The following is a 56384-nucleotide window of genomic DNA, read 5'->3' as shown; positions in this document are numbered from 1 at the left end:
GCGATATCGACCGAGATGCTGCGCTGGCGCAGCGCATCCTGCGTCAGGTCGAGCGGAAAGCCGTAGGTGTCGTAGAGTTTGAAGGCCGTCTCGCCGTCCAGCATGTCGCCAGCCTTGAGGGACTCGGTCGCGTCCGAAAGCAGGCCGAGGCCGCGCACCAGCGTCTTGCGGAAACGTGTTTCCTCGAGCTTCAGTGTCTCGGTGATCAGCGCCTCGCCGCGCACCAGCTCGGGATAGGCCTGGCCCATCTCACGCACCAGCGCCGGCACCAGCTGCCACATCAGCGGTTCCTTGGCGCCGAGCAACTGCGCATGGCGCATGGCGCGACGCATGATGCGGCGCAGCACATAGCCGCGCCCTTCGTTGGAGGGCAGCACGCCGTCCGCCACCAGGAAAGAGGACGAGCGCAGGTGATCGGCGATCACGCGATATGACGCCACATTCTCCTGGTTCGGCCCCTGGCCGAGCGCCGAGGACGCGGCATCGATCAGATGCTTGAACAGGTCGGTCTCGAAGACGCTTTCGACGCCTTGCAGGATGGAGGCCATGCGCTCCAGCCCCATGCCGGTGTCGATCGAGGGACGCGGCAGGTCGATGCGCTCTTCCTTCGTCACCTGCTCATACTGCATGAACACCAGGTTCCAGAATTCCAGGAATCGGTCGCCGTCCTCTTCCGGGCTGCCGGGCGGGCCGCCCCAGATATGCTCGCCGCGGTCGATGAAGATCTCCGAGCAGGGACCGCACGGGCCGGTGTCGCCCATCGCCCAGAAATTGTCGGAAGTCGGAATGCGGATAATGCGATCGTCCGAGAAGCCGGCGATCTTCTTCCAGTAAGCTGCCGCCTCCTCGTCGGTGTGATAGACGGTGACGAGCAACTTGTCCTTCTTCAGGCCGAAACCCTTGGTGATCAGGTTCCAGGCAAGCTCGATCGCGCGCTCCTTGAAGTAGTCGCCGAACGAGAAATTGCCGAGCATCTCGAAGAAGGTGAGATGGCGCGCGGTATAACCGACATTGTCGAGGTCATTGTGCTTGCCGCCGGCGCGCACGCTCTTCTGCGCGGTCGCGGCGCGCGAATAGGAGCGCTTCTCCAGGCCGGTGAAAACGTTCTTGAACTGCACCATGCCGGCGTTGGTGAACATCAGCGTCGGGTCATTGCGCGGCACCAGCGGGCTGGAGGCGACGATCTCGTGGCCCTCCTTGCGGAAGTAGTCGAGGAATGTCGACCGGATGTCGTTCACGCCACTCATTGCACACTGCCTTTTTCGCAAGAACCACCGGCCCGGCCGGCGGCAAATGGGCTTTGGTATTTCAGAAGATAGATGGGCCTTTTAGCGATAGCTCTTGAGCCTGTCCAGAAACACGGAGTTGGGCCAATCGGCAAGCGGGCAGCGGCTCAAAACCGCCCGCGAAACGCAAAACCGCCGGCGCGAAGGCCGGCGGTTCGGGTACGCAGTACTCAAGAACGCGATTACATAAGCATAACCAAATAAACCAGGATTGTGGCCGAACTCCGGCTAAGCCGACGAACTGCCTGCGCCGAACAGGAAACCGCCGCGCGATCTTCCTGGAACCGGCCTACATGGCGCCGGCTTCATCCTCGAAACCGTCGTCCCCGCCTTCGGAGCCGCCATTCTCGAGGAATTTCTCGGCGATCAGCCCGGCATTCTGCCGAAGCGCCATCTCGATCTCGCGCGCCGTGTCGGGATTGTCGCGCAGGAACAGTTTTGCGTTCTCGCGACCCTGGCCGAGACGCTGCGAATTATAGGAGAACCAGGCGCCCGACTTCTCGACCACGCCGGCCTTGACCCCGAGATCGACAAGCTCGCCGGTCTTGGACACGCCCTCGCCATACATGATGTCGAACTCGACCACCTTGAAGGGCGGGGCCAGCTTGTTCTTGACCACCTTGACGCGGGTCTGGTTGCCCACGACCTCGTCGCGGTCCTTGACCGAGCCGATGCGGCGGATGTCGAGGCGCACCGAGGCGTAGAATTTCAGCGCGTTGCCGCCGGTCGTGGTCTCGGGCGAGCCGAACATGACACCGATCTTCATGCGGATCTGGTTGATGAAGATGACCATGGTGTTGGAGCGCGAGATCGAGGCGGTCAGCTTGCGCAGCGCCTGGCTCATCAGGCGGGCCTGGAGACCGGGCAGCGCGTCGCCCATCTCGCCCTCGATTTCAGCGCGCGGCGTCAGCGCCGCGACCGAATCGACCACCAGCACGTCGATGGCGCCCGAACGCACCAGCGTGTCGCAGATTTCCAGCGCCTGCTCGCCGGTGTCGGGCTGCGAGATCAGGAGGTTCTCGAGGTCGACGCCGAGCTTGCGGGCATAGACCGGATCGAGCGCGTGCTCGGCATCGACGAAGGCGCAGATGCCGCCCTTCTTCTGCGCTTCCGCAACCGTGTGCAGCGCCAGCGTCGTCTTGCCCGAGCTTTCCGGCCCGTAGATCTCAACGATACGGCCGCGCGGCAGCCCGCCGACGCCAAGCGCGATGTCGAGGCCGAGCGAGCCGGTCGGTACGGTTTCGATCTCGACCGCCTGCTCGTTGGCGCCGAGCCGCATGATCGAGCCCTTGCCGAAAGCGCGCTCGATTTGCGACAGCGCCGCGTCCAGAGCCTTTGATTTGTCCACTGCCTTATCCTCTACAAGCCGCAAAGTATTCTGAGCCATGATACATCACCCCTTGGTCGTCAATGAAGGCCGGACAATCCGTGATCCCTGCTGTTTTGTACCTTTTTTGTTCTCATTTGGCAAGGGGCAACAAATAACTGAAAAACAATCAATATCTGGATTTGTTCTATTTTTGTCTCACCAGGGCTAGTGCGGAGCACAATCGCTGGTCCAGAAGAGATTTCGATGTCCGGCCATCCCGAATCGCGGCCCCGATTGCAGGGTGACCCGGGGAAACCTAGTGTGCGCAGCCGCACGATCAATGAAAGTCAGCGACCCGAAATGCCGACATCCCCAACTATCATGGCCCCAACGATCCTGGCCCCAACGATCTTGGCTTTTGGCGGCGCCCATATCGACCGGCGCGGCCAGGTCTCGGGTACCTATGTGCCAGCCGCCTCCAATCCCGGCATGATGCGCGAGGATGTCGGCGGCGTCGTTTTCAACGCGCTGCGCAGCGTGGTGAAGCGCGGCGTGTCTGCCTCGCTGATCTCGGTGCGCGGCGGCGACGCGGCGGCGGACTCGGTCGCCTCGGCGATCGACAACGCTGGGATAACGGACCTCTCGGTGGTGTTCCTCGACCGCACGACGCCGAGCTACACGGCGCTGATCGACGCCGAGGGCGAATTGATCGTCGGACTGGCCGACATGGCGCTCTATGATCTCGCGTTCCCCAAGCAGATGAGGCGTTCCAAGGTGCGCGAGGCGATCGCCGCGGCCGACGCTATCCTGTGCGACGCTAACCTGCCGACCGCGGCGCTGGAGCGCCTGGTTGCGCTCGCCGGCGACCGGCCGGTCTTTGCCATCGCCGTCTCGCCGGCCAAGGTTGTCCGCCTGGCGCCTCTGCTCAGTGATCTGTCGCTGCTCTTCATGAACCGCCGCGAAGCCGCCGCGCTGGTTGGCGCCGAAATGTCAGGAGAAGCCCTTGTCGACGCACTCAGGCAGGTCGGCCTGAACGCCGGCGTGATCACCGCCGGCAGCGCTCCGGTGCTGGGCTTCGACGACGCCGGCATCTTAGAAATCGACCCGCCCGCGCCGCGCCGGGTCGCCGACGTGACCGGCGCCGGCGATGCGCTGACCGGCGCGACGGTCGCCGCCCTGCTGCGGGGCCTGCCGCTGCGCGCAGCGCTGCGCGAGGGCGTCGCGGCCGCGATGCTCGCCATCGAGAGTTCCGAGGCCGTGCCGTCCTTCACGACCGCCAATTTCACGCAGGCGCTTGCCCTTGTGCCGGAGGCACGGGAGGTGGCATAGGGCCACCCACAATCTACTTCCTCCTTGTCGGAGACAGCCATGACGCCCGAGACCGCCCGCCCCTTCGTCGACATCCACCCGCCCGTGGCGGAGGCGCTTGCCGCCGGCCGGCCCGTGGTGGCGCTGGAATCCACCATCATCACCCACGGCATGCCCTACCCCGACAATGGCGCCATGGCGGCCAAGGTCGAGCAGATCATCGCCGATGCCGGCGCGATGCCGGCGACGATCGCCGTGGTCGACGGCCGCATCAAGATCGGCCTCTCGGACGGCGAACGCGAATCGCTCGCCATGACCGGCGACGCCATGAAGCTGTCGCGCGCCGATCTCGGCTTCGCGGTCGCTCAAAAGCGCACGGGCGGCACCACGGTTGCGGCCACGATGATCGCCGCGCATATGGCCGGGATAAAGGTGTTCGCCACCGGCGGCATCGGCGGCGTCCACAAGGGCGCCGAAAAAAGCTTCGACATCTCGGCCGACCTCGACGAGCTGGCGCGCACGCCGGTCATCGTCGTCTCGGCCGGCGCCAAGGCGATCCTCGACATCGAAAAGACGCTGGAAGTGTTGGAGACACGCGGCGTGCCGGTCATCGGCCATGGCAGCGAAACGATGCCGGCCTTCTGGTCGAGGCAGTCGCCCTTCCGCGCGCCGCTGACGCTGCAGGCGCCTGAGGACATCGCCCATTTCTACCGCACGCGCCAGGCGCTCGGCCTGGGCGGCGGCATCCTGGTCGCCAATCCCGTGCCACGGGATGACGAGATCCCGGCCGACGAAATGGCCGCCTACATCGACGCCGCGCAGAAGGCGGCCGAGGCGCAGAATGTGACCGGCAAGGCGGTAACGCCGTTTCTGCTGTCGAAGATCCTCGAACTCACCGGCGGCCGCAGCCTCAAGACCAACATCGCGCTGGTCGAGAACAATGCCCGGCTGGCGGCGGAGATCGCGAAGGCGCTGTAAGGACACACGTCGAAGCCCCCTCACCCGGATTGCCAAGGCCGAAATGCGAAGAGCAATTCGGGGCAATCCGACCTCTCCCCAAGGGGAGAGGAGCTGACAGCGCCTGCGCCAACCTCTTCTCCCCAACGGGGAGAAGGTGGCCGCGAAGCGGCCGGATGAGGGGGCGGCCTCGACGTGCCCTCGTAGTCTTCAATAACGGATCAAATCACTTCCCCGCCCGTCTTCCCGCCTCATAAGCACGCCGCGCCCACATCGCCATCTCATCCGGATCGTCGAACGCCTCGTCCGGCACGCTCCAATAGGGCATCGCGACCTCCTTGCCGTGGCGCGAACCGGCATAGGTCCATCGGCTGGAACCAGCGGCCTCGAAATCGGGTATCGTCTCCTCATCCGCCTTGAGCATCAGTTCGCCGCGCACCACCACCGCGACGATGACGCCCTCGCAATAGATGCCCTTGCCGCCGAACAGTTTTCGGATGCTGATCGGGCCGAGGCTTTCGAACAGTTCTTCAAGGCGCGTATTATCCATGGCGCGATCATCTCATCCGTTATCGGCCTTGTCATCGCCGCAACCAAAGGCATGCTGACAGGTCGAGACCTGGAAAACGGAGTTCCCGCCATGCCTGTCCTGCTCAAAGGCTCCTGCCGCTGCGGCGCCGTCCGGTTCGAGGTGGATAGCCACACGCCGGTGCCGTTCATGCTCTGCTACTGCTCGATCTGCCGCAAGCAGCAGGGCGGCGGCGGCTTTGCGATCAATCTCGGCGCCGACTACGAAACGATGAAAATCAGGGGCAAGCGCAGCCTCGGCGTCTATCGCGCCGAGATCGAGGATGACGAGCATCCGCATTGCGAGGTCTCGACCGGCGAGCGCAATTTCTGCCGCAAATGCGGCGCGGCGCTCTGGCTGTACGACCCGACCTGGCCGGATCTCGTCCATCCCTTCGCCTCGGCCATCGACACCGACCTGCCGAAGCCACCGGAAAAGGTGCATCTGATGCTGAAATACAAAGCGAATTGGGTCGAGCCGATGGTCGGCAAGAAGGACAAGGTCTTCGAGGTCTATCCCGAGGAATCGATCGCCGATTGGCACAAACGCACGGGCATGTGGGTTGATTAGAGCAATTCCTGCAAAACTGCCCATCGGTTTTCCGCCCGGAATTGCGTCAAGGCAACCATCTGGCGAGAGGAGGCCGAAGTGAACCTCACGACGCACAAGAAATTCAAAGGCGATCGTTTGATGCCCTGGGGCAAAGGAACGGTCGTCACCGACGCAAAGGGGTATGTTTTCCTCTGCGGCAACACAGCCACAGTCGACGACTACGATCCGTCGAAACACCAGGGTGGCGCTGTCGGCGACGCGGCCGCGCAGTGGCGCGAAATCCTTGCGAATATCAAGTCCGATCTGGAGGAACTTGGCAGCTCGCTCGACCACCTGGTTAAGATGACGTTCTACGTCAAAGGGCCGTTTCCGTCCGGCGGCGTCCTCAGCTCACCCAACTTCCGTCTGGACGTGCTGGACGAATTCTTTGCCGAACATTGCCCGAAGCACTGCAGCTACAACAACCCGCCGCCATCGGAAGTGATCGGCGTCGCTGCGCTGGCGCAGCCCGATCTTGTTGTTGAGCTTGTCGTCATTGCCGCGCTGCCGGACTGAGCGGAAGCGCCGGCGGGCTTGGTCAGGCCGAAGCGCGCGCCTCGGCAAGCGCCTTGAGGTCGGCAGGCTTCAATTCGACGGATTCACCGCAGCCGCAGGCCGAGCTCTGGTTCGGGTTCTTGAAGGTGAAGCCGGTGCGCAGCGTCGTCTGCTCGAAATCCATCTCTGTGCCGAATAGGAAAAGCGCGGCTTCCGGCGCGACATAGACATGCGCGCCGTCACGCTCGATATGGTCGTCCTTGGGGTTCGGCTCGGTTACCAGGTCGACCGTGTATTCCATACCGGCGCAACCGCCCTTCTTGATGCCGAGGCGGATGCCATGTGCGTTGTCGCGCGCAGCCACGATCTCGCGCACGCGGTCGGCGGCCTTTTCGGTCATCGTGATGACGGCGAAGCGTCCCATATTCTTCCTTCTCCATTCCCTGCAGGTTCAAGGCCTGCCGAATGATTCTCACCTAAAATGGTGAAGTTTTACCACTGGCGCAAGTGCGCCAGCCTGTGCCTGCTAGTACCAACCCACTGCGACCTGCGCCTCTTCCGACATGCGGTCGGGCGTCCACGGCGGATCGAACACCATGTTGACTTCGACACCGGAAACGCCTTCGACGGCGCCGACGGCGTTCTCGACCCAGCCCGGCATCTCGCCGGCCACGGGGCAGCCCGGCGCGGTTAGGGTCATGTCGATCTTGACCGAACGGTCGTCCTCGATGTCGATCTTGTAGACGAGGCCGAGCTCATAGATATCGGCCGGGATTTCCGGGTCATAGACCGTCTTCAGCGCGGAGACGATGTCGTCGGTCAGCCGCGCCAGCTCGTCGGCGGGGATCGCCGAGGCCGAGACGATACCGTTGCCGGCCGTTTCCGGACCAGCCGTTTCCGGAGCAGTCTCTTGGGTCGCGCTCACATCGTTCATCATTATCACCCGAAGAACTTTCGCGCCTTTTCCAGCGCCTCGGCCAAAGCGTCGACTTCGGCCCTGGTATTATACATGCCGAACGATGCCCTGCATGTGGAGGTGACGCCGAAGCGTTTCAACAGCGGCTGGGCGCAGTGGGTGCCAGCGCGGACGGCAACGCCCTGCCGGTCGATCACCATCGACACGTCATGGGCATGGATGCCCTGCAATTCGAACGAGATGATGGCGCCCTTGCCGGGTGCGTCGCCGAAGATGCGTAGCGAGTTGATAGCCCGGAGCCGCTCATGCGCGTAGGCCTTGAGGTCCGCCTCGTGCGCTGCGATGCGCTCGCGGCCGACTGTTTCCATGTAATCGAGCGCGGCGCCCAGCCCGATCGCCTGCACGATCGGCGGCGTGCCTGCCTCGAAACGGTGCGGCGGCTCGTTATAGGTGACGATGTCTTCCGTCACCTCCTCGATCATCTCGCCGCCGCCCATGAAGGGCCGCATCTCTTCCAGCCTGTGCTTCTTGCCGTAGAGCACGCCGATGCCCGACGGGCCGTAGACTTTGTGTCCGGTGAAGACGAAGAAATCGCAGTCAAGATCCTGCACGTCGATCGGCATGTGCACCGCGCTCTGGCTACCGTCGACCAATACCGGAATGCCACGCGCATGCGCGATGCGCACGATCTCCTTGATCGGCGTCACCGTGCCCAGCGCGTTGGACATCTGTGTGATGGCGACCAGCTTGGTGCGGTCGGTCAGGCGCTTCTCGAATTCCTCGATGTGAAATGCGCCGAGATCGTCGACCGGCACCCAGACCAGCTTCGCGCCCTGCCGCTCGCGGATGAAATGCCAGGGCACGATGTTGGAGTGGTGCTCCATGATCGACAGCACGATCTCGTCACCCTCGCCAATCCGCGGCATGCCCCAGCCATAGGCGACCGTGTTGATCGCCGAGGTGGTGTTGGAGGTGAAGACGATATTGTCGGTGCTCGGCGCGTTCAAAAACCGCTGCACCGACTTGCGCGCATTCTCATAGGCGTCGGTTGCGGCATTCGACAGGAAATGCAGGCCGCGATGCACGTTGGCGTATTCTTGGCTATAGGCGTGCTGGATGGTGTCGAGCACCACCTGCGGCTTCTGCGCCGAAGCGCCATTGTCGAGATAGACCAGCGGCTTGCCATAGACCTGGCGCGACAGGATCGGGAAGTCGCGGCGGATCGCCTCGACGTCATAAGGGGTGGTTTCGATCTTCTGGTCCATTTCCAAGTCCTTGCCGGCCAAGGCCGCGATCCTTCCAACACCCCTCATCCGTCTCGGCGCTGCGCGCCAATCCACCTTCTCCCACAAGGGGAGAAGGTTAGGCGCTAGCCGTGCGTCGAAAACCAGCCGTCGAGCCGCTCTTCGAGCGCATCGACCAGCGCCTCGTCTTCGAGTTCCTCGATCACTTCGGCGACGAACGCCTTCACCAGAAGGCCCCGCGCCGACTTCTCGTCGATGCCGCGCGCCATCAGGTAGAACAGATGGTTGTGGTCGATCTCGGTGACCGTGGCGCCGTGGCCGCAGACCACGTCGTCGGCGAAGATCTCCAGCTCCGGCTTTGTCGAGAACTCGCCATCGTCGGACAGCAGCAGCGTGTTGCAGGCCATCTTGGCGTTGGTCTTCTGCGCGTATTGATGCACATTGATGCGGCCCTGGAAGACGCCGCGCGCCTTGCCGGTCACGACGTTGCGGATCACTTCTGTCGACGTCGTGTGCGGCACGGCATGGTCGAGCACCATGGTGGTGTCGGTGTGCGTGTCGCCAGCCAGAAGGTTGATGCCGCGCAGTTTGAAATCGGCGCCTTCGCCGGTCGTCCTGACGACGACCTCCTGGCGAACGAGCTTGCCGCCGGCATTCATCACGAACAGCGTCAGCTTGGCATCCTTGCCGATATGCGCCTTGAACTGGGCGAGATGCGTGGCCGTGTCCGGCTGCTCCTGCACGATCAGCCAGGTCACCTCCGCGCCGTCGCCGACCACGAGCTGGCTGACCGACGAGACGAGCGCCTCGTCGCCCTCGCCCGTCTGGCGCTCGACGATCACCGCCTTGGCGCCGGCCCCGACACGCGTCAACAGCCGCACATGCGACTGGCCGCCCGCCTGCAAATTCTGCAATTCGATCGGCTTTTCCAGCTCGGCGCCGTCGGCGATATCGACGAAATAGCCGTCGGCGACGAAAGCGGTGTTGAGAGCGCCGATCGCGTCGTCGTCGCCATAGGGATCGAGTCCCGGCGCAACGCTCCCGTCGGTCAGCTTCTCCAACAAGCGCTGCACGGTGACGCCTTCGATCTCCGGCAGCTTCGTCTGTGAGGTTCCGTTCAGCACAGGCAGCACGGCCGACCCTTCAAGAACCGGCGCAAATGCCTTGGCCACGGCGTCGGCTTCGAAAGCCGGCACGTTGGTCAGCAACCGGCGCAGGTCCGTGTAATGCCAGGATTCGACGCGCCGCGTCGGCAGGCCGTGCTTGATCGCCTCGATCGCGTCGTCGCGCTTGACCATCACCGCGCCGTCGCCGGGCAGTTGCGACAGCCGCTCGCCAAAGGCGTCGATCAGCGCCGTCTCGGCCAAGGTCCGCTGGGGCTGTGCATGCATGTTCATGACTTTTGCCTCGACCGCTCCCATCTCACGCGGCTTCGCCGATCACACCGGCATAGCCGTTGGCCTCGAGATCGAGCGCCAGCGACTTGTCGCCCGACTTGATGACCTGGCCCTTGTAGAGCACGTGCACCGAATCCGGCACGATATGCTCCAGCAGGCGCTGGTAGTGGGTGATGACGACAATGGCGCGCTCCGGAGAACGCAGCGCGTTGACGCCGTCGGACACGATCTTCAGCGCGTCGATGTCGAGGCCGGAATCGGTCTCGTCGAGCACGCAGAGTTTTGGTTCCAGCAGCTTCATCTGCAGGATCTCGGCGCGCTTCTTCTCGCCGCCGGAGAAGCCGACATTGAGCGGCCGCTTCAGCATGTTCATGTCCATGCTCAGCGAGGCGGCCGCTTCCTTCACGCGCTTCAGGAACTCCGGCACCTTGAGCGGCTCCTCGCCGCGCGCCTTGCGCTGCTCGTTCATCGCCACTTTCAGGAATTCCATGGTCGCCACGCCCGGTATCTCCATCGGATACTGGAAAGCGAGGAAGATGCCGGCGGTGGCGCGCTCGGCCGGGTCCATTTCGAGGATCGACTGGCCGTTATAGAGGATGTCGCCCTCGGTGACCTCATAGTCCTCGCGGCCGGCGAGGATATAGGACAGCGTCGACTTGCCCGAGCCGTTCGGACCCATGATCGCCGCGACCTCGCCGGCTTTCACCGTCAGGTTCAGGCCGCGGATGATCTCGGTGCCGTCATCGACGATGCGGGCATGCAAATTCTTGATCTCAAGCATAATCTCTTCCTGAATATCGTATTGCGGTCAGCCGACCGAACCCTCAAGGCTGATGCCGATCAGCTTCTGCGCCTCGACGGCGAACTCCATCGGCAGCTGCTGGATGACGTCCTTGACGAAGCCGTTGACGATCAGCGCGATCGCCTCTTCTTCCGGAATGCCGCGCTGCATGACGTAGAACTTCTGGTCCTCGGAAATCTTCGACGTCGTCGCCTCGTGCTCGAACTTCGCCGTCGCGTTCTTGGCTTCCATGTAGGGCACAGTGTGCGCGCCGCACTGGTCGCCGATCAGAAGCGAATCGCAATTGGTGAAGTTGCGCGCGTTGGCCGCCTTGCGATGCGCCGAGACCTGGCCGCGATAGGTGTTCTGTGAGAAGCCTGCGGCGATACCCTTGGAGATGATGCGGCTCGACGTGTTCTTGCCGAGATGGATCATCTTGGTGCCGCTATCGACCTGCTGATAGCCGTTCGAGACCGCGATCGAATAGAACTCTCCGCTTGAATCGTCGCCGCGCAGGATGCAGCTCGGATATTTCCAGGTGATGGCCGAGCCCGTCTCGACCTGCGTCCACGAGATCTTCGAGCGGTCGCCGCGGCAGTCGCCGCGCTTGGTGACGAAATTGTAGATGCCGCCCTTGCCCTCGGCGTCGCCGGGGTACCAGTTCTGCACCGTCGAATATTTGATCTCGGCATCGTCTAGCGCGACCAGCTCGACGACGGCGGCATGCAGCTGGTTCTCGTCGCGCTGCGGCGCCGTGCAGCCTTCGAGATAGGAGACGTAAGCCCCCTCCTCGGCGATGATCAGCGTGCGCTCGAACTGGCCGGTGTTCTTCTCGTTGATGCGGAAATAGGTCGACAGCTCCATCGGGCAGCGCACGCCCTTGGGCACGAAGACGAACGAGCCGTCGGTGAACACGGCCGAGTTCAGTGTCGCGTAGAAATTGTCCGAGGTCGGCACGACCGAGCCCAGATATTTCTTCACCAGTTCCGGATGCTCGCGGATCGCTTCCGAGATCGAGCAGAAGATGACGCCCGCCTTGGCGAGCTCTTCCTTGAAGGTGGTGACCACGGACACGGAATCGAACACGGCGTCGACCGCCACGCGGCCGGACTTGTAGACGTTGTCGCCTATCTCCGCTTCCTCGTCCGCCACCGCGGGCTTCTGCACGCCGGCGAGGATTTCCTGCTCCTTGAGCGGAATGCCGAGCTTTTCGTAGACCTTGAGCAGTTCCGGGTCGACCTCGCTCAGCGACTTCGGCCCCGGCGTGCTCTTCGGCGCGGCGTAGTAGTAGATGTCCTGGAAGTCGATCTTCGGATAGTGGACGCGCGCCCAGGTCGGCTCTTCCAGCGTCAGCCAGCGGCGGTAGGCCTCCAGACGCCATCCCAGCATCCAGTCCGGCTCATCCTTCTTGGCCGAGATGAAGCGAATGATGTCCTCGCTCAGGCCCTTCGGGGCCTTGTCCATCTCGATCTCTGTCTGGAATCCGTATTTATACTGGTCGACGTCGATCTTTCGGACTCGATCGATCGTCTCCTGCACAGCAGGCATAAGCGTTCTCCATCCACGCCGGGGTCAAGGCCCGGCAGTTTTCAAACTATGGCACCGCTGTGATCGCATCCCGGCGGGGGTGCGCAGCGGAGTAAGCTCCATATAGTGCGTGTCCGCCGGAAATTCACCCGGCCAGGACAAAACGCACCACTCTACCAGGCCGCAGGGCCTGAATTCATCTTCGCCGCCGTCAGGCGGCTTCTTCCTTGCCCGCCCGGCGCGTGACTATGCCCGCCAGCGTGGCCCGGAAGGCTTCTATCTCCTCGGCGCCGGTCGCGCGACCGATCGAGACGCGTAAGGCGCCCAGGCTATCGCCATGGCCCATGGCCTTCAGCACATGGCTTGGCCCGACCTTCCCCGACGAGCAGGCCGAGCCCGCCGACAGCGCGACGCCGGCAAGATCGAAAGCGATCTGCGCCGTCTCGGCCTTGACGCCGGGAATAGCGAAGAATGTCGTGTTGGCAAGCCTTTGAGCGCCATTTCCGAAGATTTCCGCGTCCGGCGCCAGTTCGGTCACGATGGCCTCGACCTCGTCACGTCGGCGCGCGATGGCGTCCATGTCGTCCAAGCCCGCATGTGCTGCCCGCGCGGCGGCGCCGAAACCGGCGATCCCGGCGACGTTTTCCGTTCCGGCGCGATGGCCCTTCTCCTGGCCGCCGCCATTGACCAGCGGCCGCGGCATCATCAGGTCGGACGCGGCGACGATCGCGCCGACGCCCTTGGGACCACCGATCTTGTGCGAGGACAGGATCAGGTAATCGGCATAAGGGCCTGACATATCGAGCGGAATCCGCCCGGCGGCCTGCACGGCGTCGACGACCAGCACCCCGCCGGCGACCTTGACGATTTCGGCGATGCGCCCGACCGGCTGGACGACGCCAGTCTCGTTATTGGCGGCGTGGATCGCCACCAGCGGCAGGCCGGCTGCCTTGTCATGCTGGGCAAGCACAGCGGCAAGCGCCTCGATATCGGCGATGCCGTTGCTGTCAACGCCGATCCGCGTCACCTGCGCCGGCGCGAAGCGCCCGCCATTGAGGATGCAGGGATGGTCGGCCGCCGAAACATAGAGATGGCTCATGCGGATGGCGCCGCGGCCCATCTGCCAGTCCGGCGTAAGCAGCGTCGAGGCGGCTTCGGTGGCGCCGGAGGTGAACACGACATGCTCGGGCTTGGCGTTGACCAGCCGCGCCACGTCGCGGCGCGCATCCTCGACCAGCCGGCGCGCGGCGCGCCCTTCCGTGTGGACAGATGACGGGTTGGCGGCATCGAGCGCGGCGACCATCGCCGCCCGCGCTTCCGCAATGAGCGGCGCGCTGGCGTTGTAGTCGAGATAGGCGCGGGTTGCGGCCATTTTCGCTCAGTTCGTCCTTCCGCCAACTATCCCGCGAGGATAGCGCGTTATTTCCTTGAAATTGCAAGGCAAGCCGTCCTATTTACCCGGCTTGCGGCGCGGGCGGCCGGACCATCGGGTTTCGGCCGCCCAGTTTTGAACAATTCTAAACTAGCTTCTAGGAAGACGCTCGCCCGGCGTCAAGGCCACAGAAGGTTTGGGGCCGCAGGACAGTCAGGGCCGAAAGAGTTCCGGGCTAGCGCATTCATATGCCACGTGGAGTATTTTATGCCTGAGGTCATTTTCGCCGGTCCGGCTGGTCGCCTGGAGGGACGTTATCAGCCCTCGAAGGAAAAGAGCGCGCCGATCGCCATCGTGCTGCATCCGCACCCGCAATTCGGCGGCACGATGAACAACAAGATCGTCTACGACCTCTTCTACATGTTCCAAAAGCGCGATTTCACCGTGCTGCGCTTCAATTTCCGCGGCATCGGCCGCAGCCAGGGCGAGTTCGACCACGGCACCGGCGAATTGTCGGACGCGGCCGCGGCGCTCGACTGGGTACAGTCGCTACACCCGGATTCGAAAAGTTGCTGGGTCGCCGGCTATTCCTTCGGTTCGTGGATCGGCATGCAGCTTCTGATGCGCCGGCCGGAGATCGAGGGCTTCATCTCGGTGGCGCCGCAGCCCAACACCTACGATTTTTCGTTCCTGGCGCCCTGCCCTTCATCCGGCCTGATCATCCATGGCGATGCCGACAAGGTGGCGCCGCCCAAGGACGTGCAGGGGCTTGTCGACAAGCTGCACACGCAAAAGGGCATCACCATCACCCAGAAGACGCTGCCCGGCGCCAACCATTTCTTCGCCAATGACGCCGAGTTGCTGATCCATGAATGCGCTGACTACCTCGACCGGCGCCTCGCCGGCGAGCTCGCGGATCCGAGGCCGAAGCGGCTGCGCTAAGCGGGACAGCTGTACAGTCGAAGAGCTTTAATGGGTTGGCGTCCGGTCGGCGCCGATCTCGCCGCCTACGACCGGGCCGGCCATCGAAACTCTGCCTCTCGGCGCGCGGGAGGGTGCCAGCCGGAATGTCCGTTTGCGCACCGGCAGCTTCGCGCTTGTCTGGCCAAAGATGAAACCGAGCCGGGCGAACACCAGCCCCGAAACCACCGCGAATGCCAGCCCTAGGCCGAAGCCAGCAACCGTATCGCTTGGATAATGCGCGCCGACGAAGACGCGTGTCGAGGCAATGCAGGCGGTGACCGCCAGCGCGACATACCAGCGCCGCGGGAACAAAAGCAGCAGGATGCCGAACACCGCGCCCATCGTCGTGGCATGGCCGGAGGGAAAGCCGGCGAAGCGCGCATCCATGGCGAAAGGATGCAGCGACAGGACGCCGAAGCTGTCGAAATAAAGCGGCCGGGCCCGGCCGATGCCGTATTTCAACAGGTTGACCGAGAGACCGGACAGGCCGACGGCGCAGAGCACCAGGAAGGCGAAGCACGTCCAGTTGTAGACCAGCATCCGGCCGCGCCGGGACAGGCCGCGCCAATCCGTCAGGTTGGCGGCGACGAGGCAGAGCGCTGACGGAATGAGATACCAGCCGCCCAGGCCGAACTGCGTGAAGAAATCGGTGAAGCGCACGAAGCCGGGCGACCATTCGCCGCGCATTTCGCCCGCGCCGGCGTCGAGGCGCAGGAAGATCCCCACCGTGAGCAGCACCCAGGCCAGCAGCCAGACGCTCCACAAGATTCTCGGATAGCGCGCCGGCCGCACGGCAAAGCGCCGCATCACGATCGACATCGTGTCGCGGAAATTGCCGAGCGAACGGCGGTAGAGAGCAAGGGGCGCGGCGGACATGGCTTTGGCGCTAAGTCTATAGGTGCATTCGATGCCCGAAGCTATTCATCACGGCGCCACCCGGTAAAGCCCGAGCGCAAGCTTGTCTCCTGACGAATAGTTGATGCCGTCGATCTCGGTCAGCCGCTTGGCCGACCTGCCCTGGGCGGTCAGCACATCGGCAAGCTTCTGCTCGTCCTTGATCGGCGCCAGCCCGAGCGCGCAGGACGGATCGTCGAGCAGATGCCGCGCCACGCCCTCGACGTCGGTGAGCACGGTCTTGGTGCCGACCAGGAAGACCAGGCTCGGCTCCTGGAACTTCGCCGAGGCAAGCACGGTGGTGTCGCAAAGGCGGTTGGCGTCGACCGCGGCTTTGACCGCGGGGCTAAGCCAGATCGGCTTCAGCGACGGCGCGATGACCCCGAACAGCAGGCTGAAGGTGATGCCGGCGCCGACCGCGATCGCGGCGAGGCGCGGAAGCGGCACCTGCAACTGCCTGGGGAAGGCAAGATAGCCCGTGACCAGGGCGGCGATCGCCGCCGGTATGCTCCACCAGGAGAAGGTCTTGGTGAGATAGAGCGGCGCGCCGACGCAGACCACGGCGAGGCCGATCGCCACCACGGCAAGGCCGAAGGCGGTCGCCCACCAAAGCCATGTCTGCCAGCGCTTGAGTGGCGCGTTGGCCAGGTCAGCCGGCAGCGTGAGCAGCCAGCCAATCAAAAGCGCCATGCCTGGATAGGCCGGCATGACATAGTGCGGCAGCTTGGTCGGGATCGCCTCGAACACCAGCCAGAACGGGATGTACCAGGCCAGGCAGAAGCGCAGGCGCGGATCGTCCCAGAACCGGTTGATCGCCTGCAGCCCGGCGCCGACAGCGATCAGCCCGAACGGCCACATGAACAGCGAATAGGTCAGCATATAGAAGCCGGGCGGCAGGCCATGCGATTCCTCGCCCTGCGCCACCTTGTTTAGCATGTCCTTGCCGACCGCCTCCTGGAAGAAGGCGCCGCCGCTCTTCCAGGTGATGAGGACTAGCCATGGCAGCACGATGACGAGCACGATCAGGACGCCGCCCACCAGCTTCATCTTCAGCAGCCAGCGCCATTCGCGGTCGAAGGCGATGAGGGCGGCGGCTGTGAGCAGCGACAAGAGCGGCGAAACCGGGCCCTTGATCAGTATGCCCAACCCTTGCGCGATCCAGAAGATCCACGGCAGATGGCCGGGTACCGGCTCGTTGCGCTTGGCAGCTATATAGACCTGGGCCAACGCGCCCTGCGCGATCACGCAGCAGGCGAGAAGCATCGCGTCGGTCTTGGCGTCGCGTCCCTCGAAGGCTGTGGCGAAGATCGCCGCCATCATCAGGCCGGCGGCGAGCCCGGCATTGGCGCCGAAGAGCTTTGTCCCGGTCCAGCCGATGCCGACGACCGCGATCGCGATGCCCAGCATCGAGACCAGGCGATAGACCCAGATCGGCGCCGCGGCCCCCTCGCCGCTCAGCGCCACCGCCGCCGACTGCAGCCAATAGATGCCGATCGGCTTCTTGTAGCGGGTGACGTCCTGCAGGCGAATGTCGACATAGTCACCCGTCTCGACCATCTGCTTGGTCGCCTGGACGAAGCGGGATTCGTCGCGGTCCACCGGCGGCAGGCTGGCCAGCCCGCTGACGGTCACGACGATGCTGAACAGAAAGAGGAGAATGTAGTTCCTGTTCATCGCGGGAGCTCGTCCGATCTGAAACTGCGGGATGGCCCCGTCGCGGCGCTTGGGATGTGTTACCCTTGCGAGGGCGCCTCATTACGCGAGCAAAAGGCATGAAGCAAGGATATGCGGCCTCGCTGCAAAGGACGCAAAACCGGAAACCACTTTTGCTGATCGCGCTTGGATGCTAAACGCGCGCCTTCATATCAAGCATGGCCAAGTGCCCGGCGACCTCCAGGAAGAACAAATGTCCGCCTTCAGATCCGATTTCCTGCGCATCATGAGCGAGCGCGGCTTCATCCACCAGATTTCGGACGAATCCGGCCTCGACAAGCTCTTCGCCACGGAAACGGTAAGCGCCTATATCGGCTTCGACGCCACGGCCCGGAGTCTGCATGCCGGATCGCTGATCCAGATCATGATGCTGCACTGGCTGCAGCAGACCGGTCATCGGCCGATCGCGCTGATGGGCGGCGGCACCACGATGATCGGCGACCCGTCCTTCAAGGACGAAGCCCGCAAGCTGCTCACGCCTGAGGATATCGACAGCAATCTGGTCGGCATCCGCCGGAATTTTGCGCCCTATCTGAAGTTCGGCAGCGGCCCCGGCGACGCGGTCATGATCAACAACGCCGACTGGCTGATGCAGATCAACTACGTCAATTTCCTGCGCGATGTCGGCCGGCACTTCTCAGTCAACCGCATGCTCGCCTTCGACAGCGTGAAGCTCAGGCTCGACCGCGAGCAGTCGCTGTCCTTCCTCGAATTCAACTACATGATCCTGCAGGCCTATGACTTCGTCGAGCTCTACAAGCGCGTCGGCTGCCGGCTGCAGATGGGCGGCTCGGACCAGTGGGGCAACATCGTCAACGGCATCGACCTCGGCCACCGCATGGAGGGCGTGCAACTCTTCGCCATGACCACGCCGCTGCTCACCACCTCGTCCGGCGCCAAGATGGGCAAGTCGGCCTCGGGCGCGGTCTGGCTCGACGGCGACATGCTGAACCCCTACGAATTCTGGCAGTACTGGCGCAACACCGAGGACGCCGATGTCGGCCGCTTCCTGAAGCTTTACACCACGCTGCCGCTGGACGAGGTGGCGCGGCTGGAAAAGCTCGGTGGCTCGGAGATCAATGAGGCGAAGAAAATCCTCGCCACCGAGATCACGGCCATGCTGCACGGCCGCGAGGCGGCCGAGACCGCAAGCGAGACGGCGCGCAAGACCTTCGAGGAAGGCGCGCTCGCCGACACGCTGCCCAGCGTCGAAGTCGCCAAATCGGACCTCGAAGCCGGGATCGGCATCCTGGCGCTGTTCGTCACGGCCGGACTGGCCGGCTCGAACGGCGAGGCGCGCCGGCATATCCAGGGCGGCGCGGTGCGCATCAACGACCTGCCCTTGACCGACGACCGGCGTATCGTCACGTCCCAGGATCTCGGTCCGGAAGGCGTGGTGAAGCTATCGCTCGGCAAGAAGAAGCACGTGCTGGTGCGGCCGATCTGATCGGCCGCGCCTTCTCGATCGTCGTCCTTTCCGAAAGCCGGAGACCGCTTTTCGGGATCGAGTTTATCGGTACTCGAAGATCGAGCGGAATATGCCGGGCGCCACCACCGATAGCGGATTGACGTTGAGGGTCGGCTTGTTGGCGTTGCCGCGCAGCCGGTAGGTGACGCCGATCAGGCCGCGGTCGCGTCCGTTGCCGAGCAGCGGCCCGAACAGCGGCAATTCGCCGAAGATGCGGTTCAGCCCATAGACCGGCATGAAGGTTCCGGTCATGTCCATGTTGTTGTTCGGATCGTAGAGCGTTCCCTGGAAGGTCGTGCCGATACGTGGACCGCGCAGCAGGCCGTTCGCCAGCCTCAGATAGCCGGACCCCTTGTCGATCTCGGCGAAGCCGCGCTCGAACTGCACTCTGGACGTATCGATATTGCCCTTTACGGCCTCGTTCAGGCTGCGTGTATCGCCGGCCGGCGTGGTCGACACGATCGAGGCGAGTTTGGGCTCGTTGACGACATAGAAGTTGCGGGCATCCACCTGTCCCTTCATCGGTCCGTCCGCGGCGCCCGAGAGCGACAGCGTGATCGCGCCGCCTTCCATATGCTCGTAGACGTTGAGGAAACGCAGGATCGCGCCGGCGTCGGCCGACTTCACCCTGAGCACCCGGCCGCCTTCGCTGGTGGTGTTGTTGATCGTGATCGGGGCGCCCGAGCTTGCCGCGGCGGTGACGTTGAGCCCGTTCACGCGCGATCCGGCGGCGCTGTATTCGAGCTTCAGATTGGAAAGCACCTCGTCGTGGAAACCGGTCAGCGATGCCACATCGGCGCTCACCGAGATCGCGTCGCTGCCGGCTCCCTTGGTGGCGGTGTCGACATCGGAGGTGAACTGCTTGATCAGCGAGCGGGCGTCGAGCGACGCGCCGCTGACGTCGACCGCGTAGCTCTTGCCGGCGCGCTTGACTGAAATGGCAACGTCGTCGCCTCGGTTCAACGCAACCTTGCTGAAGCGGGCCGCAGACAACGCGCCGTTGACCAGCGTCACATTGCCGTCGATCGAAAAGCTTTTTCCGTCGAGAGCGAAATCCGACAGCGTCGTTGTGCTGCCGGACTTCGCCATGTTGAAAGCAACCTTGGCCGGAATGCCGGCGCCCTTGCTCCAGCCCGCCCAGGGAATATCCAGCCTGGCATTGGTCAGGTCCGCCGAGACCTGCTGGGCGTCCTCGCCGCTCTTGTCGATCGCGACCTTGATGGTTCCCGAAAGCAGGTCCGACAGCCCAGGCATGCTGGCGTTGCGCGTCTTGTCGTCGAGGATCAACGTGACCTTGCGGCTGCGCGCCGGCCCGTCATCGGCAAGCGGTTCGACCAGATCGAGCTCGGCCGGAATGCCGTTGAGCTTGGCCTCCGCCGAAATCACCGCCTGCTTTGGCCCCACTGTTATCGAGCCGTCCGCCTCGGTAACGGTCTGGTCTTCGAACGGCTTGGCGAGCGACAGGTCCTGATAGTCGAGGGAAACCAGCCAATCGAGCTTCGAGGTGTCCATGCCCCTCGTCAGCGGAATGTCTGCCCTGACGTGGCCGGTAACGGTGCCGGACAGGTCCTCGGGCGCCAGCCCCACATGGCGCATAGCGTTGATCGGCTCGTAGGAGGCAAGCTCGGCGACCGCCGGCGCCTCACCCGCGACGTCGATGTCGAGTCCGCCGACCACGATCGGTCGATTGGCGTTCTTGATCGTCAGCGTCCCGCCGCTTGCCGCCACGGTGCGCCCGCTCGGCATGTAGACGCTGCCCGATGAGAGCGCGATGTCGACATCATTGCCGTGGAACGCGACGACACCGACGGCGTCGCGGACCGGCGGGATGCGCCCGGCGGTATCGAAGCGCGAGCCTTCGATCTGGAAACGGCCGAACACCTCGTCGCCGGTGAGCGGCACGCCATTGCCCAGGCGCCCCGGCACCACCTGGAACTGCAGGTTGCCGTCGGTCACCGTACCGCCGAACAGGTTGCCCAGCACCCAAAGCCGCGCATTGCGGGCCGAAAACCATGGCCACAATTGCTTCACATGCGAGACCGGCATGTCGTGAACGTTGAGCGACAGCGACACGCCCGGAGGACCGTTGTCGACGAAGGCGACGGTGGCCGCGCCCAGCACTTCACCCGATCCGCCGGACCGGACGCCGATCTGCTCGGCGACGACCTTTCGGCTCTTCGGCTGATAGACGCCTGCGATGCGGGCCAGGAACTGAAGCGCCGGTTCGGGCGATTCCGAGGGCGCCAGCGTCGAGCCGTCGCTGGTGAGATCGTAGCGGTATGCAGGCTCCTCCCCGGCGGCTGCCGGCTTCGGCCCGATCGACCCGGCAAAGTCGAAGCTCGAGCGACCGTTCTTGATCAGCAGCCGGTCGACCGAGATCTTGTTCGAGCCGGCCATCAGCGTGGCATCGGCTTCGACATCGACAGGCAGCAGCCCGCGTTCGTCCAGGTCGAGCACGGAACCGGTGAGCGAGAGTGAGGCCGCCAGCCGCGACGGGCTGTCGGCCGACGCTTCCGAGCCCGAAAGCTTCAGAGTGATCGAACCCAGTCTGGCGCCATCGGCCGCCGGGGCAGCCTCGGTCGAGCCGCCCTCGCCGGAGGTGCCCGCGCCTTCCATCTCGATGCTGGCATCCAGCGAGGCGATCCGCCTTGCCGTCGCATCGCGGGTCGCGGTTGCGGTCAAGGTCGCGTGCCGGCCGTCGACATCGGCATCGTAGGAGAACTGCATGCGCCCGGCACCGGTCTGCGCGACGGTTGCCGAGGTGACGGTCACGCGCTTGACCAGCCCGGTGCCCGGCAATTCGAACTCGACGTTGTGCAGATCGATCTGGCGCATCGAGTCCTCGCGCACGGCATCCAGCGCGTCGTTGACGCCGGCGAATGCCGCCGCCGACACTTTCTCCGGGTCGACAAGCCCGTTCTCGTTGCGCAGCGCCGCCGTCCAGTCACCGCCGCCCGAAGGCATGGCCGCCACGACAATGTGCGCGTTGGAGAATCTGGCGCTGGTCAGCCGGACATCGCCCGAAAGCAGCGGCAGCAGGCGCATGCCGAAACGCACTCGCCCGATATCGGCCATCGGCTTGCCGTCAGCCGTCTTGAGGCTGACATCGTTCACCTGCAGGGCGATGAAGCTCGATCCGTCCAGGGTCAGCCGCGCCGCGCCGACGGTGACATTGACGTCGACCCCTGCCAGCTTCTCGATGGCGGTCTCCGCCTCGGCCCGGAGCCGTTCCGTGCCGATGCCCGAGGCCCCCAGGACATAGACGCCCGCCGCCGCCAGAAGCACGAGCGCGCAAAGCCCGGCAAACACGCGGCCGAGGACCCGGAAGCGCCGCCGCACCACCGCGCGGCCAAGCGGCGGCACGCTGCAGGCGGACGGGAGCTTCGCCAGGTCGGTGATCTCGTCACGCCTGAACCTGATCTTCTCGTGCTGCGGGTCTTCCTGATCCAAGCAATCTTCCGTTGTGACGAACTCGTCATGGACGAATCCCCGCCTCACGTTATATCGATGCATTCCCGCGCGTAACCGCAAACAAGGGCATCGATATGGCTGATCTCGAGGTGGGCGACGCAGCGCCCCAATTCGATCTTCCGCGTGACGGCGGCGGCTCCCTCAGTCTCGCCGCGCTCCGGGGCAAGCCCGTTGTACTCTACTTTTACCCGCAGGACGACACCACAAGCTGCACCAGCGAGGCGATCGGCTTTTCGCAGCTGAAGCCGGAGTTCGAGAAGGCCGGCGCCGAAGTGATCGGGCTGTCCCCCGATAGCGTGAAGAAACACGACAAATTCAAGGCGAAGTACGATCTCACCGTCGATCTCGTCGCCGACGAGGAGCGCAAGGTGATCGAGGCCTATCATTTGTGGGTCGAGAAGACGTTGTACGGACGCAACTATATGGGTGTCGAACGCGCCACCTTCCTGATCGGCAAGGATGGGCGCATTGCCCGCGTCTGGCGCAAGGTTCGCCTCAAGGGCCATGCCGAAGAAGTGCTCGAGGCCGTGCGCGCGCTCTGAACGTCGCCAAAGCCCATCAAAGCAATCGACAATTATGGTCGTTAATCGTCAGGTGCCTCGGCCTTCGGCTGCCGCCGCGTCCTCCAGGATTTCGAACGATGGCTCGCTTGGTCGGCCAGCGCGGCAAGATGGCCACGCAAACCGCGCGCACCCATCATGGACGACAGCGTGACTGATTGCGTGGCGAAGCGCCGCTTGAAATCCTCGCCGCCGCAGAGAAAATCGACGGTGGCAAGGCCACGGTCGAACGACCATTGGATATAGTCCATCATCAGCACCATGCCCGGCGAGGCGCGCTCGTATTCGGGATCATAGGTGGTGACGAAAGCCATCATCGTGCCATGCTGCTCGAAATTGATCGAGACGGCGACGATCGTGTCGTCAAGCTCCAGGACGAAGATGCGCAACAGCCCGAGGTCGGCCAGCACCGAAGTAAGCGCGGCAAGAACCGGCGAGCCCTTATCGAACAGATCCGAGGCACGACCATGGCGAGCGAGCCAGAGGCGCTTCAAGGCCGCGACGCGCTCGAGCACCGGCTCGCGCGACTCCGCCGCGTCCAGCAGCCGGAAACGCAATGCACCGCTTTCTTCCATGAACTTGCGGCCACGACGATAGTTCTGCCGGCCCTTCTTGGACAACGTCTCGAACCATTCCGCCCCACGCTGCCAGGAGCCAGCGACACGATAGCTGATTTCAGTGCGGTGATTGGGCCGAAGCGCCTTGCCATGGGCCGGTTCCAGCAGGGCATGAACACCGGCATCCGGCAGCAGACGGTTGAGATAGATCAGGTCGAAGCCACCCTGGTCAAAAACATACTGCCAGAGGCGGGAGATCGCCCGCGGGTCGCTGTCGGGTGCAACCAGCGCGTCGCCATAGTCACTGTGATCCTTCGCCGCCCATTCGAGTATGCGGATGCCGGAACGCCTGAAGGTCGCGAGCGCTATCACGCCGTCGAGCCGGTCGCCGTTCCAGGCAAGCCCAATCCTGAGCGCGCGCCGCTCCTGCTGCGGGGTGGTGCGCCACCAGGCCGCAATCCAGTCCGGGTGCTGGAAGACAAGCCCGCCAGCTCGCTGCCAGAGCGCCCTCCAGGCCGGTGCGATCTCGGCCAGGCGCGCCGCCGACGTCACGACTTCGAAGGTGTGTGTCCGCGCGATTGCGAGCACAACGGGACCGTTCATGGCGGTGTCCCCTCCGAGGCTCGCGAGGTGCGTGACCGTGGCTTTCCGGGCCGGACGCGCCTGGCGATATGCCCCCACATCCGCTTCAGCGGCATGACGTAGAGGCCTGCGAGCGACTGATAGTCACGCACATCGCGGTCGACCAGCCCGAACTTGAAGTCCTCGTCAGGCCTCGGCACACACAATGTTCCGAAGAGCCGGTCCCAGAACGAGAAGAGCAGCCCGAAGTTCTTGTCGTAGTGGCGCGGATCGACACTGTGATGCAACTGATGCCAGTGGGGACACAGGATCAAATGGTTGAGCGGGCCGAACGAGATCTTGAAATGCGTGTGCCTGACGAAATCCATCATCAGGATGTTACGCATGACATAGACGTTGACGCCAAAAACGGTCAGTTCGACAAGGTTCAGCGAAATCAGCGACCAGATGCCGAAGCAGAACCCTACGATGATGCCGTCCCAGGCTCGGTTCATCAACTCGTCTAGCGGATGGACCCGGTCCTTGGTGATCCCGACCATCACCTCGGCCGAGTGATGCACCTTGTGCAGTTCCCAGAGCAGCGGATAGCGATGCTGGGCGACGTGATAGAGATAATAGGAAATGTCGTAGGCGAGGAGCATGCTGACGGTGAAGATCAGAACCGTCACCGGCCCTGCCGGCCCCTCGGTCAGAGGCGGCTGGAAGTGGAACAGTGTCGAAAGCAGCCGGTTAGTCCCGTACCCCACCGCGGTGACGAAGACGATTCCGGCGGGCAGCATCAGGAAAGGCATCAGTGCCTTCTTGGTGACCCAGAACAGAAGGTCGGCCCTCGCGGAGGGATGGGTAATGACCTCGTGCGGGATGACGAACTCGAAGAACTCCTTCCAGCTCTTTTCATCGACCGTGCGCCAATAGGCTACAAGCGCGCTGACAAAGGCAGTCAGCAGCAAAAGCCCGGTCGCCAGCAGACTGGTGCCCGATATCTTGTCGAGGATCTTGCCAACCAGATCGTCCAGCATTCCTACCGCCACGGTGAATCCCAAACACCAACACGCCTTTACTCGAAAAACGTCAACTAAACGCAATCGAAGAGAGTTAAGAAACCGCGCCTTACTCTGAGAGCTACAGGCTGCCCCTGGCAGAACATTAGTGTTCGTTGCCAACGATTTAGCGACATGGCGGCGCGTCCAGGAGATTTTCGCGCAATCTCGTGCCCGTGCTGCGTGCATTCGGCGCCGCGCGGTCGACCCGGCAAGCCTTTGTTAACCCTAATAATGTGTAATCAGGCTTGTCGTTGGTCCCGTAACGAAAGCCTGGTCCCCGTGAAACCAACCGGTCAGTCAGCTGTCTTCGGCAGGCGCAAGGAACCGCACACGGTCATCATCGCCCGCGGCAACGAGATAAGGCATTTCACCATCCGCCCCTGGCTTGCCGCCTTCCTCGGCTCGGCCGTGGCGGCAATCGCCATCGGCTATCTGCTTGCCACGTCCTATCTGGTGTTGCGCGACGACCTGATCGGCGCCACGACGGCCAGGCAGGCGCGCATGCAGCAGGCCTATGAGGACCGCATCTCGGCCCTTCGTGCCCAGGTCGACCGCATCACCAGCCGCCAGCTTCTCGACCAGCAGCTGATGGAAACCAAGGTCAGCGAGCTCTTGGCCAGGCAGACCCAGCTCAGCGAGCGCCACGGGCGGCTCGGCCCGATCCTCGAGCGTGCCGAGAACGAGGTTGGAGACGCGCCCGCGGCAGGCGCCGCAGCGGCCAAACGCGATGAACCCGCAGAGATCACCGGCAGCCTCTCCCAGGCGCCGACCTATTCCGTCGCATCCTTGAGCGCCGGTGACACCAGGCCCTTCTCGCTCTGGTCGACAAGGTCCGATCCGCTCGAGGGTGAAACCGCCGCTGATCGCGCCGACAAGCTGTTCGTCTCGATCAACGCCTCGCTGAAGGCCATCGAGAGCCAGCAGCTCTCGCGCATCACCACGCTTGCCGACAGCGCCTACAAGAATGCCGATGCCATAACCCAGGCGCTGGAAGCCGCGGGCTTGCCGGTCGACAGCGAGCTCAACAAAAGCGACGTCGGCGGCCCACTGGTGCCGCTCGATCCCTCGCTGGTTTTCGACAGCAAGGTCAAGGAACTGGACGAGGCGCTCGACGCGCTTGACGGGGTCAAGAAGGAGGCGCGCAAGCTGCCGCTCGCCAACCCCGCCCCTGGCCATCCGGTGACCAGCCCGTTTGGCGTACGCACGGACCCGATCCTGGGCAGCGCCGCCCTGCACACGGGCATGGATTTCAGGGCGCCGATCGGCATGCCGGCCAAGGTCACGGCCGCCGGCATCGTCACCAGGGCCGGCTGGGCCGGCGGCTACGGCCGCATGGTCGAGGTCGACCACGGCAACGGCTTTGCCACACGCTACGGCCATCTGAGCGAGATCGACGTCACTGTCGGCCAGAAGCTCGCCGCCGGCGACATCATCGGCAAGACCGGCAGCAGCGGCCGCTCGACCGGCCCGCACCTTCATTACGAGGTGCGCCACGACGGCGAGGCGGTCGACCCGCTGCGCTTCCTCACTGTCGGCAAGAAGGTCGCGCAATACCTTTGACCGGCTTATCCGACAAAGGCGCCTGCGGATCGGCTAAGCGCCGTAATTCTCCTGTCCGGCCAGGTACATCGTTGCCGCCGAAACCAGAGTAAGGACGCCGTTCTTCAACGCCGTCTCGTCGACACGGAACCTGGAATGGTGGAGCGGGTAGACCGATCCGACCTCCTCGTTGCGGATGCCGAGCCGGAAATACACAGACGGGCGTTTCTCGCTGTAGTAAGCGAAGTCGTCGGCAATGCTCCATCCAGGCATGTTGAGAGCATTGTCCGCGCCGATGCTGGCCCTGGCGCCGGCCATGATGAGCGCGGCCATACCGGCATCGTTGACGACGCCCGGTTCGCCCCGATGGATGTCGATCTTTACGCTGGCGCCGTGGCTTGCCGCTATTCCTTCCAGCTCTTCACGAAGCCGGCGCCAGGCCCGCACGCGAGTGGCGTCGTTGCCGCTGCGGATGGTGCCTTTGAACGCGACCTTGCCGGCTGTGACGTTATAGGCATTGCCGCCATTGATGGCGGTCACCGAGATGACCAGCGGATCATAGGGATCGGTCTCGCGCGAAACGATCTTCTGCAGCTCGCTAACCATGGAGCAGGCGACCGTCAGCGCGTCTATGCCTTCATAGGGCTTTGCCGCATGCGCCGCCGAGCCCGTGGCCAGCACATCGAACGTGTCGCAGGCGAGAGTGTAGGGACCCGGGCCGACGGCCACCTTGCCCGACGGCGTATACGGATCGACATGGACGCAGATCGCGGCATCGATGTCGTCGAGAAGCCCCTCCTCGATCACCCGTTTGCCGCCTGACGGTTCATCTTCCTCGGCCGGCTGGAAGATGAGGCGAACCGTTCCGCCGAAACTGTCGCGTGAGCGATTGAGATGCGCGGCGACCGCAAAGCCCATCGCGGCGTGGGCGTCGTGGCCGCAGGCATGCATCACGCCCGGATTTTTGGATGCAAAGTCGACGCCGGATTCCTCTTCGATCGGCAGGGCGTCGATATCGGCGCGGATAGCCACCTTGCGGTTCGAAGGCCGGCCGGTGCCGACGATGTCGACGGCAAGCCCGTAGCCGGCCACATCACGGATTTCGGTGATCCCTTCCCTTGCAAGCATCTCGCGCAAATAGCGCTGCGTGCCCGCTTCCCGGTTCGACAGCTCGGGGTGGCAGTGCAGACGGCGCCGGATCTCGATCATCCGATCGAGAATTCCGGCATCGATCTCGGGCGGCCGGTCAGGTTTTGACATGGATATCCCGCGGGAACTTCGTCAGCGTCTCGTTGCCGGTCTCGGTCACCAGAATGGTCTCGCTGACCTCGATGCCCCAGCCATCCATCCACATGCCTAGGATGGAATGAACGACATTGCCCGGTTGCAGCACCGTCTTGTCGCCGGGCCGCAGGCTGATCGTATGCTCGCCCCAATCCGGCGGATAGGCAACGCCGATGGAATAGCCTATGCGCGATTCCTTCTTCAGCCCGTGACGCGCAATCACCTTGCGCCAGGCCGCTTCGACCGCTTCGGCGGTCGTGCCTGGATGGGCGGTGTCGAGCACCGTATCCATGCCCTCGATCACCGCCTTTGCCGTGTCCGCGACGCGGGCTGGCGTCTTGCCGAGCTGCATGGTCCTAGCAAGCCCCGCCGCGTAACGGCGGCAGACGCCAGCGAGCTCAAGCGCGATGGTTTCGTCCTTCCCGAACCGCCGGTCGCTCCACATGATATGCGGCGCGGATGCGTTTTCGCCGCCGAGGATCGTCGGCGGCAGCGCCGTGATGTCGCCAGCGAAATCCGGGCTGCCGGCGATCTGGGCCGCCTGAATGGAAGCAATCGCGTCGCATTCGCGCACACCTGGCGCGATGACCTCATAGGCCCGCGCGACCGCCGCTTCTGCCAGTTTCGAGGCCTTGCGCAAATAGTCAATTTCCGGCGCCGACTTGACCGCGCGGATCCAGTTCACGAGGAGGTCTGCGTCGTGCCATTTGGCGTTGGGCAGTCCGGCGACGAGCCGCGCATGCGCCTTCGGCGAGAAATAATAGGCTTCGAGTTCGATGCCGATGTGACGGTTGCCCCAGCCCTTGGCGACGATCCAGGCCGCGATCCAGTCCATCGGATGCCGGTCGGCGCGCTGGACATGGTCCTCCGGGAAGCCGACGACGTTTTCCGGCTTCATCCAGGCCGTCAGCAAGCCGCCGGCGGCATCCATGGCGCGGCCTATCCAGACAGGCTCCGCGTCCTCGATCGGAACAAGCACCACCTGTGGCGTATAGAACGACCAGCCGTCATAGCCGGTGATGTAGTGCTGGTTGGCGACGTCGTTGACGATGAGGAGTTCGATGCCGCGCCTGGCCATCTCAGCGCGGATTTTTCCGAGCCGCCGCTGGTACTCTGCGCGGGCAAAAGGCAGTTCAATCATCTTTTCTCCTCACCGGTCGGGGACGAAGCCCTATCGTCCTACCATCGCGGTGGTCGTGAGCGACGACAATCGGCCAGGACGGTGCATAGGCAGGGCCTACCGAGCAGTCTCGGCTTGCCGGACGCCATGGTTAGTTCCACCTGCCTTGAACGAGCCGGTGACCTGTTCGCCGAACAGAGCGATTGACTCGAACTAAGTTGTAGGATGATATGTATCACCCGATATCCAGACGTGAACCTTGATGACCGTTCATCGCCTCTCGCCGGAAATACTCAGCGCCATGGAAGGCGCCGTCGGCCGAAACGGCATTGCCGCCGAGCCGGCTGGAATGGCGAAATATCTGAGCGACTGGGCGGGCGATTATCGCGGCGAAGCGCTTGCCGTGCTGCGGCCCGGCTCTGTCGGCGAAGTCCAGGCCCTGATGCGCTTGTGCAACGAGCTTGGGCTCGGCATCGTTCCGCAAGGCGGCAACACCGGGCTGGTATCAGGCGCAATCGACAGCAAGGGCAGCGGCTTGGTCGTCTTGAGCCTGGAGCGGCTGAACGCCATCCGGCAGATCGATAGAGACAATTTCGCGCTGCAAGCCGATGCCGGCTGCGTGCTGCAGACGATCAAGGACGCCTGCGAGGTGCAAGATTGCCTCTTTCCGCTCGCGCTCGGCGCGCAAGGCAGCTGCCAGATCGGCGGCAATGCGGCGACCAATGCCGGCGGCGTCAACGTGCTGCGCTATGGCATGGCGCGCGACCTGATACTGGGTCTCGAAGTCGTGCTGGCGGACGGCGAACTGTGGAACGGCTTCTCCGGTCTGCGCAAGAACAACAGCGGCTACGACCTGAAGCAGCTTTTCATCGGCTCCGAAGGCACGCTCGGCATCATCACCGGTGTCGAGGTCAAGCTGTTTCCGAAACCGGCGCGAACCGAGACCGCTTACCTCGGCCTGGCCTCGTTCGAGGCGGCCGTGGCGCTGTTCAACCAGGCGCGCCGCGACTGCTCGGACCTCATCTCCGCTTTCGAGATCATCGGTGCCGAATGCATCGAGCTTGCCAAGCTGATCGACCCGGCGATGAGGGCGCCGGTCGCCGCGCCCGTCCACGTGCTGATCGAATTGTCATCCAGCGCTGCTATCGACCTCAACAGCTTGCTGGCCGGCCTCCTCGGCGATGCCATGGAAAATGGCCTTGTAACCGACGCGGTTCTCGCCGCGAGCACGACGCAGGCCAGGAGTTTTTGGGCGATCCGCGAAGGTCTGGTCGAAGGCCAAGCCAAGCGTGGCTATCATGTGCGCACCGACCTGTCGGTGAGGATTTCCGACATCCCCAGCCTCATCGAAAGAGCCCGCCGCTTCGTCGCGAATGACCATCCCGGCTGGATCCCGCTCGCCTACGGCCACGCCGGTGACGGCAACATCCACTTCAACGTGTTGCCCCCGCTCGAACTCGCCGAGAATGAAGCCCGTGCCTGGGGTGCCGAAGTCATCGCCGGGCTCTATGAAATCGCCATCGGTCTCGGCGGCTCGATCAGCGCGGAGCACGGCATCGGCCGCAGCCGCCGCAAGGAATTCTGGGCCGGGCTTTCGCCGGCGCATCGCCGCATGGTCGCGGCGCTGAAGAGCGCACTCGACCCCAAGGGCCTGATGAATCCCGGTTGCCTGTTGCCCGCGACGGAGACTTTTCCATGAAGCAGAGACTGGCCGCCATCGGCACTGTCGAGACATTGCCGCACCGGGTCGCTGCCTTCCTCAGCCGCGGGATCGAATCCGGCGAATTGAACCCCGGCGCGCGCCTGCCGACCGAGCAGGAACTGTCCGAAAAATTCGGCGTCAGCCGCAATGTCGTGCGCGAGGCGATCGCCCAGCTTCGCGCCGACGGCATGATCGAGGCGCGCCAAGGCGTCGGCGCCTTCGTGCTGGCGCCCGAGCAGCGAGCAGCGATCCGCATCGACCGCGAGGCGCTCAAGGACACGCACAACATGGAGCGGCTGTTCGAGCTGCGCTGCATCCTCGAGGCCGAATCGGCTGCGCTCGCCGCGGCGCGCCGCAATCAGGGCCATCTCGATTCGATCAAGGCTGCGCTCGACCGCATGGGCGGCGAGGAGCGTTGGGAAGAAGGCAGCATCGACGCCGACCTGCTCTTCCACCGCGAGATCGCGCGCGCCACCGGCAACAGCTACATCCACACCTTCATCTCGTTCGTCTGCGAGCAGATCCGCCACTCGATCCACTACGCGCGCATGACGAACCCGCTGCACGACCTCGTCGAGATCAATGTCGGCGAGCATGTGCGCATCTATGAGGCTCTGGTGGCGGGCGATCCGGCCGCGGCGGAGGCGGCGATGCGCACGCATATCGTCGGCGCCGCCAACCGCGTCGGCGTCAAGCTGCCGCTCTCGAAAGACACCGGAGCGAGATAGCCATGCCTGCGAGCGTCACCCGCATCTCCGACGTCTGCCTGCTGGTCGAAAATATCGAACGGACGGTTGATTTCTACGTCGACAAGCTCGGCTTCCGCTTGCGCCGCCGCGCCGAAGGCTTTGCCGATTTCCATGGCGAGGGCGTGACGCTCGCTGCCTGGGAGCTCGACCACATCAACCGGCACACCGGCGTGCCCAACCTGAGATCGCCGCGCCACGCGCATAAGGTTTGCGTCGCCGTGCAGCTCGACACGCCGGCCGACATCGACCGGCTGCACGGCGAATTGAGCGCCAAGGGCGTGCCCTTCTACGGCCCGCCCGAAGATTACGTCTGGAACGCGCGCTGCGCCTATTTCAGCGACCCGGACGACACGCTTTGGGAGCTTTACGCCTGGCTCGACGGCGGCCCTGGCGATTACCACGACGAACAGCCGTAGACGACGCCGGGCCGAAGGGAACGGCGCCTGGAGAAGAGACGAAAAAAGTCTGCAACAGGAGCGAAAAATGAGTGGGAACAGGGACTTCGAATTGAACCGCCGTGCGTTTGTAAAAGGCGGCATGGCAGCCGTTGCGGCCATATCTGCCGGCATGCAGCTGGTGCTGACGCCGGGCGCCAAGGCCGCGGGCAAGGTCGTCATCCAGTATGACTGGTTGATGTCCAACGGACAGATCGGCGATATCGCGGCCGTCGCCAACGGCTATTTCAAGGACGCTGGGCTGGAGGTCGAGTTCAGCCCCGGCGGCCCCAACGCGTCGACCGTGCCGCCGGTCATTTCGGGCGCCGCCCAGCTTGGGCAGTTCTCGGAAACGCCGCAGCTATATTCTGCCCGCGCCAGCGGCGTGCCGATCAAGATCATCGCCTGCGGCTTCCGCACCGGTCCTTATGCATTGACCTCGAAACCGGCCAAGCCGATCCGCAGTGTCTCCGATCTCAAGGGAAAGAAGATCGGCATCCAGCCGACCGCACGCTTCGTCATCGACGAGATCCTGGCCAAGAACGGCATCGACCCGTCGGAGGTGACCATCGTCAATGTTGGCTTCGACAAGGCGCCGCTGGTGCGCGGCGATGTCGACGCCATCGGCGGCTGGATCACCAACACCCAGGCGCTCAGCGTCGTCGGCGACGACCGCATCGACCTTCTGACGCGCGACCTCGGGCTGAGCTCCTACGCGGACGTCTATTTCGCTACCGACGCGGCAATCGAAAAGGATCCTGAGACGCTGGCGAAGTTCATCGGCGCCGTCGGCAAAGGCTGGGGCTGGGTGCATGCCAATCCGCAGGAAGCGGTCAAGAAGATGGTCGCCGCCTATCCGGAAATGGATCTTGGCTGGGAGGAAAAGACCGTCAATCTGGTGCTGAAACTCTCCTTTGACGGCGCCACCGCCAAGGACGGCTGGGGCACGTTCGACCCGGCCTCGATAGAGGAGCAATTGGCGCTGCTCGACAAGGTTGGCCAGTATCCAAACGGTCGCCCGGCGGCCGCCGATGTCTACACCACGAAGATACTCAAACTCTCGGCCGCCGACCGGCCCAAGCTCGACGCGCCCGCCGCGTAAAGAATGATCTCAAAAAGTGGGAACCGGCTTTTGGAAAAAATCATGCTCCAACTAAGAGTTAGATCAGCATGACGGTCCAATCAGACGTTGTGCTGATCTAATGCCGCACGCGATCGAAGCGCGACGGCTGGATGTCGGCTATGGCGGCCGGCAGACGGCCGTCAAAGTGCTCGCCGGCCTCGACCTCACCGTCGAGGCCGGTTCCTTCCTGTCGATCCTGGGCCCGTCAGGCTGCGGCAAGTCGACCTTGCTCAGGGTGGTGGCCGACCTGCTCGATCCGCTCGGCGGCGCGATCAGCGTGCTTGGCCAGACGCCGCATACGGTGCGCTCGCGCCGCGATGTCGGCTTCGTCTTCCAAGATCCGACCCTCCTTCCCTGGCGCACGGTGCGCGACAATGTGCGCTTGCCGCTTGGCGTCGGCCTGCGCAGCCTGACACGCAAGATCGAGGATCGCAGCACGGAACTGCTTGAATTGATGGGACTCGGCGGCCTCAGTGAGCGCCTGCCGCACCAGCTCTCCGGCGGCCAGCGCCAGCGCGTGGCGATCGCGCGCGCCCTGCTCGGCGAGCCCAAATTGCTGTTGATGGACGAACCCTTCGGCGCGCTCGACGAGATCACACGCGACCGGTTGAACGACGAGCTGTTGGCGCTCTGGCGGCGCAGCGGCACGACCATCCTCTTCGTCACCCATTCGATCGCCGAAGCCGCCTATCTCGGCGAGCGCGTCATCGTGCTGGCCGCCAATGCGGGACGTGTCGTCAAGGACCTCGACATGCGGCCCCTCAAGCAGGAAGGCAATCGCTGCAAGCGCGAGGATGCGGCGATCGTCGCCGCCATGGCCGATCTGCGAACGGCGCTGGAGCGCGCATCGTGAGACAGGCGCCGCTCTCCCCGCAAACGACGGTCGCGCTTCCGGTCCTGGGCGCGGCTTCGATCCTGCTTGCCTGGCAATACATTCTGCCGCTGCTCGGCGTGCCGGCCTATATCGTGCCGACGCCCACCGCTATCTTTGGTGTCTTCCAGAAGAATTTTGCGCTTCTCGTCGACTATCTGCGGCCGACGCTGATCGAGGCGCTGGCCGGCTTCGTCATCGGCAATCTCGCTGCCGTGCTGCTGGCCGTGCTCTTCGTCCACAGCCGCGTCCTGCAGGCCGCCTATTTCCCGATCGTGCTGTTCTTCAACACCATCCCCATCCTGGCGCTTTCGCCGATCATCATCCTGATCTTCGGCCTCGGCATGACGCCGAAGATCGTCATCGCCGCGGTGATCTGCTTCTTCCCGACGCTGGTGAACATGATCCGCGGCCTCGATTCGGCCAGCGACAACGAACACGAGCTGTTCCGGGTGCTGTCGGCGACACGCTCGGAGATCTTTTGGAGCCTGCGCCTGCCCCGTGCTCTGCCGATGTTGTTCTCGTCACTCAGGATCGCGTCGGCCACCGCCGTGATCGGCGCCATCGTCGGCGAGTGGATCGGCTCGGACAAAGGGCTCGGCGCGCTGATCATCCAGGCGACCTTCAACTATCAGTCCGACCGGCTCTACGCCGCGATCGTTCTTTCGTCATCGCTGTCGATCGCGCTGTTCTGCCTGGTGGTCCTCGTTGAGCGGCGGATCATTAAATATTGAGCCCCGGCCGCCCGTGGGACCGCCCGAGTTAACAATAGCCTCCCGATCAGGCATTCATCGCGCATTTAATCCGCCTGCTGTAGGATGCCGGCGTACAACCAAACCGGGAGACAATTCGTGTTAAGAACTTTTCACGTCTCGATCCGAGCAACGCTGGCCTTCATCTGCCTCGTCGGCTTGGCCGCGGCCGCTACGGCCCTGTTCCCCACCACCGCGTCGGCGCAGCAGCTGCGGCGATGCGCGAATGAGGGTGGCATTTGCCGCCTGCCTTACCCAACGGAAGTGGTCTACGGCGCGCGCGGTCGAATGACCTCCCGGTTTTTCGATCGTCGAGCCATCCCTTGCTCGAATCGCATTTTTGGCGACCCCGCCCCCGGCCGCGAGAAGGCCTGTTATTTCGTGGCGCGTGGCGGCGGCTATGGCGATGACAACGATTACGGGGACGATGACTACGGCTCGCGCCCGGACCGCGGCGAATGGGTCGCCTGCGCCAGGGAGGGTGAGTTCTGCGATTTCCGTGGCCGCGCAATGGTCAGATACGGCGCACGCGGCCAATACACGCAGGACGTCTTCAGGAACGGCGTTCGCTGCAGCAACGACGCTTTCGGCGACGATCCCGCTCCAGGCGCTCACAAGCGCTGCTACGTCAGGCAGTAGCGGCCTGACCGCAGCTCGATAAGGCGGTGGCCCTGGCAAGGGCCGCTGCCGCGTTCTGCTTAAGCTTGTTCGGCGTAATGGTGGGCGATGACGGGCTCGAACCGCCGACATCTTCGGTGTAAACGAAGCGCTCTACCAACTGAGCTAATCGCCCGCCTGAGCGCGGACCTTTAAGCAGTTAGGCTCGGCTTCGCAAGGCCAAATGAACCGTACGGCGCGCCTGTCGCGGCAGGTTTTCCCCGGCCTCGACGCCGCTGTCAAAAAACCTTCTCCTGATTGCTGTAATGGTTGAAAGCCGCGCTTGACACCCGCAGGCGAACCCCTTATCCAGCGCCTCAACGACGACACGCCTGACACGTGCTCGTCAGTGCGCGGGTGTAGCTCAGTCGGTTAGAGTGCCGGCCTGTCACGCCGGAGGTCGCGGGTTCGAGCCCCGTCACTCGCGCCATTTTCCTTTGCGGGATCAATCGCAAAATCTGGCTTGTGCAGCGCGCTTTGAGGCGCATCCCGCTGTGTGCCCTGAATACCATTCGGCTATGGTCGCTGGCCAATTTCGGACGGCCATTCAAGGCTTTAAAAGGACTGACGCCGCGCGAATATCGCGGCAGGTTTGCCAACTGAGGGCCTTCTCGGAACCATTCCAACCTTGTCCCGTTCAGCCCTCGGGTAAAACGGGAGAAATCAGATGGCTGTGAGATGTCGGATTTCCATCGACGATGAGAGGGATGTCGACGAGCTCGCCTTCCAGGAGCTGCCGCGGGTCGGCGAAAGCGTGTCGATACCGGTCGAGGGAACGAACAGGGACCTCCGCGTCCTTCGCGTCGTGCATATGCCCGGCAGCGAGCAAGGCGCAACGACGATGCTGGAACTGACCAGCAGGATTCTGTAGCGCTATCCGAGCCCGATCAAGGAAAATCATTCGCCCAGGACGACGCCGGAAGCGACAATCTGGGCCGTCCGTTCGGTGAGCTTCTGCCGCTTCACGAGCGTGGGTTTTTCGTAAAATTTCTTCATCCTGCCGTTCCGGCGTTGCAAACCAGGAGGATGAACGCGCTCGCTTGAGGAGCGTTCCGGGTCAAGAGGCCGCTAATAAACCGCGTGGACTACGAGTTCATGCCTTCGCCAGCAGCGCCTCGACCTCTTGCGATGTCGGCATAGACGGCGCGGTGCCGGGGCGGGTCACCGAAATGCCCGCGACCCCGCAGGCGAAGCGCACGGCCTCCAGCGGCTCGACGCCTTTTGCCAAAGCGGCGGCAAGACCGCCGTTGAAAGCATCGCCCGCGCCGGTGGTCTCGACCACCGGGCCGGCATTGACGGCGTCGACATGCTCGGAGCGGTCCTTGGTGTGCAGAAGCGCGCCCTTGTCTCCCAGCGTCACGATGACGGCCCCGACACCCTTGGCCAGCAGAGCGTCGGCGGCGCGGCGGGCGTCGTCGACCGACGACACCTTGATGCCGGTCAGCCCTTCGGCCTCGGTCTCGTTGGGCGTGACATAGTCGCAGAGCGTGTAGATGCGGTCCGGCAGGCTCGCGGCCGGCGCGGGATTGAGAATGGTCGTCACCCCTGCCCCGCGCGCGATCTCAAGTGCCTTCAAGGCCGCGTCGATCGGCTGTTCGAGCTGGGTGACGAAGACGCCGGCGGAGCGGATCAGGCCGGCATGCGCCTCGATGTCTGCGGGGGAAATCAGCATCGCCGCGCCCGGGCTGACGATGATGGCGTTGTTGCCGCTGCCTTCCTCGACGAATATATAAGCCGCGCCGGTATAGCTGTCCGGCGTGTCGATCACGGCGCTCTTGACGCCAGCATCCCTCCAGGTCTGCTTGGCCATGTCGGCAAAGGCATCGACGCCGAGACGTGTGAGGAAGGTGATGTCCGCGCCAAGCTTGCCGGCCGCCACCGCCTGGTTCGAGCCCTTGCCGCCCGGCCCGAGCTTGAACGAATTGCCGAGGATCGTCTCGCCCATGCGCGGCTGGCGATCGGCGCGATAGGCGGTGTCGGCGACGAACACACCCAAAATCACGACAGGCTTGGCGGCGGCCATGTCCTTACTCCGCATCCGGGGGCACAACGCCTTTGCGGAAGGCAAAGCAGCCATAGAAGCGGCGCTCGCCGGTCTGGATCACGCAATAGGCCTTCTTGGCGCGTTCGTAGAAAGCGTAGCGCTCGATCGAGATCATCGGCCAGGGCTTGCCCTCGGCCGCATCGATCTCCTTCTGGACCTCCTTCTGCACCGGCGGGATCTCGTACGGCTTGCCGACGATCTCCATGCGCGCCGCGGCATCGTTGACGAATGTATCCAGCGGATAAAGTGACAGCACCGCCTTCACCACGTCGGCCGCCGTCGCATCGATGCGCAAGAGCTTGCCGAGCACGGTCTGCCGCGCCACCGAATCGGACGGGAAATTGGTGTCGGCGATGATCAGATCGTCGCCATGGCCCATCGCCCGCAGCGCCTGGAGCACGTCGGCATTGAGCAGCGGATTGATCCCTTTGAGCATGGTTTCCTCCCGGAAGTCTGTGTGCGGTCTGGAGCAATTCCAGGAAAGGCGGTTTTCCGTCCGGAATTGCGCAAAGATCTAAAGTCGCTTGCCGGTTTCGGCGTCGAAGAGGTGGACCTGGTCGAGACGCGGCTTGAGCTTCAGCGTATCGCCCGGCTTGAAGTCGTGGCGCTCGCGAAACAGCGCCACCATCTCGCCCTCGCCGAAGCGCACGAAAACCAGGGTTTCCGAGCCGGTCGGCTCGACAACCGAGATCTTGGCCTCGACGCCGTCGGGATGGATCTCCAGGTGCTCCGGGCGCACGCCGTAGACGACGGCCTGACCGTCCTCGCCGGCACTGTTGGCGGGCATCGGAAACGCTGTGCCGGCAATGTCGACGACCCGTTTCTCGCCCTTCGTCACAGTACCCTTGAGCAGGTTCATCGCCGGCGAGCCGATAAAGCCGGCGACAAACAGATTGGCGGGCCGGTCGAACAGTTCGAGCGGCGCGCCGACCTGCTCGATGCGGCCGTCGCGCATCACCACGATCTTGTCGGCCATGGTCATGGCCTCGATCTGGTCGTGGGTGACGTAGATCGTCGTGGTCTTCAGCCGCTGGTGCAGTTCCTTGATCTCGGTGCGCATCTGCACGCGCAGCTTGGCATCGAGGTTGGAGAGCGGCTCGTCGAACAGAAACACCTGCGGATTGCGCACGATGGCGCGGCCCATGGCGACGCGCTGGCGCTGGCCGCCGGAAAGCTGACGCGGATAGCGCTTGAGATAGGGCGCGAGGTCGAGGATGTCGGCGGCGCGCTTGACGCGTTCGGCGACGACGGCTGGATCGGTACCGCGCAGCTTCAGCGCGAAGGCCATGTTCTGCTCCACCGTCTTGTGCGGATAGAGCGCGTAATTCTGGAACACCATCGCGATGTCGCGCTTGGCCGGCGGCAGGTTGTTGACGACGCGGGCGCCGATCGAGATCGTGCCGCCGGAAACCGTTTCCAGCCCGGCCACCATCCTGAGCAGCGTGGACTTGCCGCATCCTGAAGGGCCAACCAGCACGACGAATTGCCCATCGGCAATATCGACGCTGACCTCATGCAAGACCTTGACGGTCCCGAACGCCTTGGCCACACTGCTGATCGCGACTTGAGCCATCGTCTCCCCTTTATCTTTTGCGGTGAAGCTAGCCATTGCCGGCGGCAACGGCAAGTCGGTATCTTATAGATAAAAAGCCAATCTTGTTGACAAGGTAATCGATTACGCGAATAGTGGCGAGTGCCAATCCGACGCAGGCCTGTTACCCTGAAATCGGAGCTCCGGCGACGCAGGGTGGGGTCCCACGTCCCCGTATGATCGAGGAGAACCGTAGACGTTTGCACGTCCGAGAAATTGGCATTTCAATTCAATCGCTGTTGTTCTGGGAGGAACCTGTAGATGAGAGTCGACCTGTACGAAAAACTGATGCGCGCCGGTGCGAGCCGCCGCGATGTGCTGAAGGGTGCTGCCTCGATGGCCGCGATCGCCGCTGCGTCCGGCGCCGGGCTCGGCGCGCTGACGAGGCCGGCCGCGGCCGACGATAGTCTGCGTGCGAAAATCCTGCAGATCCCGGGCGTCGGCAAAGGCCAGCCGACGGATGCCGACTTCCAGAAGGTCGGCGAGCTCTGCCTGGAAGCGACAAAGGCCAACGTCAAGGAAGGCGAGTTCGCCGGCGTCGAGCTCACCTTCATGGGCCTCAACAACCAGAACCTGCACAACGTGCTGTTCCGTGGTTTCCTGAAGCCGTGGGAGGCCTATACGGGCGCCAAGATCAGCTGGATCGACCTCGCCCAGGCCGACTACAACGCCCGCCTGCAGCAATCGATCGCCACCGGCACCGTCGACTTCGACATCATCGAGATGGGCGCGCCATTCGAAGGCGATGTCTGCGGCAAGGGCCTCACCTCCGAGATGCCCGACTGGGTCAAGAAGCAGATCGACTTCGACGACCTGGTCAACTATCTCAAGCCGCCGGTCGGCACGTGGAACGGCAAGCAGTATCGCGTGACCATCGACGGCGATGCGCATAATTTCAACTACCGCACCGACGTGTTCTCCGACTCCGAGCTGGCGGCAGCCTGGAAGGCGGACAGCGGCGACAAGGCGGGCCTGACGGAGTGGGGCGTGCCCAAGACCTGGCAGCAGGTCCAGGCCGTGACCAAGTTCCTGAAGGGCAAGAAATTCAAGGGCCAGGACGTCTATGGCTATCTCGACGCCCCCAAGCCCTGGGGCGGTTTCGGCTTCTATTTCCTAGGCAGCCGCGCCACCGCCTATGCCAAGCATCCCGATGACAAGGCCTGGCTGTTCGACGCCGACACGATGAAGCCGCGCGTCAACAATCCGGCCTGGGTGCGCGCCATCCAGGACGTCATCGACGCCCTGCCCTCCGAGCCCGCCGACCAGATCAACGCCGATCCGAACACGACTGCTTTCCAGCAGTTCCTGGCCGGTACCGGCTCGATGATCCCCTGGTGGGGCGACGTCGGCTCGAACGTCAAGACCAACGACAGCTCGGTCATCGGCGATGTCACCGGCTTCTCGATCCTGCCCGGCTCAGACGATGTCTACAACTCCAAGACCGGCAAGTGGGACAAGCTCGCCAGCGGCCCGAACTATGCGCCGAACTGCGCCTATCTCGGCTGGGGCGTCTATGTCATGGCACGCGTCGATGCCGACGAGAAGAAGAAGAAGGCCGCATGGTCGGCCGCAGCCCATCTCGGCGGCAAGGACCTGTCGATCTGGACGGCGATGTATCCGTCGGGCTTTCAGCCCTACCGCAACTCCCATTTCAACATTCCCGAATGGGTTGCGGCCGGCTATGACGAGGCGTTCATCACCTCCTATCTCAAGTCGGAAGGCGATAGTTACAACCATCCGAACGCGGCGATCGAGCCGCGCATCCCCGGCATCTTTCAGTATTACTCCGCTGCCGAGGACATCCTGGCCAACACCTTCGCCGGCAAGATGAAGGCGCAGGAAGGCGCCGACGCCATCGCAGCGGCCTGGGAAAAACTGACCGACCAGATCGGCCGCGAAAACCAGGTCAAGCTCTACAAAGCCTCGCTCGGCATGTAGGCTGGCTTACGAGACGTCGCGGCCCGGTGGCACATCGTCACCGGGCCGCATTTTTACCGGCCGGGCCGGTTTTGAATCGCAAAGAGGCAAGGCGTGGCTGAGCAGACTTCGACCGCGAATGCGTGGCCGGCAAATCCGGCCGACCTGATCCCGGCTGGCCGCAAGCGCCTCGGCTGGAGCCTGCTGGCCGTCGCGACGCTCGGCTTGCTGGCGATCATCGTCGTGCAGATCCTCTACAAGACCGAGATGTCCACGATCGGCTTCGACACCTGGCGGCCGGTGATCTACGCCTACATTCTGTGGGGCGCAGCACTCGGCGCCTGGCAGGTGCTGACGCGCGGCGAGGACGGGCAGCGCGCGCTGTTCCTTTTGCCGGCGCTGCTCTTCACCATCGCCATGGTGATCTTCCCGACGCTGTTCGGCTTTTACATCGCCCTCACCGACTGGAACCTAAGTTCGTTTGCCGGGCGCAGGTTCAACGGCCTCGACAATTTCTGGCAGATGCTGGCCGACCCCTATTACCGTAATGCGCTGTTCAACATGGTGCTCTATGTGCTTGCGGTGCTGGTCGAATATGTCATCGCCTTCGGCCTGGCGCTGCTGCTCAACGCGCAGATCAAGGCGCGAAAGTTCTTCCGCGTCGTCTTCCTGCTGCCGCTGATGCTGTCGCCCGTCGCCGTCTCCTGGATGGTCGGCAAGTCGCTGATGGAGTACCGGTTCGGCCCGGCGGCGACGCTGGCGCGCCATCTCGGCTGGGACAATCCCGCCTTCTTCTCCGACCCGATCACCGCCCGCATCTCGATCATGATGCTCGATGCCTGGACGTTCATCCCGTTCATGATGATCATGCTGCTTGCCGGCCTGCAGGCTATGTCGCGCGAGGTGCTGGAGGCCGCCCGCGTTGACGGCGCGACCGCCTGGCAGACCTTCTGGCAGGTGACCTTTCCGCTGATGCTGCCGGTGTCGGTGACCGCCGTCATCCTGCGCATCATCTTCAAGCTGAAGCTCGCCGACATCATCATCACCCTGACCTCAGGCGGCCCCGGCGGCGCCACCGATTCCGTGTCGAGCTTCATCTATCGCGAATATCGCGATCGCTCGAATGTCGGCTACGGCACCATGCTCGCCATGGCCTATCTGATCATCATCGTCGTGTTCGTGACCTGGCTGCTGAAAGTCGCCAGTCGCTTCGTGCGCAACGTCAACTGAGCGGCATCATGAGCGTCCAGACCACCGACTACACCGTTTCCGAAATCCGCTCGCCGGCGGCCTTCATCACCAGCCGGGTCTTCATCTATGGCGCGCTCGTCTTCTGGGCATTCGTGTGCCTGTTCCCGATCTACTGGACGATCACCACCTCGTTCAAATCGGCGGTCGACGTCACGCAAGGCCATCTCATTCCCTTCGTCGACTTCACGCCGGACTGGAAGGGCTGGCGCTCGCTCGGCCTGTCGCCGGATTCGATCTTCCAGACCTCGACCGTGCGCGACGAATTCTTCAAGCGCTTCATGAACTCGGTCATCACCTCGGTGGGCGCATCGGCTCTCGCCATCATCATCGGTAGCCTCGCGGCCTATGGCCTTGTCCGCTACCGCTACAAATTCGCCTGGTTCAGGAACGAGGACATCTCATTCTTCTTCCTGTCGCAGCTCATCCTGCCGCCGGTCGTGCTGGCGCTCCCCTTCCTGGTGCTCTACCGGGAAGTGGCGCTCCTCGACACCCGCATCGGTCTCGTGCTCCTCTACACGCTGATGGTGCTGCCGATCGTCATCTGGATCATGCGCGACCAGTTCAACTCCATTCCCGTCGAATTGGAGGAAGCGGCTTTGGTCGACGGGCTGTCGATCTGGGGCGCCTTCTTCCGCATCGTCATGCCGATCGCCCTGCCCGGCATGGTCGCCGCCTTCATCCTGGCGATGGTGCTGTGCTGGAACGAGTATTTCTTCGCCGCGCTTCTGACATCGACCGACGCCAAGACCATCCCCGTCATGGTGGCGAGCCAGACCGGCTCGCAAGGCATCAACTGGTGGTCGATGGCAGCCTTGGCCACTGCCGCGATCGCGCCGCTGGCGATCATCGGCATCGCGCTCGAGCGCTACCTGATCATGGGCATGACGGCCGGCTCGGTGAAGTAGCTGGACCTTTCCTTCCCGTGGGGGAAGGTGGCCGCGCAGCGGCCGGATGAGGGGTGTTCCAGGGAACGCGGACGCCTCACTCCGCTGGAACACCCCTCATCCGTCTCGGCGCTGCGCGCCGATCCACCTTCTCCCACAAGGGGAGAAGGAAGAACCGCGCCTATCGCACCAGGATGGACCTTAAATGATCAAGGATCATGGCGACGCCGATCTTGCCGAGGCCTGCCGAGGCCTCCGCCGCGTCTTTCGTGTACCAGCCGGTATTGTCGGCCAAACGCTTCTCGTCCACGGCTTCCGGACATAGCGCCAGCATCAGCGAGGTTTCACCTTTGCCGGCATGGTCGAACGGGTATTTGCCGTTCATCGCAGCCGGCATCAGTGGATGCACCTGCACCCAGTTGAAGACATTCTCGCCCTGCGCATGGCCGGCATAGTAATCGGCCATGCTGTTCGACCCCCACCAGCCCTCGCCGCGTTCCTTTTCCAGGAAGCGGAAGATCGCCTGCCGCCCCGCAGTCTTGAAGGCGAGGTCGGTCGGCATGCCCGCCACGAAATTCTCGGTCTGGTGGTGGATGATGGCGTGGATGTTGTGGAAACCGATGCGCAACAGCCCGTAGAACAACTCCTCGGCGAATGGCGAAAGCACCGGACCACCGACCTGCACCGAGCCGCTGCCTTCCGGCGCCGCCACCGCATAGCTTGCCGCGCCGTAATAGAAGGGCGGCAGGATGACGAGGTCCCTCTCCTTCTCGATCAGCTCCACCGTCTTGATGACGGCCAAAGTGTCCATCCCGACCGCCATGTGCTCGCCATGGTATTCGAGCACGCCGAGCGGCAGCACGACCGGCCAGTTCTCCTCGATCGCCTTGCGGATCTGGTGCGGCAGCATCAGCTCGTAGCGCATGCCCTACTCCATATTGGTGTGCCTGGCGCGCATGGCTTCCGGCGTCGCATTGGTCAGCGCCTGGAGCCTCAGCACCATGATCTCGAACAAGAGGAACAGCGCGCCTTCGAACAGCGAGCCCATCGGCAGCACCGAGCTTCTTGCCGCGCCCTGGTCGCTGGCCATGGTCTGGGCGGGAATGACCAGCGTGAAGTCGGCAAGCTTCGCCGCGCTGCCTGTCGGTTCGGCCGTCAGGAGCAGCACCTTCGCGCCGGCATCGCGGGCAACCCGCATCAAGGTCAGCACCGTGGTGGTCTCGCCCGGCCCCGAGCTCGCCAGGAAGACGTCGCCCTGCCCGAGCGGCGGCGTGGTCATGTCGCCGACCACCGAGACCGGCAGGCCGAGATGATAGAGCCGCATGGCAAAACCCTTCACCTGCAGCGCCTCGCGGCCGCAGCCATAGACGGCGATCCTGCCGGCGCCGGCCAGCATGGCGCAGGCTGCGTCGATCCGCGCTTCATCCGTGCGCGCCAGCACCGCGCCAAGCTCGTCCAGCGCGGTCGCGAACATGCCGGATCCGGCTTTGCTCATGGAATGGCTCACCCTATCTGCGCGATGTCGCGTGTCTCTACAGATTCGGCGGCTCGCTGGCCGCGAAAGGCTTGTTTTTGTTCATGCTACCATTGCGAAAATCGCTGTCCAACGAGCCTCGGCACTTTTGCTGGGCCACCGGCGTGATAGTGTCATGTCAGACAAATCGCTCCGGGACATCGTCAGACATGAAGACACGGCACTTCGACCGCATCGGCAATGGCGGCATCACCTTCACCGAACTCGGCTTCGGCACCGCGCCGCTCGGCAATCTCTACCGCGCCATCTCCGACGAGGACGCCAATGGCACCCTGGAGGCCGCATGGAAGGCCGGCTGCCGTTACTTCGATACGGCGCCGCTTTACGGCCTCGGCCTGTCGGAAACCCGCCTCAACCCGTTCCTGCGCGGCAGGAAGCGCGACGACTATGTGCTGTCGAGCAAGGTCGGCCGCCTCATGCGCGTCGCCCCGCCGGACCAGCGCACCGGCATCGGCAAGTTCTTCGAGACGCCGTCGCGCCGGGAAGTCTACGACTACTCCTATGACGGCGTCATGCGCTCCTTCGAGGCCTCGCTGGAGCGTCTTGGCGTCGACCGCATCGACATCCTCTTCGTGCACGACGTCGACATCTTCACCCATGGCAGCAAGGAAGCCTCGGATGCCCGCATCGCGGAGTTCATGTCGTCCGGCTATTACGGACTGCTTTCGCTCCGCGACCAGGGCGTGATCAAGGCTATCGGCGGCGGCATCAATGAGTGGCAGGTCGCGCAGACGCTGGCCGAACGCGGCGATTTCGACCTGTTCCTGCTCGCCGGCCGCTATACGTTGCTCGAACAGGAAGCGCTGCAGTCCTTCCTGCCGCTTTGCCAGAAGCGCGGCATCGGCATCGTGCTGGGCGGCCCCTACAATTCCGGCGTGCTGGCGACCGGGCCGAAGCCCGGCGCCTTCTACAACTACAGCGAGGCGCCGAAGGAAATTCTGGATCGCGTCGCGCGTATCGAGGAAGTCTGCAAGCGCCACAATGTGCGCCTGATCGAGGCGGCGCTGCAATTCCCGCTGCAGCATCCGTCGGTGATGTCGGTGATCCCCGGCGGCCAACGGCCGTCGGAAGTCGAAAGCAACCGCGCGCTGCTCGACACCAAAATACCAGCGGCGCTGTGGGCGGATTTGAAACAGGAAGGCCTGATGCGCGCCGACGCGCCGACGGCCTGAACCGGCTGCCTCTCAGCCGAAAAAAGAAAAGCCGGGCAAGCCCGGCTTTTCTGCACTTAAAGAAAAAGGTCTTAGTTGACCGCGTCCTTGAGGCCCTTGCCGGCCGAGAACTTCGGCACGGTGCGCGCCGGAATCTTCACTTCCGCGCCGGTCTGCGGATTGCGGCCGGTCGAAGCAGCGCGTTTTGACACGGTGAAATTTCCGAAGCCGACAAGCCGGACATCGCCGCCCTTCTTCAGTTCGCCTGTGATCACGGAGAACACCGCATCGACGGCGGACTGCGCATCAGCCTTCGAAATGCTTGCGGCATCGGCGACAGCGGACACCAGTTCGTTCTTGTTCATCAAAATTCCCTTCCATGAGAAAACCGGAACTTACGACTCATCCGGCAGGAAACGGACTTTAGAAAGAAGCTTCTCGGAACCCAAGCCAAAAACCGCGGAATTCCGGGCTTTTTTGCATTTTTTCGTGGCTTTTTCACATGAAAAAGCCGGGCTCAAGGCCCGGCTTTCTCTTTGTGCACTGCACCTTAACATTTGTTAGTGCGCGAGCGACTTTCCGGCATCGTCGCCGGCGTCGACCGGGGCCGGCGCATTAACCGGCTCGACCCACTCGATCGGCTCCGGCATCCGGGTGAGCGCGTGCGCGAGCACCTCGCCGACCCGCGAGACCGGAACGATCTCCATGCCGTTCTTCACATTGTCCGGAATGTCCGCCAAATCCTTGACGTTCTCTTCCGGGATCAGCACCTTCTTGATGCCTCCGCGCAATGCCGCGAGCAGCTTTTCCTTCAGGCCGCCGATCGGCAGGATGCGACCACGCAGCGTGATCTCGCCCGTCATCGCCACATCGGCCCGGACCGGGATTCCCGTCAGCACCGACACGATGGCCGTGGCCATCGCGGCACCCGCGGACGGGCCGTCCTTCGGGGTCGCGCCTTCCGGCAAGTGGACGTGGATGTCGCGCTTGTCGAACAGCGGTGGCTCGATGCCGAAATCGAGCGCCCTGGAGCGGACATAGGAAGCCGCCGCCGAGATCGATTCCTTCATCACGTCGCGCAGATTGCCCGTCACCGTCATGCGGCCCTTGCCGGGCATCATGACGCCTTCGATCGTCAGCAACTCGCCGCCGACTTCCGTCCAGGCAAGACCCGTGACCACGCCGACCTGATCGTCGGCCTCGACCTGGCCGAAGCGGAAGCGCGGCACGCCAAGATAATCGGCGAGGTTTTCCGCCGTGATCTTCACCGTCTTCTTCTTCGTCCGCAGGATCTCGGTCACCGCCTTGCGCCCGAGCTTCATCAGCTCGCGCTCCAGGCTGCGCACGCCGGCTTCCCGCGTGTAGGTCTGGATGATGCCGCGGATCGCGTCCTCGCCGACCGAGAATTCGTTCGGCTGCAGGGCATGATCACGGATCACCTTTGGCATCAGGTGACGCTTGGCGATCTCGATCTTCTCGTCCTCGGTGTAACCGGCGATGCGGATGATCTCCATGCGGTCCATCAGGGGCGCAGGGATGTTCAGCGTGTTCGCCGTCGTCACGAACATCACGCTCGACAGGTCGTATTCGACCTCGAGGTAATGGTCCATGAACGTCGAGTTCTGCTCCGGATCAAGCACCTCGAGCAGAGCCGATGACGGATCGCCGCGGAAGTCCTGGCCCATCTTGTCGATCTCGTCGAGCAGGAAGAGCGGGTTGGACTTCTTGGCCTTCTTCATCGACTGGATGACCTTGCCGGGCATCGAGCCGATGTAAGTCCGCCGGTGACCGCGTATCTCGGCCTCGTCACGCACGCCGCCGAGCGCCATGCGGATGAACTCGCGTCCGGTCGCCTTGGCAATCGACTTGCCGAGCGAGGTCTTGCCGACGCCGGGCGGTCCGACGAGGCACAGGATCGGCCCCTTCAGCTTCTTCTGCCGGCTCTGCACGGCAAGATACTCGACGATGCGCTCCTTGACCTTGTCGAGGCCGAAATGGTCGGCGTCGAGCACGTCCTGCGCATAGTTGAGGTCCTGCTTGACCTTGGAGTTCTTGCCCCACGGGATCGACAGCAGCCAGTCGAGATAATTGCGCACCACCGTCGATTCAGCCGACATCGGCGACATCGACCGCAGCTTCTTCAATTCAGCTTCCGCCTTCTCGCGGGCCTCCTTGGAGAGCTTGGTCTTCTTGATGCGCGCCTCGATCTCGGCGGCCTCGTCGCGGCCGTCCTCACCCTCGCCGAGCTCCTTCTGGATCGCCTTCATCTGCTCGTTGAGGTAGTACTCGCGCTGCGTCTTCTCCATCTGGCGCTTGACGCGCGAGCGGATGCGCTTCTCCACCTGGAGCACGGATATCTCGGCTTCCATGAAGCCCATCGCCTTCTCCAGTCGCTCCTTCACGGAAAGCGTGGCGAGCATCTCCTGCTTCTCGGGGATCTTGATGGCGAGATGCGAGGCAACCGTATCGGCGAGCTTGGAATAGTCGTCGATCTGGCTGGCCGCGCCCACCACTTCGGGCGAGATCTTCTTGTTCAGCTTGACGTAATTCTCGAAGTCGGTGACGACCGAGCGGGCAAGCGCCTCGATCTCGACCTCTTCCTCTTCTGGCTCGGCGAGCGCGGTGGCGCGGGCCTCATGGAAATCGGCGCGGTCGGTGAACGAGACGATCTTGGCGCGCGAGGCGCCCTCGACCAGAACCTTCACTGTGCCGTCGGGCAGCTTCAGGAGCTGCAGCACATTGGCGAGCGTGCCGATGTCGAAAATCGCATCGGGCTCAGGATCGTCGTCGGCTGCATTCATCTGGGTGGCGAGCAGGATCTGCTTCTCCTGACCCATCACCTCTTCCAGCGCCTTGATCGACTTTTCACGGCCCACGAAGAGCGGAACGATCATATGCGGGAACACGACGATATCGCGCAGTGGGAGGACTGCGAAAACGCCGTCGCCGGAAGCCTTGGATATCTTGGCCATTGTCCAACCTTTCATGTCGCGGCCGCTTATTTTAGCCAACCGCGAATCTCATATTAACGACCGAGTGTCGTTCCGCCTACCACCGTTTGTGACGGGAGTTTTACAGCACAGAATTCGGCGCCTCGGCCTTCTGCTGTTAGGTGGATGCAGCCGGGGCAAAGATCAAGGGTTAACACGGTCGCTCGACCAGTTCCATCGCATATCCGCGCCCCATTGACAGCAAAACGGCGCCACGCGGGCGCCGTTCCATGAAAATGACGGGTCCAGTGCCATTTCAGGCGCTGACATTGCCCTTCTTTTCCTTCTGCTCGGAATATATGTAGAGCGGCCTTGCGTTGCCGGACACCACCTCTTCCGAAATCACCACTTCGCGCACGCCTTCCAGCGCCGGAAGCTCGAACATCGTGTCGAGCAGGATCGCTTCCATGATGGAGCGCAGGCCGCGCGCGCCGGTCTTGCGCTCGATCGCGCGCTTGGCGATCGCCGACAGCGCGTTCTCGTGGAAGGTCAGATCCACATTCTCCATCTCGAACAGCCGCTGATACTGCTTGACCAGCGCGTTCTTCGGCTCTGTCAGGATCTGGATCAGCGCCGGCTCGTCGAGGTCTTCCAGCGTCGCCAGGACCGGCAGACGGCCGACGAATTCCGGGATCAGGCCGAATTTCAACAGATCCTCCGGCTCGACCTGGCGGAACAGGTCGCCAGTGCGGCGATCCTCGGGCGAGGCCACGGTCGCGCCGAAGCCGATCGAGGTCTTGCGGCCGCGATCCGAAATGATCTTGTCGAGGCCCGCGAAGGCGCCGCCGCAGATGAACAGGATGTTGGCGGTGTCGACCTGCAGGAATTCCTGCTGCGGATGCTTGCGGCCGCCCTGCGGCGGCACGGAAGCGACCGTGCCTTCCATGATCTTGAGCAAAGCCTGCTGCACGCCCTCGCCCGACACGTCGCGGGTGATCGAGGGATTGTCCGACTTGCGCGAGATCTTGTCGATCTCGTCGATATAGACGATGCCGCGCTGGGCGCGCTCGACATTGTAGTCGGCCGACTGCAACAGCTTCAGGATGATGTTCTCGACGTCCTCGCCGACATAGCCTGCCTCGGTCAGCGTCGTGGCGTCGGCCATGGTGAAGGGCACGTCGATGATGCGGGCGAGCGTCTGCGCCAGCAGCGTCTTGCCGCAGCCGGTCGGTCCGATGAGCAGGATGTTCGATTTTGCCAGCTCGACGTCGTTGTTCTTGCCGGCATGCGCGAGGCGCTTGTAGTGGTTGTGCACCGCCACCGACAGCACGCGCTTGGCGTAGGGCTGGCCGATGACATAGTCGTCGAGGACCTTGAGGATCTCCTGCGGGGTCGGCACGCCCTCGCGCGACTTCACCATCGAGGTCTTGTTCTCCTCGCGGATGATGTCCATGCAGAGCTCAACGCACTCGTCGCAGATGAAGACGGTCGGTCCGGCGATCAGCTTGCGGACTTCGTGCTGGCTCTTGCCGCAAAACGAGCAGTAAAGCGTGTTCTTTGAATCACCACCGCCGTTGCTGACCTTGCTCATTTTTCTGTCCTTTCACCAACGCCCGCCGATGGTCTGGCTTTCAGTGACGTCTCACCAATCTATCGCGGGAATCCGCCCCCGCCAGTGTCCCGGCTCACACAGCGCATTCCGTACGAAACACGAAATCAGAAAACGCGGCAATGATTCGCAGCAACCCCATGCAAAGCTAAGCCGTCGAAAATCAACATAGCCTTAACGTAGGCAATCCCAACGCCTGAGGGAACAGCCAAATGTGGCCGAAATGCCGCAAGCCGCGCCAAAAGCGCGTTATGCTGTCATTTGCTGCCGAAATCAGGCTGAAGCCGTGGCTGTCTCGGCGGCCTCGCGGCTCGAGATGACCTTGTCGATCAGACCGAAATCCCGGGCTTCGTCCGCGGTCATGAAGTGGTCGCGGTCGAGCGTCCGCTCGATCTCCTCATAGCTCTTGCCGGTATGCTTGACATAGACCTCGTTCAAGCGGCGCTTCAGCTTGATGATGTCCTGCGCATGACGTTCAATGTCCGACGCCTGACCCTGGAAGCCGCCGGACGGCTGATGGACCATGATCCGAGCGTTCGGCGTGGCGAAACGCATGTCCTTGTGGCCGGCAGTCAGAAGCAGCGACCCCATCGAGGCTGCCTGGCCGATGCAGAGCGTCGACACGGCCGGCTTGATGAACTGCATGGTGTCGTAGATCGCCATGCCCGAGGTGACGACGCCGCCCGGCGAATTGATGTAGAGGTTGATTTCCTTCTTGGGTTCTCCGCCTCGAGGAACAAAAGCTGTGCACAAACCAGCGTCGCCATCCCGTCCTCGACCGGACCGGTGATGAAGATGATGCGTTCCTTCAAGAGGCGCGAGAAAATGTCATAGGCGCGCTCGCCGCGATTGGTCTGCTCGACCACCATCGGAACGAGGTTCATGTAGGTTTCAACGGGGTTCTTCATGGACTACCCTTGTTGGAGATGGATTTCCGGCACCTTGGTATACGAGCAACGGCGCGGAATCGTTCTGGATCGGTTACGACCTAAATAGGATGCCGGCTCACCCTAGCGCAAGGCCGCCTCTCCTAGCCATCTGGTTAAGTCGAGTAAAGCGCGGCCGGCTCGTGAAATACCGCTGATTTGATCGCGCGAGACGGCTTCGGTTCTGGTTGGCCGCACGAAGCCATCCGCAAGGTAGCAATTCCTTAACCGCGCCGCTTAACGAAAAGCCTTGAAATCACTGTCCGACCCCGGACCTTCCGCTACAGTCCTGCGTTGTGAAGGCGTCCTTTTCAAACGGGGGAATGTCATGATCCGCAAACACTCCGTATCGCTGGCGGCGGTCGCGATGCTTGCCAGCGTCTCAGGAACCGCCGCCGGCAGCCGCGCGCTCGAATGCTACGAGCCGATCCACAGGCCGGCGCTCTATGACACCGTCTACGAGGATGTGATGCTGAGCCCCGGCGGACAGGTTGTCGATTACGACGCGCCGATCTTCGGCGCCTATCAAAGCGTGGACCAGATCGCGCCGCCGCGTGTCACTTATGAGACCGTCCCGGCGGTCACGCGCACGGTCTACCACACGGTCAAGGTCGATAATGGCGGCTATGCCTGGGAGTGGCGCGTCATCCATGGCCGCAAGGTGCTGTGCAAGGTATGGCGCAAGGCCCGCTATGCGCGCGTCGCCGAAACGGTTGTGGTCCAGCCGGAGCGCGTCCGGCGCGTCGTTCAGCCGGCGGAGTATGAAGCGGTTGCCCACGAAGTGCTGGTGCGGCCGCAGCAAGTCCGCATCCGGGAAATCCCGCCTTCATACGGGACGGTGGCGCGCCGGGTGGTGGTGCGGGAAGGTTCCACCAGCTGGCGTCGGGTGCACATTCCCCGGCATTGCCAGGATTAGGCGGTACTCGCCTGCGGGTTGCAGTCGGCCGGGCTGCGTTGCCGCGTACCGACCGCGCCTGTTGCTGGCCTACCCCAGATCGATGTCGAGAATGGCCATCGAGAAATTATAGTCGCCGTCGTCCTCATCCTTGAAGACGATGCCGAGGAATTCGTCGCCGACATAGACCTCGGCCGAGTCTTCCTTGCGCGGACGCGCCTTGACCTGCAGCTTGGGGTTCTGGAAGACGCGCTTGAAATAGGCGTCGAGCTTTCTGATTTCGTCAGGCTTCAAAAGTCTTCTCCGAAATGTCGGCCTTGTTCGTGGGAACGCGCTTCTGACACGCCAACGATGGCCATGTAAAGGCAAGCCGGCAGGATAACATGGGAGAACAGCCAAGCGGAACCGGCGGCCAATTCGGCCGCCGGTAAGCCTCGGTCAGATGTCGAAGCTGACCACGTGGTCCATGCTCTGCGACGGCAGGAGCTGGTCCATCTGCCGCGAAGGCTGGTCGCAGCCGGTCTCGCCGACGACGCGCGCAGGCACGCCGGCGACCGTCTTGTTGTGCGGCACGGGCGACAGCACGACCGAGCCGGCCGCGATCTTGGAGCAATGGCCGATCTCAATATTGCCGAGGATCTTGGCGCCGGCGCCGATCAGCACGCCGCGGCGGATCTTCGGATGGCGGTCGCCATTGGCCTTGCCGGTGCCGCCCAGCGTCACCCCATGCAGGATCGACACGTCATCCTCGATGACGGCCGTCTGGCCGACGACAAGGCCCGTGGCATGGTCGAGGAAGATGCCCTTGCCGATGCGGGCGGCCGGATTGATGTCGGTCTGGAACACCGAGGACGAGCGGCTCTGCAGATAGAGCGCGAAATCCCTGCGGCCATGGTTCCACAGCCAATGCGCCAGCCGGTGCGTCTGGATGGCGTGAAAACCCTTGAAATAGAGGACCGGCATGATGAAGCGGTCGCAGGCCGGGTCGCGGTCGTAATAGGCCTGGATGTCGACGCGAACCGTCGTGCTCCACTCCGGATCGTCGTCCAGCATCGCCTTGAAGGTCTGGCGGATGAGATCGGAGCCGATGTCCTGATGCGCCAGGCGCTCGGCAAGCCGGTGGATCACCGCTTCTTCCAGGCTCTCCTGGTTGAGGATGGTCGAATAGAGGAAGGCCGCAAGCAAGGGATCGCGGTTCACCGCCTCCATCGCCTCGTCGCGGATCGACCGCCAGATCGGATCGACCGGCTGCACCATGCTGGGGCGGGCAATCGTAATGCTGTTCATCGACGGTCTCCGGCCTTGCTCATTCTTGGGCGGCACATATAAGCGAAATCATAGCACGGTTGAACTCAATTTTCCTTAGTGCTTTGTCAAATGGACCTGGTTCACGCAGATTCAAGCGACGATGGAAAACGAACCCTTGATCAACGAGGCGCTGAAAAGCGAGCTTGCGGCGCTCTATAGCGCCGAAGATCGCCACTATCACGGCTTGTCCCACATCGAGGCGATGCTGGCGCTGGCAAGCGAATATCGACACCTTCTCGATGATCCGCAGGCCGTAGAAGCCGCGATCTGGTTCCACGACGCCGTTTATGACAGCCGCGCCAAGGACAATGAAGCAAAAAGCGCCGAACTGGCCGAGAAAAGGCTGTCTGGGCGCGTCGATCCCCACCGCCTCGCCCGCATAGCAGCGATGATCAACGCCACCGCCACGCACCAACTGCCACCTTTCCGCGATGCGGACGCGCTCAAAGATGCTGCTCTTCTGCTCGACATGGATCTGGCGATCCTCGGCGCCGAACCGGCGGTGTTCGACGCCTATGAAAAGGCGGTCCGGCTGGAATATGGCTGGGTGGAGGAGCCGATGTGGCGCGCCGGTCGCGCGGGCGTGCTGAAAAGCTTCCTCGCCCGGCCGCACGTTTTCTATACGACCGAGTTCCGGAACCGGTTCGAGGCCAAGGCGAGGCAGAACATCGAGCGATCACTCGCGGCGCTGGAAGGCAGGATGGCTTAATCCGGAAAAGTTTCCGTCCGTCGCGCATAGGCGCTGAATCCCGCGCGCCCGTACACTGACTGCGCGGCTGGATGATCGTAAGTGTCGGTGTGAAGCCAAAGCCGTTCCGGCCGATGCGACCATGCCGAGCGCAACGCCTGGTCGAGCAGGAACGGCCCAAGCCGCTTGCCTTGAAAAGCTGGGACCAGCCCGAAATGAACGAGCTCGACTGCCGGCTGCCCGACATGGTTGAACTCGCAGAATCCACCGGCTTCGCCATCGAGGCGCAGCACGTGGATATGCGTGGTATCGTCGGCGAGCAGCGTTTCGAGTTCCGCCCCGGGCACCCGCAGCCGCTGGTCCCATTGCACTGGACCGCCGACCGCGCCGTAGAGATCGAGATATCTGGAAGGATCGAGCCTTTCGCGCGCCACGATGGCGCCGGGCAAAGGTGACGCACGCGGCGCGCCCTGGGGCGGCGCGGACATCTCCATGTAGGTGACGAGAAGATCGACCACGGTCAGGCGTAGAGCGAGCGCGCTCAGAGCGGATATTCGGCGTAGAACTTGAGCACGCGCTGCTTGAAGCTCTTGTCGCCGACGGCGAGCATATGGTCGCGTCCCTCGATGTGGAACGCCCTGGCATTGGGCATCAGGGCGGCGAGCTCGTCCGGCGAGCCGCCGATATCGTCCTTCGTGCCGACCGCGATCAGCGTCGGCTGGGCGATGCGCGCCATGTCGTCCTCGCTGAGCAGCTCGCGCGAAGTTGCGATGCACGCCGCGAGAGCGCGCCTGTCGCTGCGGGTCTGGTCTGCAAAGGCGCGGAAGGAGCGGCCGCGCGGATGCGTGTTTTGCGACGGGTCTTCCGCCAACAGCGCCGCCGCGATCGGGTCCCAGTCGCCGACGCCGTCGACCATGCCGATGCCGAGGCCACCGAACACCAGCGTCACGACCTTCTGCGGGTCGGAAAGCGCCAGGAAGGCCGAAATCCGCGCGCCCATCGAATAGCCCATGACATGGGCGCGTTCGATGCCGAGGTGATCGAGCAGCGCGGCCGCATCGGAAGCCATCTTGGCCGGCGTGTAATCGGCCTCGTCATAGCTCTTCGACGACGAGCCATGGCCGCGATGGTCGAAGGCAATCGCCCGGTAGCCGGCGTCGTTCAGCGTCTTGAACCAGCCCGGCGAGACCCAGTTGACATAGTGGCTGGAGGCAAAGCCATGGATCATCAGAACGGGGTCGCCCTGCCCCGAGGCCGGCTGGCGATCGAGATAGGCGAGTTCGAAACCGTCATGCGAAAGGAATTGCATCGGCAGAAACTGCTTTTCAGTTGGATGCGGCGCCGATGGCCGGATGGCGCAAAAGATCGCCTTCCTTGATGCCGTCCCTGGCGGCCGTGCCTGCCTTCAGCTCAAGCACGAAGCGCACCGGCTGTCCGGGAGAGATGATCGCCTCGGAATCGGGCTCGCCGCGCTTGATGGCTTTGATCCTGCCGTCCTCACCGATGAAGATGAGGTCAAGCGCCATCGGCGTGTTCTTCATCCAGAAATCGACCTCGTCCGTTCTTTCGAAGACGAACAACATGCCGTGATCGTCGGCCATCGTCCGGCGGAACATCAGGCCCGCCTCCCGCTCCGCGGAAGTGTCGGCGATCTCGATGGAGAAGGAACGCTCGCCCGAACCAGTCGCCACCACCAACGGCGTCCGGTCGATCGGCAGCAGCATCGCATCCGCCGAACTCGGCTTCGCGGCCATGAAACAGGCGGCGAAAACGATCGCGGCGCAGAGCGCGCCCGCAGTCAGCCAATTGCGATGAGCCATGGGGTACCTCGTCCAGACGCTCGTCCTAAACCATGATCCGCGGAAGTGGAACCGGTTTTCGGACAAGATAGTCGGTCCACGGCAAAGGCGCTTTTCGACGGCGTCGAGAAGCCCTTAATGCGAGACCGACAAGGTACCCATATCGGGGTGGATTTCGGCGGCCATAAGGCCTTTGTCGCCACGTCCGAAGCGCACCAGCACGACCTGGCCGGGCCGGAGCTCGGTTATGCCGTAGCGCCGCAAGGTTTCCATGTGGACGAAGATATCTTCGGTTCCCTCGCCCCGCGTCAGGAAGCCGAAACCTTTGGTGCGGTTGAACCACTTGACCAAGGCTCGCTCGAGGCCGCTCTCCGGGCTGACGGTAACGTGGGTGCGCTGTTCCTGCTCTGCCGGATGGACGGCCGTCGAGGCATCCATGGACAGGACGCGGAAAGCCTGCAATCCGCGCTCGCCCTGTTTCACCAGGCAGACGACCCGCGCGCCCTCGAGCGCCGTCTGGAAGCCGTCCTTTCGAAGACAAGTCACATGGAGGAGGATGTCACCCGAGACGCCGTCGTCCGGAAGGATGAAGCCGTAGCCCTTGGCCACGTCGAACCATTTGAT

54 protein-coding genes, 2 tRNA genes and 1 pseudogene (2 of these 57 running past the window's edge) are annotated in these 56384 nt (G+C 63.4%); 23 read left to right on the top strand and 34 right to left on the bottom strand.

Annotation, left to right across the window (positions count from 1 at the left end):
- Both alaS and recA read right to left on the bottom strand, forming a co-directional pair.
- Positions 1-1247, bottom strand: the start of a protein-coding gene (alaS, locus tag EJ069_RS06435; protein ID WP_126060586.1) for an alanine--tRNA ligase. The gene continues 1423 nt to the left of window position 1, outside the view; the window shows 1247 of its 2670 coding nt (coding positions 1-1247); its start codon is at positions 1245-1247; its stop codon lies off the left edge, out of view.
- A gap of 328 nt (positions 1248-1575) precedes the next feature.
- Positions 1576-2673 carry a recombinase RecA gene (gene recA, locus EJ069_RS06430; RefSeq protein ID WP_040981289.1) on the bottom strand — a complete coding sequence of 366 codons (1098 nt, stop codon included), beginning with the start codon at positions 2671-2673 and terminating at the stop codon, positions 1576-1578.
- Between the two features lie 303 nt (positions 2674-2976).
- Here recA and EJ069_RS06425 point away from each other — a divergent pair, with 303 nt between their 5' ends.
- Together EJ069_RS06425 and EJ069_RS06420 are read left to right on the top strand one after the other, a co-directional pair.
- Complete coding sequence (locus tag EJ069_RS06425; RefSeq protein WP_126060585.1) at positions 2977-3924, top strand: carbohydrate kinase family protein; 948 nt, start codon at positions 2977-2979, stop codon at positions 3922-3924.
- Positions 3925-3963: 39 nt separating this feature from the next.
- Positions 3964-4881, top strand: coding sequence for a pseudouridine-5'-phosphate glycosidase (locus tag EJ069_RS06420; RefSeq protein WP_126060584.1), 918 nt, complete (start codon positions 3964-3966; stop codon positions 4879-4881).
- Between the two features lie 205 nt (positions 4882-5086).
- On the opposite strand, the gene EJ069_RS06415 is transcribed toward EJ069_RS06420, so the two are convergent.
- Positions 5087-5410, bottom strand: a complete 324-nt coding sequence (locus tag EJ069_RS06415; RefSeq protein WP_126060583.1) for a TfoX/Sxy family protein — start codon at positions 5408-5410, stop codon at positions 5087-5089.
- A 90-nt stretch (positions 5411-5500) separates the two neighbouring features.
- Between EJ069_RS06415 and EJ069_RS06410 the strand changes: the two genes are divergently transcribed.
- Both EJ069_RS06410 and EJ069_RS06405 read left to right on the top strand, forming a co-directional pair.
- Positions 5501-5998 carry a GFA family protein gene (locus EJ069_RS06410; protein ID WP_126060582.1) on the top strand — a complete coding sequence of 166 codons (498 nt, stop codon included), beginning with the start codon at positions 5501-5503 and terminating at the stop codon, positions 5996-5998.
- Positions 5999-6076: 78 nt separating this feature from the next.
- Positions 6077-6535, top strand: a complete 459-nt coding sequence (locus tag EJ069_RS06405; RefSeq protein WP_126060581.1) for a RidA family protein — start codon at positions 6077-6079, stop codon at positions 6533-6535.
- A gap of 22 nt (positions 6536-6557) precedes the next feature.
- Here EJ069_RS06405 and sufA read toward each other — a convergent pair whose 3' ends face one another.
- From sufA to EJ069_RS06370, 7 genes are all read right to left on the bottom strand, one after another.
- On the bottom strand, positions 6558-6938 hold the full coding sequence (gene sufA, locus EJ069_RS06400; RefSeq protein WP_041000813.1) for a Fe-S cluster assembly scaffold SufA: 381 nt from the start codon (positions 6936-6938) through the stop codon (positions 6558-6560).
- Between the two features lie 102 nt (positions 6939-7040).
- A complete protein-coding gene (locus EJ069_RS06395) occupies positions 7041-7451 on the bottom strand; it encodes an SUF system Fe-S cluster assembly protein (protein ID WP_189476200.1) in 411 nt (136 codons plus the stop codon).
- 2 nt (positions 7452-7453) lie between these two features.
- On the bottom strand, positions 7454-8695 hold the full coding sequence (locus EJ069_RS06390; protein WP_126060579.1) for a cysteine desulfurase: 1242 nt from the start codon (positions 8693-8695) through the stop codon (positions 7454-7456).
- Between the two features lie 104 nt (positions 8696-8799).
- Complete coding sequence (sufD, locus tag EJ069_RS06385; RefSeq protein ID WP_126060578.1) at positions 8800-10071, bottom strand: Fe-S cluster assembly protein SufD; 1272 nt, start codon at positions 10069-10071, stop codon at positions 8800-8802.
- A 25-nt stretch (positions 10072-10096) separates the two neighbouring features.
- Positions 10097-10852 carry a Fe-S cluster assembly ATPase SufC gene (gene sufC / locus EJ069_RS06380; RefSeq protein WP_042644485.1) on the bottom strand — a complete coding sequence of 252 codons (756 nt, stop codon included), beginning with the start codon at positions 10850-10852 and terminating at the stop codon, positions 10097-10099.
- 27 nt (positions 10853-10879) lie between these two features.
- Complete coding sequence (gene sufB / locus EJ069_RS06375; protein ID WP_126060577.1) at positions 10880-12400, bottom strand: Fe-S cluster assembly protein SufB; 1521 nt, start codon at positions 12398-12400, stop codon at positions 10880-10882.
- A 190-nt stretch (positions 12401-12590) separates the two neighbouring features.
- Positions 12591-13751 carry a cysteine desulfurase family protein gene (locus tag EJ069_RS06370; RefSeq protein WP_126060576.1) on the bottom strand — a complete coding sequence of 387 codons (1161 nt, stop codon included), beginning with the start codon at positions 13749-13751 and terminating at the stop codon, positions 12591-12593.
- A gap of 267 nt (positions 13752-14018) precedes the next feature.
- Between EJ069_RS06370 and EJ069_RS06365 the strand changes: the two genes are divergently transcribed.
- Positions 14019-14693, top strand: a complete 675-nt coding sequence (locus tag EJ069_RS06365) for an alpha/beta hydrolase (protein WP_095818525.1) — start codon at positions 14019-14021, stop codon at positions 14691-14693.
- 27 nt (positions 14694-14720) lie between these two features.
- On the opposite strand, the gene EJ069_RS06360 is transcribed toward EJ069_RS06365, so the two are convergent.
- Both EJ069_RS06360 and EJ069_RS06355 read right to left on the bottom strand, forming a co-directional pair.
- Positions 14721-15590 (bottom strand): phosphatase PAP2 family protein, encoded by an 870-nt coding sequence (locus EJ069_RS06360; RefSeq protein WP_189476197.1) that lies wholly within the window; start codon positions 15588-15590, stop codon positions 14721-14723.
- A 48-nt stretch (positions 15591-15638) separates the two neighbouring features.
- Positions 15639-17282, bottom strand: a complete 1644-nt coding sequence (locus EJ069_RS06355; RefSeq protein ID WP_126060575.1) for a glycosyltransferase family 39 protein — start codon at positions 17280-17282, stop codon at positions 15639-15641.
- A gap of 232 nt (positions 17283-17514) precedes the next feature.
- Between EJ069_RS06355 and tyrS the strand changes: the two genes are divergently transcribed.
- Positions 17515-18768 (top strand): tyrosine--tRNA ligase, encoded by a 1254-nt coding sequence (gene tyrS, locus EJ069_RS06350; RefSeq protein WP_126060574.1) that lies wholly within the window; start codon positions 17515-17517, stop codon positions 18766-18768.
- A 63-nt stretch (positions 18769-18831) separates the two neighbouring features.
- Here the strand turns inward: tyrS and EJ069_RS06345 are convergent, their stop codons facing one another.
- The gene (locus EJ069_RS06345; protein ID WP_126060573.1) at positions 18832-22239 is read right to left on the bottom strand and encodes a DUF3971 domain-containing protein; all 3408 of its coding nucleotides are present in this window, start codon (positions 22237-22239) and stop codon (positions 18832-18834) included.
- 95 nt (positions 22240-22334) lie between these two features.
- Here EJ069_RS06345 and EJ069_RS06340 point away from each other — a divergent pair, with 95 nt between their 5' ends.
- A complete protein-coding gene (locus EJ069_RS06340) occupies positions 22335-22802 on the top strand; it encodes a peroxiredoxin (protein ID WP_126060572.1) in 468 nt (155 codons plus the stop codon).
- 41 nt (positions 22803-22843) lie between these two features.
- Here the strand turns inward: EJ069_RS06340 and EJ069_RS06335 are convergent, their stop codons facing one another.
- Both EJ069_RS06335 and EJ069_RS06330 read right to left on the bottom strand, forming a co-directional pair.
- Positions 22844-23980: a GNAT family N-acetyltransferase gene (locus EJ069_RS06335; protein WP_126060571.1), complete on the bottom strand. Its 1137-nt coding sequence runs from the start codon at positions 23978-23980 to the stop codon at positions 22844-22846.
- Positions 23977-24978, bottom strand: a complete 1002-nt coding sequence (locus EJ069_RS06330; RefSeq protein ID WP_126060570.1) for a sterol desaturase family protein — start codon at positions 24976-24978, stop codon at positions 23977-23979. Before EJ069_RS06330 ends, EJ069_RS06335 begins: the two co-directional genes overlap by 4 nt.
- A gap of 303 nt (positions 24979-25281) precedes the next feature.
- On the opposite strand from EJ069_RS06330, the gene EJ069_RS06325 reads away from it, so the two are divergent.
- Positions 25282-26562 carry a M23 family metallopeptidase gene (locus tag EJ069_RS06325; RefSeq protein WP_126060569.1) on the top strand — a complete coding sequence of 427 codons (1281 nt, stop codon included), beginning with the start codon at positions 25282-25284 and terminating at the stop codon, positions 26560-26562.
- Between the two features lie 33 nt (positions 26563-26595).
- Here EJ069_RS06325 and EJ069_RS06320 read toward each other — a convergent pair whose 3' ends face one another.
- Positions 26596-27801, bottom strand: a complete 1206-nt coding sequence (locus EJ069_RS06320; protein WP_126060568.1) for a M20 family metallopeptidase — start codon at positions 27799-27801, stop codon at positions 26596-26598.
- Entirely contained in the window at positions 27788-28966 is a 1179-nt protein-coding gene (locus EJ069_RS06315) for a M24 family metallopeptidase (RefSeq protein ID WP_126060567.1), read from the bottom strand. Before EJ069_RS06315 ends, EJ069_RS06320 begins: the two co-directional genes overlap by 14 nt.
- Before the next feature lie 241 nt (positions 28967-29207).
- On the opposite strand from EJ069_RS06315, the gene EJ069_RS06310 reads away from it, so the two are divergent.
- From EJ069_RS06310 to EJ069_RS06280, 7 genes are all read left to right on the top strand, one after another.
- Entirely contained in the window at positions 29208-30644 is a 1437-nt protein-coding gene (locus tag EJ069_RS06310; RefSeq protein WP_245456448.1) for an FAD-binding oxidoreductase, read from the top strand.
- On the top strand, positions 30641-31375 hold the full coding sequence (locus EJ069_RS06305) for a FadR/GntR family transcriptional regulator (protein ID WP_126060566.1): 735 nt from the start codon (positions 30641-30643) through the stop codon (positions 31373-31375). Before EJ069_RS06310 ends, EJ069_RS06305 begins: the two co-directional genes overlap by 4 nt.
- Before the next feature lie 2 nt (positions 31376-31377).
- Positions 31378-31812, top strand: a complete 435-nt coding sequence (locus EJ069_RS06300) for a VOC family protein (RefSeq protein WP_189476194.1) — start codon at positions 31378-31380, stop codon at positions 31810-31812.
- A 67-nt stretch (positions 31813-31879) separates the two neighbouring features.
- Positions 31880-32932, top strand: coding sequence for an ABC transporter substrate-binding protein (locus EJ069_RS06295; protein ID WP_189476191.1), 1053 nt, complete (start codon positions 31880-31882; stop codon positions 32930-32932).
- A gap of 100 nt (positions 32933-33032) precedes the next feature.
- Positions 33033-33806: an ABC transporter ATP-binding protein gene (locus tag EJ069_RS06290; RefSeq protein WP_126060564.1), complete on the top strand. Its 774-nt coding sequence runs from the start codon at positions 33033-33035 to the stop codon at positions 33804-33806.
- Positions 33803-34558: an ABC transporter permease gene (locus EJ069_RS06285; RefSeq protein WP_126060563.1), complete on the top strand. Its 756-nt coding sequence runs from the start codon at positions 33803-33805 to the stop codon at positions 34556-34558. The genes EJ069_RS06290 and EJ069_RS06285 overlap by 4 nt, the downstream gene beginning before the upstream one ends.
- 84 nt (positions 34559-34642) lie before the next feature.
- Positions 34643-35215: a hypothetical protein gene (locus tag EJ069_RS06280; RefSeq protein WP_245456447.1), complete on the top strand. Its 573-nt coding sequence runs from the start codon at positions 34643-34645 to the stop codon at positions 35213-35215.
- Between the two features lie 78 nt (positions 35216-35293).
- Here the strand turns inward: EJ069_RS06280 and EJ069_RS06275 are convergent.
- Positions 35294-35369: transfer RNA gene (locus tag EJ069_RS06275), tRNA-Val, on the bottom strand.
- 217 nt (positions 35370-35586) lie between these two features.
- Between EJ069_RS06275 and EJ069_RS06270 the strand changes: the two genes are divergently transcribed.
- Positions 35587-35663, top strand: a tRNA-Asp gene (locus EJ069_RS06270).
- 237 nt (positions 35664-35900) lie between these two features.
- A complete protein-coding gene (locus EJ069_RS06265) occupies positions 35901-36104 on the top strand; it encodes a hypothetical protein (protein WP_126060562.1) in 204 nt (67 codons plus the stop codon).
- A 26-nt stretch (positions 36105-36130) separates the two neighbouring features.
- Here the strand turns inward: EJ069_RS06265 and EJ069_RS32650 are convergent, their stop codons facing one another.
- From EJ069_RS32650 to ugpC, 4 genes are all read right to left on the bottom strand, one after another.
- Positions 36131-36229, bottom strand: coding sequence for a putative RiPP precursor (locus tag EJ069_RS32650; RefSeq protein WP_189341582.1), 99 nt, complete (start codon positions 36227-36229; stop codon positions 36131-36133).
- A gap of 97 nt (positions 36230-36326) precedes the next feature.
- Entirely contained in the window at positions 36327-37256 is a 930-nt protein-coding gene (gene rbsK, locus EJ069_RS06260; RefSeq protein WP_126060561.1) for a ribokinase, read from the bottom strand.
- Between the two features lie 4 nt (positions 37257-37260).
- A complete protein-coding gene (locus tag EJ069_RS06255) occupies positions 37261-37713 on the bottom strand; it encodes an RbsD/FucU family protein (RefSeq protein ID WP_126060560.1) in 453 nt (150 codons plus the stop codon).
- A 78-nt stretch (positions 37714-37791) separates the two neighbouring features.
- Positions 37792-38850 (bottom strand): sn-glycerol-3-phosphate ABC transporter ATP-binding protein UgpC, encoded by a 1059-nt coding sequence (gene ugpC / locus EJ069_RS06250; protein ID WP_126060559.1) that lies wholly within the window; start codon positions 38848-38850, stop codon positions 37792-37794.
- 279 nt (positions 38851-39129) lie between these two features.
- Here ugpC and EJ069_RS06245 point away from each other — a divergent pair, with 279 nt between their 5' ends.
- The 3 genes from EJ069_RS06245 (at position 39130) to EJ069_RS06235 (ending at position 42941) form a co-directional block, all read left to right on the top strand.
- Positions 39130-40806, top strand: coding sequence for a sugar ABC transporter substrate-binding protein (locus EJ069_RS06245; protein WP_126060558.1), 1677 nt, complete (start codon positions 39130-39132; stop codon positions 40804-40806).
- Between the two features lie 93 nt (positions 40807-40899).
- Positions 40900-42015 carry a sugar ABC transporter permease gene (locus EJ069_RS06240; RefSeq protein WP_126060557.1) on the top strand — a complete coding sequence of 372 codons (1116 nt, stop codon included), beginning with the start codon at positions 40900-40902 and terminating at the stop codon, positions 42013-42015.
- An 8-nt stretch (positions 42016-42023) separates the two neighbouring features.
- A complete protein-coding gene (locus tag EJ069_RS06235) occupies positions 42024-42941 on the top strand; it encodes a carbohydrate ABC transporter permease (RefSeq protein ID WP_042644446.1) in 918 nt (305 codons plus the stop codon).
- 160 nt (positions 42942-43101) lie between these two features.
- Here EJ069_RS06235 and EJ069_RS06230 read toward each other — a convergent pair whose 3' ends face one another.
- Both EJ069_RS06230 and hxlB read right to left on the bottom strand, forming a co-directional pair.
- Positions 43102-43845, bottom strand: coding sequence for a creatininase family protein (locus EJ069_RS06230; protein WP_126060556.1), 744 nt, complete (start codon positions 43843-43845; stop codon positions 43102-43104).
- 3 nt (positions 43846-43848) lie between these two features.
- The gene (gene hxlB / locus EJ069_RS06225) at positions 43849-44415 is read right to left on the bottom strand and encodes a 6-phospho-3-hexuloisomerase (RefSeq protein ID WP_126060555.1); all 567 of its coding nucleotides are present in this window, start codon (positions 44413-44415) and stop codon (positions 43849-43851) included.
- Positions 44416-44603: 188 nt separating this feature from the next.
- On the opposite strand from hxlB, the gene EJ069_RS06220 reads away from it, so the two are divergent.
- Positions 44604-45626, top strand: coding sequence for an aldo/keto reductase (locus EJ069_RS06220; protein WP_126060554.1), 1023 nt, complete (start codon positions 44604-44606; stop codon positions 45624-45626).
- A 71-nt stretch (positions 45627-45697) separates the two neighbouring features.
- Here EJ069_RS06220 and hupB read toward each other — a convergent pair whose 3' ends face one another.
- The 4 genes and pseudogenes from hupB to clpP all read right to left on the bottom strand — a co-directional run bounded on the left by hupB (position 45698) and on the right by clpP (position 51052).
- Positions 45698-45970, bottom strand: coding sequence for a DNA-binding protein HupB (hupB, locus tag EJ069_RS06215; protein ID WP_040969493.1), 273 nt, complete (start codon positions 45968-45970; stop codon positions 45698-45700).
- Positions 45971-46165: 195 nt separating this feature from the next.
- A complete protein-coding gene (gene lon, locus EJ069_RS06210; RefSeq protein ID WP_042644439.1) occupies positions 46166-48577 on the bottom strand; it encodes an endopeptidase La in 2412 nt (803 codons plus the stop codon).
- A gap of 274 nt (positions 48578-48851) precedes the next feature.
- Complete coding sequence (gene clpX / locus EJ069_RS06205; protein WP_040981372.1) at positions 48852-50126, bottom strand: ATP-dependent Clp protease ATP-binding subunit ClpX; 1275 nt, start codon at positions 50124-50126, stop codon at positions 48852-48854.
- Between the two features lie 291 nt (positions 50127-50417).
- Positions 50418-51052: pseudogene (gene clpP, locus EJ069_RS06200) on the bottom strand (ATP-dependent Clp endopeptidase proteolytic subunit ClpP).
- Between the two features lie 346 nt (positions 51053-51398).
- Here clpP and EJ069_RS06195 point away from each other — a divergent pair.
- Positions 51399-51986 carry a hypothetical protein gene (locus tag EJ069_RS06195; protein ID WP_126060553.1) on the top strand — a complete coding sequence of 196 codons (588 nt, stop codon included), beginning with the start codon at positions 51399-51401 and terminating at the stop codon, positions 51984-51986.
- Between the two features lie 69 nt (positions 51987-52055).
- Here EJ069_RS06195 and EJ069_RS06190 read toward each other — a convergent pair whose 3' ends face one another.
- Both EJ069_RS06190 and cysE read right to left on the bottom strand, forming a co-directional pair.
- A complete protein-coding gene (locus tag EJ069_RS06190; RefSeq protein ID WP_042644432.1) occupies positions 52056-52259 on the bottom strand; it encodes a DUF3126 family protein in 204 nt (67 codons plus the stop codon).
- A gap of 144 nt (positions 52260-52403) precedes the next feature.
- A complete protein-coding gene (gene cysE / locus EJ069_RS06185) occupies positions 52404-53252 on the bottom strand; it encodes a serine O-acetyltransferase (RefSeq protein ID WP_042644430.1) in 849 nt (282 codons plus the stop codon).
- A gap of 121 nt (positions 53253-53373) precedes the next feature.
- Here cysE and EJ069_RS06180 point away from each other — a divergent pair, with 121 nt between their 5' ends.
- Positions 53374-53982, top strand: a complete 609-nt coding sequence (locus EJ069_RS06180; protein ID WP_126060552.1) for a hypothetical protein — start codon at positions 53374-53376, stop codon at positions 53980-53982.
- On the opposite strand, the gene EJ069_RS06175 is transcribed toward EJ069_RS06180, so the two are convergent.
- The 4 genes from EJ069_RS06175 to EJ069_RS06160 all read right to left on the bottom strand — a co-directional run.
- Positions 53979-54479 carry a GNAT family N-acetyltransferase gene (locus tag EJ069_RS06175; RefSeq protein ID WP_126060551.1) on the bottom strand — a complete coding sequence of 167 codons (501 nt, stop codon included), beginning with the start codon at positions 54477-54479 and terminating at the stop codon, positions 53979-53981. The genes EJ069_RS06180 and EJ069_RS06175 overlap by 4 nt on opposite strands.
- A 23-nt stretch (positions 54480-54502) precedes the next feature.
- Positions 54503-55270, bottom strand: coding sequence for an alpha/beta hydrolase (locus EJ069_RS06170; protein ID WP_126060550.1), 768 nt, complete (start codon positions 55268-55270; stop codon positions 54503-54505).
- A 16-nt stretch (positions 55271-55286) separates the two neighbouring features.
- Positions 55287-55781, bottom strand: coding sequence for a DUF192 domain-containing protein (locus EJ069_RS06165; protein WP_126060549.1), 495 nt, complete (start codon positions 55779-55781; stop codon positions 55287-55289).
- 114 nt (positions 55782-55895) lie between these two features.
- Positions 55896-56384, bottom strand: partial view of a cold-shock protein gene (locus EJ069_RS06160; RefSeq protein ID WP_126064639.1) — the 3' portion only. Its footprint extends 105 nt past the window's final position; only the last 489 of its 594 coding nucleotides appear in the window; its start codon lies off the right edge, out of view — the gene reads right to left on this strand; the stop codon is at positions 55896-55898.

The organism is Mesorhizobium sp. M2A.F.Ca.ET.043.05.1.1, assembly GCF_003952445.1.
Classification (GTDB): domain Bacteria; phylum Pseudomonadota; class Alphaproteobacteria; order Rhizobiales; family Rhizobiaceae; genus Mesorhizobium.
This window is presented reverse-complemented; position numbering and strand designations above follow the sequence as displayed.

Excerpts from the sequence above, each read along its gene's own strand:
- EJ069_RS06180 (WP_126060552.1), top strand. The coding sequence starts at position 53,374 with ATGGAAAACGAACCCTTGATCAACGAGGCGCTGAAAAGCGAGCTTGCG.
- rbsK (WP_126060561.1), bottom strand. The coding sequence starts at position 37,256 with ATGGCCGCCGCCAAGCCTGTCGTGATTTTGGGTGTGTTCGTCGCCGAC.
- EJ069_RS06420 (WP_126060584.1), top strand. The coding sequence starts at position 3,964 with ATGACGCCCGAGACCGCCCGCCCCTTCGTCGACATCCACCCGCCCGTG.
- EJ069_RS06340 (WP_126060572.1), top strand. The coding sequence starts at position 22,335 with ATGGCTGATCTCGAGGTGGGCGACGCAGCGCCCCAATTCGATCTTCCG.
- EJ069_RS06195 (WP_126060553.1), top strand. The coding sequence starts at position 51,399 with ATGATCCGCAAACACTCCGTATCGCTGGCGGCGGTCGCGATGCTTGCC.
- EJ069_RS06310 (WP_245456448.1), top strand. The coding sequence starts at position 29,208 with ATGACCGTTCATCGCCTCTCGCCGGAAATACTCAGCGCCATGGAAGGC.
- lon (WP_042644439.1), bottom strand. The coding sequence starts at position 48,577 with ATGGCCAAGATATCCAAGGCTTCCGGCGACGGCGTTTTCGCAGTCCTC.
- clpX (WP_040981372.1), bottom strand. The coding sequence starts at position 50,126 with ATGAGCAAGGTCAGCAACGGCGGTGGTGATTCAAAGAACACGCTTTAC.
- EJ069_RS06290 (WP_126060564.1), top strand. The coding sequence starts at position 33,033 with ATGCCGCACGCGATCGAAGCGCGACGGCTGGATGTCGGCTATGGCGGC.
- EJ069_RS06390 (WP_126060579.1), bottom strand. The coding sequence starts at position 8,695 with ATGGACCAGAAGATCGAAACCACCCCTTATGACGTCGAGGCGATCCGC.
- EJ069_RS06415 (WP_126060583.1), bottom strand. The coding sequence starts at position 5,410 with ATGGATAATACGCGCCTTGAAGAACTGTTCGAAAGCCTCGGCCCGATC.
- sufB (WP_126060577.1), bottom strand. The coding sequence starts at position 12,400 with ATGCCTGCTGTGCAGGAGACGATCGATCGAGTCCGAAAGATCGACGTC.
- EJ069_RS06170 (WP_126060550.1), bottom strand. The coding sequence starts at position 55,270 with ATGCAATTCCTTTCGCATGACGGTTTCGAACTCGCCTATCTCGATCGC.
- EJ069_RS06330 (WP_126060570.1), bottom strand. The coding sequence starts at position 24,978 with ATGCTGGACGATCTGGTTGGCAAGATCCTCGACAAGATATCGGGCACC.
- EJ069_RS06370 (WP_126060576.1), bottom strand. The coding sequence starts at position 13,751 with ATGGCCGCAACCCGCGCCTATCTCGACTACAACGCCAGCGCGCCGCTC.
- EJ069_RS06410 (WP_126060582.1), top strand. The coding sequence starts at position 5,501 with ATGCCTGTCCTGCTCAAAGGCTCCTGCCGCTGCGGCGCCGTCCGGTTC.
- EJ069_RS06235 (WP_042644446.1), top strand. The coding sequence starts at position 42,024 with ATGAGCGTCCAGACCACCGACTACACCGTTTCCGAAATCCGCTCGCCG.
- EJ069_RS06300 (WP_189476194.1), top strand. The coding sequence starts at position 31,378 with ATGCCTGCGAGCGTCACCCGCATCTCCGACGTCTGCCTGCTGGTCGAA.
- hupB (WP_040969493.1), bottom strand. The coding sequence starts at position 45,970 with ATGAACAAGAACGAACTGGTGTCCGCTGTCGCCGATGCCGCAAGCATT.
- sufD (WP_126060578.1), bottom strand. The coding sequence starts at position 10,071 with ATGAACATGCATGCACAGCCCCAGCGGACCTTGGCCGAGACGGCGCTG.
- EJ069_RS06280 (WP_245456447.1), top strand. The coding sequence starts at position 34,643 with ATGCCGGCGTACAACCAAACCGGGAGACAATTCGTGTTAAGAACTTTT.
- EJ069_RS06255 (WP_126060560.1), bottom strand. The coding sequence starts at position 37,713 with ATGCTCAAAGGGATCAATCCGCTGCTCAATGCCGACGTGCTCCAGGCG.
- tyrS (WP_126060574.1), top strand. The coding sequence starts at position 17,515 with ATGTCCGCCTTCAGATCCGATTTCCTGCGCATCATGAGCGAGCGCGGC.
- EJ069_RS06315 (WP_126060567.1), bottom strand. The coding sequence starts at position 28,966 with ATGATTGAACTGCCTTTTGCCCGCGCAGAGTACCAGCGGCGGCTCGGA.
- sufC (WP_042644485.1), bottom strand. The coding sequence starts at position 10,852 with ATGCTTGAGATCAAGAATTTGCATGCCCGCATCGTCGATGACGGCACC.
- EJ069_RS06295 (WP_189476191.1), top strand. The coding sequence starts at position 31,880 with ATGAGTGGGAACAGGGACTTCGAATTGAACCGCCGTGCGTTTGTAAAA.
- EJ069_RS06230 (WP_126060556.1), bottom strand. The coding sequence starts at position 43,845 with ATGCGCTACGAGCTGATGCTGCCGCACCAGATCCGCAAGGCGATCGAG.
- recA (WP_040981289.1), bottom strand. The coding sequence starts at position 2,673 with ATGGCTCAGAATACTTTGCGGCTTGTAGAGGATAAGGCAGTGGACAAA.
- EJ069_RS06305 (WP_126060566.1), top strand. The coding sequence starts at position 30,641 with ATGAAGCAGAGACTGGCCGCCATCGGCACTGTCGAGACATTGCCGCAC.
- EJ069_RS06265 (WP_126060562.1), top strand. The coding sequence starts at position 35,901 with ATGGCTGTGAGATGTCGGATTTCCATCGACGATGAGAGGGATGTCGAC.
- ugpC (WP_126060559.1), bottom strand. The coding sequence starts at position 38,850 with ATGGCTCAAGTCGCGATCAGCAGTGTGGCCAAGGCGTTCGGGACCGTC.
- EJ069_RS06355 (WP_126060575.1), bottom strand. The coding sequence starts at position 17,282 with ATGAACAGGAACTACATTCTCCTCTTTCTGTTCAGCATCGTCGTGACC.
- cysE (WP_042644430.1), bottom strand. The coding sequence starts at position 53,252 with ATGAACAGCATTACGATTGCCCGCCCCAGCATGGTGCAGCCGGTCGAT.
- EJ069_RS06165 (WP_126060549.1), bottom strand. The coding sequence starts at position 55,781 with ATGGCTCATCGCAATTGGCTGACTGCGGGCGCGCTCTGCGCCGCGATC.
- sufA (WP_041000813.1), bottom strand. The coding sequence starts at position 6,938 with ATGGGACGCTTCGCCGTCATCACGATGACCGAAAAGGCCGCCGACCGC.
- EJ069_RS06335 (WP_126060571.1), bottom strand. The coding sequence starts at position 23,980 with ATGAACGGTCCCGTTGTGCTCGCAATCGCGCGGACACACACCTTCGAA.
- EJ069_RS06395 (WP_189476200.1), bottom strand. The coding sequence starts at position 7,451 with ATGATGAACGATGTGAGCGCGACCCAAGAGACTGCTCCGGAAACGGCT.
- EJ069_RS06245 (WP_126060558.1), top strand. The coding sequence starts at position 39,130 with ATGAGAGTCGACCTGTACGAAAAACTGATGCGCGCCGGTGCGAGCCGC.
- EJ069_RS06425 (WP_126060585.1), top strand. The coding sequence starts at position 2,977 with ATGGCCCCAACGATCCTGGCCCCAACGATCTTGGCTTTTGGCGGCGCC.
- EJ069_RS06360 (WP_189476197.1), bottom strand. The coding sequence starts at position 15,590 with ATGTCCGCCGCGCCCCTTGCTCTCTACCGCCGTTCGCTCGGCAATTTC.
- EJ069_RS06220 (WP_126060554.1), top strand. The coding sequence starts at position 44,604 with ATGAAGACACGGCACTTCGACCGCATCGGCAATGGCGGCATCACCTTC.
- hxlB (WP_126060555.1), bottom strand. The coding sequence starts at position 44,415 with ATGAGCAAAGCCGGATCCGGCATGTTCGCGACCGCGCTGGACGAGCTT.
- EJ069_RS06365 (WP_095818525.1), top strand. The coding sequence starts at position 14,019 with ATGCCTGAGGTCATTTTCGCCGGTCCGGCTGGTCGCCTGGAGGGACGT.
- EJ069_RS06320 (WP_126060568.1), bottom strand. The coding sequence starts at position 27,801 with ATGTCAAAACCTGACCGGCCGCCCGAGATCGATGCCGGAATTCTCGAT.
- EJ069_RS32650 (WP_189341582.1), bottom strand. The coding sequence starts at position 36,229 with ATGAAGAAATTTTACGAAAAACCCACGCTCGTGAAGCGGCAGAAGCTC.